This window comes from Candidatus Poribacteria bacterium (assembly GCA_009839745.1).
In the GTDB taxonomy this organism is placed as follows: Bacteria; Poribacteria; WGA-4E; order WGA-4E; family WGA-3G; genus WGA-3G.
Map to the genome: position 1 here is coordinate 1 of VXPE01000103.1, position 40,459 is coordinate 40,459.

Annotated in this window: 38 protein-coding genes, 1 tRNA gene and 1 other RNA gene; 25 read left to right on the forward strand and 15 right to left on the reverse strand. The window is 46.6% G+C overall.

Annotated features, from left to right (window positions below):
* Positions 1–192: 192 nt before the first annotated feature.
* From F4X88_15565 to F4X88_15615, 11 genes are all read left to right on the forward strand, one after another.
* Positions 193–1,299: a hypothetical protein gene (locus tag F4X88_15565; protein ID MYA57704.1), complete on the forward strand. Its 1,107-nt coding sequence runs from the start codon at positions 193–195 to the stop codon at positions 1,297–1,299.
* On the forward strand, positions 1,278–1,733 hold the full coding sequence (locus F4X88_15570) for a hypothetical protein (protein ID MYA57705.1): 456 nt from the start codon (positions 1,278–1,280) through the stop codon (positions 1,731–1,733). The genes F4X88_15565 and F4X88_15570 overlap by 22 nt, the downstream gene beginning before the upstream one ends.
* A gap of 43 nt (positions 1,734–1,776) precedes the next feature.
* Positions 1,777–2,691: a sugar phosphate isomerase/epimerase gene (locus F4X88_15575; GenBank protein MYA57706.1), complete on the forward strand. Its 915-nt coding sequence runs from the start codon at positions 1,777–1,779 to the stop codon at positions 2,689–2,691.
* A gap of 223 nt (positions 2,692–2,914) precedes the next feature.
* Positions 2,915–3,760, forward strand: a complete 846-nt coding sequence (gene nadC / locus F4X88_15580; protein ID MYA57707.1) for a carboxylating nicotinate-nucleotide diphosphorylase — start codon at positions 2,915–2,917, stop codon at positions 3,758–3,760.
* A gap of 170 nt (positions 3,761–3,930) precedes the next feature.
* Positions 3,931–4,965: a flippase-like domain-containing protein gene (locus F4X88_15585; GenBank protein ID MYA57708.1), complete on the forward strand. Its 1,035-nt coding sequence runs from the start codon at positions 3,931–3,933 to the stop codon at positions 4,963–4,965.
* A 73-nt stretch (positions 4,966–5,038) separates the two neighbouring features.
* Positions 5,039–5,956, forward strand: coding sequence for an NAD(P)-dependent oxidoreductase (locus F4X88_15590; GenBank protein MYA57709.1), 918 nt, complete (start codon positions 5,039–5,041; stop codon positions 5,954–5,956).
* A 350-nt stretch (positions 5,957–6,306) separates the two neighbouring features.
* Positions 6,307–6,846 (forward strand): sigma-70 family RNA polymerase sigma factor, encoded by a 540-nt coding sequence (locus tag F4X88_15595; GenBank protein MYA57710.1) that lies wholly within the window; start codon positions 6,307–6,309, stop codon positions 6,844–6,846.
* Between the two features lie 20 nt (positions 6,847–6,866).
* Positions 6,867–7,517 (forward strand): hypothetical protein, encoded by a 651-nt coding sequence (locus F4X88_15600; GenBank protein ID MYA57711.1) that lies wholly within the window; start codon positions 6,867–6,869, stop codon positions 7,515–7,517.
* A 13-nt stretch (positions 7,518–7,530) separates the two neighbouring features.
* Positions 7,531–8,259 carry a hypothetical protein gene (locus F4X88_15605; protein ID MYA57712.1) on the forward strand — a complete coding sequence of 243 codons (729 nt, stop codon included), beginning with the start codon at positions 7,531–7,533 and terminating at the stop codon, positions 8,257–8,259.
* 419 nt (positions 8,260–8,678) lie between these two features.
* Positions 8,679–9,449 carry a hypothetical protein gene (locus F4X88_15610; GenBank protein MYA57713.1) on the forward strand — a complete coding sequence of 257 codons (771 nt, stop codon included), beginning with the start codon at positions 8,679–8,681 and terminating at the stop codon, positions 9,447–9,449.
* Positions 9,450–9,558: 109 nt separating this feature from the next.
* A complete protein-coding gene (locus tag F4X88_15615) occupies positions 9,559–9,936 on the forward strand; it encodes a hypothetical protein (protein ID MYA57714.1) in 378 nt (125 codons plus the stop codon).
* Positions 9,937–10,042: 106 nt separating this feature from the next.
* On the opposite strand, the gene dnaN is transcribed toward F4X88_15615, so the two are convergent.
* A complete protein-coding gene (dnaN, locus tag F4X88_15620) occupies positions 10,043–11,155 on the reverse strand; it encodes a DNA polymerase III subunit beta (protein ID MYA57715.1) in 1,113 nt (370 codons plus the stop codon).
* A 474-nt stretch (positions 11,156–11,629) separates the two neighbouring features.
* Here dnaN and F4X88_15625 point away from each other — a divergent pair, with 474 nt between their 5' ends.
* The 6 genes from F4X88_15625 to F4X88_15650 all read left to right on the forward strand — a co-directional run bounded on the left by F4X88_15625 (position 11,630) and on the right by F4X88_15650 (position 18,941).
* The gene (locus F4X88_15625) at positions 11,630–13,561 is read left to right on the forward strand and encodes a hypothetical protein (protein MYA57716.1); all 1,932 of its coding nucleotides are present in this window, start codon (positions 11,630–11,632) and stop codon (positions 13,559–13,561) included.
* Positions 13,562–13,707: 146 nt separating this feature from the next.
* Positions 13,708–14,646: an ATP-binding cassette domain-containing protein gene (locus tag F4X88_15630; protein MYA57717.1), complete on the forward strand. Its 939-nt coding sequence runs from the start codon at positions 13,708–13,710 to the stop codon at positions 14,644–14,646.
* Between the two features lie 159 nt (positions 14,647–14,805).
* Positions 14,806–15,522 carry an ABC transporter permease subunit gene (locus F4X88_15635; protein MYA57718.1) on the forward strand — a complete coding sequence of 239 codons (717 nt, stop codon included), beginning with the start codon at positions 14,806–14,808 and terminating at the stop codon, positions 15,520–15,522.
* Positions 15,513–17,198, forward strand: coding sequence for a hypothetical protein (locus F4X88_15640; protein ID MYA57719.1), 1,686 nt, complete (start codon positions 15,513–15,515; stop codon positions 17,196–17,198). The genes F4X88_15635 and F4X88_15640 overlap by 10 nt, the downstream gene beginning before the upstream one ends.
* A 28-nt stretch (positions 17,199–17,226) precedes the next feature.
* The gene (locus tag F4X88_15645; protein ID MYA57720.1) at positions 17,227–18,207 is read left to right on the forward strand and encodes a DUF4340 domain-containing protein; all 981 of its coding nucleotides are present in this window, start codon (positions 17,227–17,229) and stop codon (positions 18,205–18,207) included.
* On the forward strand, positions 18,204–18,941 hold the full coding sequence (locus tag F4X88_15650; GenBank protein MYA57721.1) for a DUF541 domain-containing protein: 738 nt from the start codon (positions 18,204–18,206) through the stop codon (positions 18,939–18,941). The genes F4X88_15645 and F4X88_15650 overlap by 4 nt, the downstream gene beginning before the upstream one ends.
* A gap of 247 nt (positions 18,942–19,188) precedes the next feature.
* Here F4X88_15650 and F4X88_15655 read toward each other — a convergent pair whose 3' ends face one another.
* The 8 genes from F4X88_15655 to smpB all read right to left on the reverse strand — a co-directional run bounded on the left by F4X88_15655 (position 19,189) and on the right by smpB (position 25,258).
* Complete coding sequence (locus F4X88_15655; protein ID MYA57722.1) at positions 19,189–19,551, reverse strand: hypothetical protein; 363 nt, start codon at positions 19,549–19,551, stop codon at positions 19,189–19,191.
* A complete protein-coding gene (locus F4X88_15660) occupies positions 19,552–20,469 on the reverse strand; it encodes a site-specific DNA-methyltransferase (protein ID MYA57723.1) in 918 nt (305 codons plus the stop codon).
* 262 nt (positions 20,470–20,731) lie between these two features.
* A complete protein-coding gene (locus F4X88_15665) occupies positions 20,732–21,241 on the reverse strand; it encodes a bifunctional nuclease family protein (protein MYA57724.1) in 510 nt (169 codons plus the stop codon).
* A 93-nt stretch (positions 21,242–21,334) separates the two neighbouring features.
* A complete protein-coding gene (locus tag F4X88_15670; protein MYA57725.1) occupies positions 21,335–23,176 on the reverse strand; it encodes a hypothetical protein in 1,842 nt (613 codons plus the stop codon).
* 108 nt (positions 23,177–23,284) lie between these two features.
* Positions 23,285–23,956 carry a DUF1449 family protein gene (locus tag F4X88_15675; protein ID MYA57726.1) on the reverse strand — a complete coding sequence of 224 codons (672 nt, stop codon included), beginning with the start codon at positions 23,954–23,956 and terminating at the stop codon, positions 23,285–23,287.
* Positions 23,957–23,967: 11 nt separating this feature from the next.
* A complete protein-coding gene (locus F4X88_15680) occupies positions 23,968–24,351 on the reverse strand; it encodes a hypothetical protein (protein MYA57727.1) in 384 nt (127 codons plus the stop codon).
* Between the two features lie 49 nt (positions 24,352–24,400).
* Positions 24,401–24,755, reverse strand: a transfer-messenger RNA (tmRNA) gene (gene ssrA, locus F4X88_15685).
* Positions 24,756–24,796: 41 nt separating this feature from the next.
* On the reverse strand, positions 24,797–25,258 hold the full coding sequence (smpB, locus tag F4X88_15690) for an SsrA-binding protein SmpB (GenBank protein MYA57728.1): 462 nt from the start codon (positions 25,256–25,258) through the stop codon (positions 24,797–24,799).
* A gap of 212 nt (positions 25,259–25,470) precedes the next feature.
* Between smpB and hflX the strand changes: the two genes are divergently transcribed.
* The 3 genes from hflX to F4X88_15705 are packed head-to-tail and all read left to right on the forward strand — an operon-like array spanning position 25,471 to position 27,832.
* Positions 25,471–26,790, forward strand: coding sequence for a GTPase HflX (gene hflX / locus F4X88_15695; protein ID MYA57729.1), 1,320 nt, complete (start codon positions 25,471–25,473; stop codon positions 26,788–26,790).
* Positions 26,791–26,792: 2 nt separating this feature from the next.
* The gene (locus F4X88_15700) at positions 26,793–27,044 is read left to right on the forward strand and encodes a hypothetical protein (GenBank protein MYA57730.1); all 252 of its coding nucleotides are present in this window, start codon (positions 26,793–26,795) and stop codon (positions 27,042–27,044) included.
* Complete coding sequence (locus F4X88_15705; protein ID MYA57731.1) at positions 27,041–27,832, forward strand: sugar phosphate isomerase/epimerase; 792 nt, start codon at positions 27,041–27,043, stop codon at positions 27,830–27,832. The genes F4X88_15700 and F4X88_15705 overlap by 4 nt, the downstream gene beginning before the upstream one ends.
* 43 nt (positions 27,833–27,875) lie before the next feature.
* On the opposite strand, the gene F4X88_15710 is transcribed toward F4X88_15705, so the two are convergent.
* Positions 27,876–27,960, reverse strand: a tRNA-Leu gene (locus F4X88_15710).
* Positions 27,961–28,036: 76 nt separating this feature from the next.
* Here F4X88_15710 and F4X88_15715 point away from each other — a divergent pair.
* Positions 28,037–28,888 (forward strand): hypothetical protein, encoded by an 852-nt coding sequence (locus F4X88_15715; protein ID MYA57732.1) that lies wholly within the window; start codon positions 28,037–28,039, stop codon positions 28,886–28,888.
* On the opposite strand, the gene F4X88_15720 is transcribed toward F4X88_15715, so the two are convergent.
* The 4 genes from F4X88_15720 to F4X88_15735 form a co-directional block, all read right to left on the reverse strand.
* Positions 28,776–29,999, reverse strand: a complete 1,224-nt coding sequence (locus F4X88_15720; protein MYA57733.1) for a M24 family metallopeptidase — start codon at positions 29,997–29,999, stop codon at positions 28,776–28,778. The genes F4X88_15715 and F4X88_15720 overlap by 113 nt on opposite strands.
* A gap of 5 nt (positions 30,000–30,004) precedes the next feature.
* Positions 30,005–30,211: a hypothetical protein gene (locus F4X88_15725; protein ID MYA57734.1), complete on the reverse strand. Its 207-nt coding sequence runs from the start codon at positions 30,209–30,211 to the stop codon at positions 30,005–30,007.
* A gap of 372 nt (positions 30,212–30,583) precedes the next feature.
* Positions 30,584–34,648: an NACHT domain-containing protein gene (locus F4X88_15730; GenBank protein MYA57735.1), complete on the reverse strand. Its 4,065-nt coding sequence runs from the start codon at positions 34,646–34,648 to the stop codon at positions 30,584–30,586.
* Positions 34,638–35,840, reverse strand: coding sequence for a hypothetical protein (locus F4X88_15735; protein ID MYA57736.1), 1,203 nt, complete (start codon positions 35,838–35,840; stop codon positions 34,638–34,640). Before F4X88_15735 ends, F4X88_15730 begins: the two co-directional genes overlap by 11 nt.
* 297 nt (positions 35,841–36,137) lie before the next feature.
* On the opposite strand from F4X88_15735, the gene F4X88_15740 reads away from it, so the two are divergent.
* From F4X88_15740 to F4X88_15755, 4 genes are all read left to right on the forward strand, one after another.
* Positions 36,138–37,883 (forward strand): SAM-dependent DNA methyltransferase, encoded by a 1,746-nt coding sequence (locus F4X88_15740; protein ID MYA57737.1) that lies wholly within the window; start codon positions 36,138–36,140, stop codon positions 37,881–37,883.
* 66 nt (positions 37,884–37,949) lie between these two features.
* The gene (locus tag F4X88_15745) at positions 37,950–38,348 is read left to right on the forward strand and encodes a hypothetical protein (GenBank protein MYA57738.1); all 399 of its coding nucleotides are present in this window, start codon (positions 37,950–37,952) and stop codon (positions 38,346–38,348) included.
* A 675-nt stretch (positions 38,349–39,023) separates the two neighbouring features.
* On the forward strand, positions 39,024–39,548 hold the full coding sequence (locus tag F4X88_15750; GenBank protein ID MYA57739.1) for a DUF4268 domain-containing protein: 525 nt from the start codon (positions 39,024–39,026) through the stop codon (positions 39,546–39,548).
* A 110-nt stretch (positions 39,549–39,658) separates the two neighbouring features.
* Entirely contained in the window at positions 39,659–40,075 is a 417-nt protein-coding gene (locus tag F4X88_15755; GenBank protein ID MYA57740.1) for a hypothetical protein, read from the forward strand.
* A gap of 3 nt (positions 40,076–40,078) precedes the next feature.
* Here the strand turns inward: F4X88_15755 and F4X88_15760 are convergent.
* Positions 40,079–40,459: transposase (locus F4X88_15760; GenBank protein ID MYA57741.1), on the reverse strand; the 381-nt coding region annotated here is incomplete at its 5' end.

Sequence of the window (40,459 nt, forward strand, 5' to 3'; positions counted from 1 at the left end):
ACGCTGCAGAAACCGAGAGGGAGGCTTTGGGAAAATAAGGATGCTCGCCAACAGTTGCGAGCGGCGATTTGCCAACTCACCCGCCCCCAAAAAGTGACTTGACAAAACCTGTCTAAAAATGATAGACTGACTTTAAACAAGGGAACCTGAAATCTATGCCCTTAGTTCTTAAAGAAAAAGAAAGGAAGCAATATGGCATCACAAAATGAACTGCGGTCAATGTTAGACGCACCCGTTGGCTTAGCACCAAATACCTACCTACATTTTTATAACGGTGGAAAGCTCCGCGCCGAGTTTATGGGTGAACCCGATCCGAAAGATGATTACTACTCCGAAGAATGGATCTTTTCCACAAACCGGGCAATCACACCCGGCAGAGAGAATCCGCCCGACAAAGGACTCAGTCGCATCCAACTCCCCGGTGGCGAGACTGTTCTGTTGAAAGCACTGCTGGACGCATTTCCGGAGGAGACACTCGGTAGCGCGCACGTCGACAAATACGGCACTGAATTGGGTGTACTTCTCAAGATTTTTGATGTCGGTGAAGGGGCACATATCCCTATCCATTGGCATCCAAACCCCGACTTCTCACAGAAACATCTCAATTCTCCCTTCGGTAAGAACGAAGCGTGGATCCTCATCGGCACGCGTCCGGGCGCGAAGGCGTGGATAGGTTGGAAAGAAGCAATAGACAAGGCAGAATTCCGCCGCCTGATGGAGGCACAAGACGTGCCAACGCTACGGAGTCTGATGCACGTTGTTGAACCGAAGGTCGGCGAAGTCTATTTCTTACGGACACCGATTGTCCATTCGCTCGGCACAGGACTCTGCGTTCTCGAACCACAAGAACCGACCGACTGGAACATCCTCGCGGAATGGGAAGGTTTTCCGTTTGAAAGGGATGATGGGCACCTCGGACTCGGATGGGATCTCGCCGTAGATGCCGCTGAGTTTGATAAATTGGAACTCGACTATCTCAACAACTACATCCGCCGCACACCGGAACCCGTCCGAGCGGAAGGCGATAACCGAGAGGATCGGATCGTGCCGGAGGAAGCCTCGAAATTCTTTGGATGCTCGCGTCTAACAGTGAATTCGACGCTCAGTATGCCAGCAGACAAAGGGTTTTACGCACTCGTGACTTTGGGCGGCGAAGGCGTGCTACGTGGCGATTTTGAGGATGTCCCGCTCAAACGCGGCAAATCCGTCTTTATCCCGCGATGCTTGTCCAGTTACGTCATCGTTAGCACGGGTGATACACCCATGGAGATCATCTGTTGTTATCCGCCAAGTCTTTAAATTATGAAGCCGGTCCGTCTGCCGACGTTCTCACGAGGGTGCGGGCATTGAAAAATTTGGTCGATGCCGAGGTCTATAAGGACATCGAGCAGATGACGGCGTATGAGCGGAAGATACACGAAGAACTGCTCCAGAAGTTCCAACGCTTCTATCCCGATCTGGAGCGGTTAATTAATTTTATAGCGATTTCAGATGGATATGTCGCAGAAGAACGTTCGCCAGAGCGGTTTCTTGAGGTGATTATGCGTCTGGAGAGAGAAGTCTTTGGCACGTCAAAAATCCGGGGACCGCGGGTCGCATCCGTCCGTGTCGGTGAACCCAAAAATCTCCGAGATTGTTACGATACCTACAAGGCACAGAAAAGAGAAACGGTGGAGCAGATAACCCTTGAACTTGAAGCAACGGTTCGGACGTTGGTCACGGGTGTATCCTAATTCTGCTGCGCCGCAAGCTAAAATTAAAAGTAAGGAGAGAAACATGGCAAAAAAATTGTCCATTGGAAGTTGGGCGTATGCCTTTGGTCCCTATGAAGACAATCCGATTCCGTTTGATACCGTCGTCAAGACGCTCAGCGACCTTGAGTTCGATGGTATTGAAATCGGAGCATTTAAACCGCATATTGATATTAACGATTACCCGATGAAAAGTGATCGTGATGCTGTCAAAGGATTAATCTCCTATTACGGTTTGGAAGTCTCAGGATTAGCCGCCGACTTCTGGTCGCACCCCGGCCCCGCTACGGATGAGGGGCAGGAGGACGACAGATACTACAAGTTGTTCAAAGAGAGTCTCCAACTCGCCTTGGATCTCGGATCGCCCGCGATTCGTGTGGACACAGTAGATGATCCCGAAGCCGGAATTCCGGGCGTTGAGCCTGAGAAAGCCTGGGATCGGATCGTCTCCGTCTGGAGACGCTGTGCACAAGTCGCCGAAGATCACGGCGTGTTAATGCTCTGGGAATTTGAACCCGGATTTATGTTCAACAAACCCAGCGACATTGTCAATATGCCACAAGCAGTGGGGCATTCCAATTTCAAGGTGATGTTCGATACCTGTCACGCACAAATGTGTGCAGTTGTCGGTGCCCGGCAGCCCGGAGAGCAGGAGACCCTCGGCGATAATGGAGTCATTGACTTGGCGCGTCAACTCAAGGGTCAGATCGGTCACTTCCACCTCATCGATTCCGACAACACGCTCCATGACGACGAAACAAGCACACACGCGCCTTTCGGAGATGGTGTGCTCGATTTTGACGCGATTATTCCGGTCATCATGGATGAGACTGGCTACGACGGGGATTGGTTCTCTATCGATCTCTGTTTCTGGCCCAACGCCTGGGATGTCACGGAAGACGCAAAGAAATTCCTAACCCCGTATTTGGAAAGGTATTAGGGTTTCTAATTTATGGTCACCTGACCTGCACTCCATCATATTACGCGTAAGTTCTTGGTTAAATTGTAGTAGGGGCGAGGTCCCCTCGCCCTATAGGCGAGTTTAACAAGACCAAGCCCGTAAGCGGAGCGGAGGGGTTTTTGCTTGGGTGTTTCTTCTAGATCTACGGAGAGGATCGTTGGTCATTCAACGCACCTGACCGACCCGCAAGGTATAATTAAAAATGCTGAATCTGCGTTCATTAGATCCTCTCATCGAACTTGCCTTTGAAGAGGACATCGGTATCGGTGATATAACAACAGAAGCAACAGTGCCGTCCACACAGGAGGGGATAGGAACCCTATTCGCTAAGAGTGACGGCAGTGTCGCAGGACTCCCAGTCGCCGAACGCGTCTTCGCAAAATTAGATGAGACCCTGGCGTTTCGTGGGCTTGTCGCTGATGGGGACGCTGTGAAGGCGGGGACACCGATTGCCGAGGTGCAAGGGAGTGCCAAAACCATTCTCATCGGAGAGCGGACGGCACTCAACTTCCTGCAACGGCTCTCCGGGATAGCAACGCTCACCGCACAATTCGTGGAGGCGGTCGCTGGCTACAACACCAAAATCGTAGATACCCGGAAGACGGCAGCCGGATGGCGGGCGGTTCAGAAATACGCCGTGCGTGTCGGGGGTGGACAAAACCACCGTTTTGGGCTTTATGACGGCGTACTCATCAAGGATAACCACATCGTCGCCGCTGGCGGGATTGGTAACGCCGTTCAGCGTGCGCGACAGGTTGTTCCACACACCGCAAAGATTGAGGTCGAGGTTGAAACCCTCGACCAGGTCGATGAAGCCTTAGAAGCAGGAGCCGACATCTTGCTCCTTGATAACATGCCTCCGAGGCTTATGAAGGCAGTTGTGCAAGCGGTAGGAGACCGCGCAGTGACGGAAGCCTCCGGGGGTATTACACTGGACAAAGTAAAAACTGTGGCAGCAGCCGGTGTAGATCTCATCTCTGTCGGGGCATTGACGCATTCAGCGATGCCGATGGATATCAGTCTGACGCTGACGCTCATTGCTGGATAAGGGGTTTTTTAACTATGGGACTCTGGGGGCCATTCCATTTCATGGTCGTTTTCGGTCAAGTCAAAACCCTTTGATCTCCCAGAATGGGTTGGAATTAACCCAAAACCGTTGCGTAATGAAATGGAGCAACGCCCAGAGTTAATAGTTTAAATAAGGAGATTTCGCTGGTAATGCAGGAATTCTTGAGCCGCGAAAACGCGGCTCGCGGTGCGCTTTTCTTTCTGCTGTGCACGTTCGCTGGGTTATTCCTAAGTTTTTTGTGGGGTGGGACGCAAGATATAAAGCAAGTTTTTCGCGAGATGCAGGTTGAGATGCTGCTCGGTGCCTGTCTGTGTATGTTCGTGGATTGGGTGTTCGGTGCACTCCGCTTCCATATTTTTATTCGAAAAGTCAAACCAGACATCAGATTCCGAGACAGTCTTCGCGCAAACTTAGCAACGCTCTGTGTTTCCTGTATTACACCCTTCCAGACAGGTGGAGTGGGACATCTCTATATCTACACACGAGCAGGCGTGCCGTTGTCAGCATCGATCACATCGGGCATCATCTGTTTCCTTTCCACGATAATCACGCTCATGTGCTTTGCAGCGGGTATCGCATGGTTAGATCCCCCTTTTTTACCAAAAGGGATTACGTGGATAAGCCTATTCAGTTGTTTCATGTTCGGCTTGGCATTTATCGGATTTCTGCTACTACTTTTCAAGCCAGAGTTTGTTTTTCGTTTTTTTCATTGGCTCTGCGGTGTTGCACAGCGACGGTTCACGCGTCTCACGCCTATTCTTGAACGTGCTACTTCAAAAGTCGAAGAACTCGTTACTGAACATAAGTCGTTTACGGTAATGTTCTTGCGTCACCATAAATGGACATGCGCATTCAGTATTCTCTTAACCTGTGGTTTCTTCGGGGCACGGATCGTTGGGAGTTACATAGTCGTGGCGGCACTCAACGGGGAGACGACCCTCTGGGAACTCAGCGTTGTTGGGTTGCTCCTGAATTTCGTCGTGCTCTTTGCACCAAGTCCTGGGGCAAGTGGGGTGGCAGAGGTTGTAACCCTCGGGTTGATGGAAAATCTGATTCTCAAAGAATTGATACCGCTCTATGTGTTGTTGACGCGATTTTTCGCTATCTATTGTGCTGTGGTCGTCGGGGGTATTGTCATTGGTTCGCAATTAACAAAGGATTTTAGAAAGCGCACAAAGACATAAATCTCTTAACTGACAACTGACAGGATTTTTCTACGAAAAATCCGATCTGATAACTACTAAAAAAAGGAAAGTTATGGAAACTACCACATTGAAAATTGAACCCGCAACAACGAAACTCGGTTGGATTGGGACGGGTGTAATGGGCCGGTGGATGTGTCAACATCTGATGGACCTCGGATATGGCATGACCGTCTATAACCGGACGAAATCAAAGGCTGATCCGTTACTCGAAGCGGGGGCGGCATGGGCAGATTCCCCGAGCGACGTTGCAGCTGCCTCCGATATTATCTTCACAATTGTCGGTTTTCCCCCCGATGTCCGTGAAGTTTACCTCGGTGACAGTGGGATTTTAAAGGGGGCGAAACCCGGAAGTATCATCGTTGATATGACCACGACGGAACCCTCTCTCGCGCAGGAGATTGACGCCGCCGCGCAGGCACAGGACGTTTCATCCATCGATGCCCCTGTTTCAGGCGGAGATGTCGGTGCGCGAGAGGCGCGTCTCTCTATCATGGTCGGCGGCGATGAGGGTGCTGTGCAAGCCGTTATGCCCCTCTTCGAGGCGATGGGGGGAAATATCGTCCATCAAGGCGGCGCAGGGGCTGGACAACACACCAAAATGTGCAATCAGATCACGATTTCGGGGACAATGATCGGGGTCTGCGAAGGATTAATCTACGGCTACAGAGCTGGATTGGATCTGGAGACGATGCTGTCCTCGATTAGTGGCGGTGCAGCGGCGTGTTGGTCGCTGGACAATTTAGCCCCACGGGTTCTTCAGCGGAACTTCGACCCTGGCTTCTTTGTAGAGCATTTTATCAAGGATATGAGCATCGCTTTAGACGAGGCACGCAAGATGAATCTGAGTCTCCCAGGGCTTGCGTTGGTGCATCAACTTTACACAGCTGTTCAGGCACAGGGGCACGGTAGGTTAGGCACCCAAGCACTGATGCTGGCGTTGGAGCAGATGTCGGGTGTCGAAGTGAACTAAAATCTCGCTTGTTGACTGTTTCAGTCTGGGTGAACGCGCTTTAAAATCGTGAATTGCAATTGCCGTTCGATAGGCGCGGTTTGATGAAGTTTAAGTATTTAAATTCGGTAGACTTTCAGAGGTTTCCTCTTGCGGTAGGTGTGAGCGGTGCTCGCGATTCCCGGGCAGAGTTCACACAAACGATTACCGAATTATTTTTTAATCTTCATGTAACCGTGCCTTTTTTGTTTCAAACCGACGTTGTAAAATATTGCCCAAGTTCAATTTTTTGCATCAGAGCAATTGTTTTGCCCAGTTTAAACGTCTTATATAGATAATGGCGATACCATAGTGCTGTTCTGGAGGTCATTATGAAATTTCATAGCAAGAATCACAACGGCAATTTGGATACAATCGCGATGTTTATCAAGGAACATGAACGTTTACTTCGATGCATCATCAAGACATACATTAAAAATGTAGATGATGCCGAGGATGTCTTTCAAGAAGCAACCCTTAAGATCCTTGAACACTTTGAGAAGGGTAAATCTGTGAAACATCCGAAGGCATGGATGGCCAGGATCGTCAGAAACGAGTGCGTCAATTTCCAGCGTCAAATGGAAAGATACGCAAATAGAAACATAGCCCTGGTACCCTTTATTAACCGTGCGGCGTTTGGCGGCGGTATGAGTATCCCCGATGAGCAGCATCAAGCAGTCATTACCCAAGAGATTCTGGATCGGATTGCGGCACTGGGTTCGATCTATAGTGATGTAGTGCTGTTATGGATTGATGGATACACCGCTGTTGAGATTTCAGAGAGATTGGGGATTGCCGAAGGCACAGTGAGAACTCGGCTCTGTTATATCAGAAAGAAGGTCCGAGAGTACTTGCAGATAGGAAATGCCTAATTCTCTGTGGAGGTGTTTTGATGTTGAAACGAAATTGGCACTGGGCCCTTGGTGCCCTTATCCTTATTGGTGTTGGTGGCTTTATGTTCTTAAGACCCACAACTTCTCCCGAGCCTATAAAAATCTATAGGACGGTAACACCTGCCCCCAAGCGTGCTCCTACGACAGAAACGAAGACCGAGAAAACGGACATCGCCTTGCAATACGGGCATCTGCAGGACCATAGCCATGGCGATTCGCATGAGACCGGTCCGCACTCCCATGCAGCCGAAACAAACACGCACAGTGACGAGTATGACTGGCGAGATGACAGCGTGTTCGATGTTACGCCTCCAAAAAATGATCCGTGGGGCCAAACTCATCCCGTGAGTGAACCTACCAAGGCTGCGGACGATACCTACCCGCCCCGAGACTGGTATAAAACAGAAGATCCCGAGTTGCGTGCAGAATATCTTTATGCCCAATTCATCAAACAGTTTGGGGATACGCCTGAAGTTCAAGCCATTGGAGATTATGAGTTAAAAGTCGCCCGTGGTATTCCTCCAACACTCGAGGAATATACCCATTATCTTGAAGCACACTACCATCTCTTTCCGAATCAACACAACCGACAAACGCTCGACAATTTGCGAAAAGCAATCGCATCAGGAAACGCAATTATCTTTGAATAAGAGGAGCCCCTTAATGAAAAGCATCTTTTTTTCCCTCATAATCCTTTTTTCGCTCTCTTTCATTCTCAGTTGCGGAGAAACCGACAATCCGGCAATAGATAAAACCGAAACATACGAATCCTTTGAATCCGTTTTTCCACTGGCGGAAAATATACCTCTCTCTGACTATCCTGATGGGTGGATAAAATTGACAGATGAAGATGTAGCAGAACTTATGGAGGTCGAGATTCCACCAAACTGGTTCAAGATGGACATAGATCCGGAGGCCCGTACTAAATATACCCACGCTCAACTCCTCAAACAGTTCGGAGACATTCCGCAGGTTAGGTATATCATAGAGTTTGGACGGAATCCGGAGTTTGAGATATCGCGTGAACTCTTTGTTGCTTATTTTGAAGCACACTATCATCTCTTTCCGACCGAAAACAATCGGCGTGCGCTTGAAGAAGCTCGAAACATCGAAAATCAGCCCCGTCCAGAGTTTGTAGATGAGGATAAACTAATAGAGAAAGATCCCAAATTATTCATTGAAATTCAGCGAGAACGGTTCATTAAAAATCATGGAGATATTCCAGAAGTACACACCTATCTAGATATTCAGTTAAAATTCTTGTTAGATCAACATGTAACAGATGATGAGCGCTTGGCTTGGCTCAAAGCACAATTCCATCTCTTTCCAACCAAAAAGAATCGGGATTTACTGAAAAAATATCAAAAAGCAAAAGAGGATGGGGACGAATAATACTGCTTCTTTTATAGTAGATTTGGCAAATACGTTTACATCTTTGTAGCTTATGAGACCGTTAGTTTCCTGTGCCTCCGTGAGACGGGTCTTCCTTCACAAAACCACACAACCATACGAGTGTATAAGTAATTACGGAATCTACTATAATCTTCATGTAACCGTGCCTTTTTTGTTTCAAACCGACGTTGTAAAATATTGCCCAAGTTCAATTTTTTGCATCAGAGCAATTGTTTTGCCCAGTTTAAACGTCTTATATAGATAATGGCGATACCATAGTGCTGTTCTGGAGGTCATTATGAAATTTCATAGCAAGAATCACAACGGCAATTTGGATACAATCGCGATGTTTATCAGGGAACATGAACGTTTACTTCGATGCATCATCAAGACATACATTGAATAAGAGGAGTTTCTCAATGAAAAGCATCCTGTCTTTACTCACATGCCTCCTTTGCATCTCCTTTATCCTCGGATGCACAGCAGTGGATAATCCGGTAGCCCAGGAAACCGATGAATCCCTGTTTCTATTGGTGGAAAACGTTCCCCCCTCAGGCTATCCTGACGGGTGGGTAAAATTGACAGATGAAGATGTCTCAGAACTTATGAATCTGGAGATTCTCCCGAACTGGCACAATATGAACATCTCTCAAGAATGGAAAAACAAGTATACCCATGCCACACTCCTTAAACAATTTGGAGACATCCCGCAAGTCCGATTTATTATAGAGTTTGGACGGAATCCAGGGTTTGAGATATCGCGTGAACTCTTTGTTGCTTATTTTCAAGTACACTACCATCTCTTTCCGACTGAAAACAATCGACGTGCGCTTGAAGAAGCTCGCAACATCGAAAATCAGCCACGCCCCAAACCTCCAGAAACAGAAATAAAAAGAGTACCAATCACCATAGAACTCGCCGAGGAAATACGTGCAGAACTCATCAGGAAACACGGAAATATCCCACAAGTTCACACAGTTGCAAATTTTTACAAAAAAGTGGCACGAAATATATCTATAACATATGACGATTATCTTCCCTATCTTGAAGCGCGGTCCCAGCTTGATCCTCAGAATGAACGCATTCGCCAGAAACTTGAAAAATATAAAAAGGCAAAAGTTGAAGGAGTCCCATTCCATCTTGTAGATGAAACAGGACGAATAATGCTGTTTATTTTCTCATCCCCTTGAGAGGGATACGCTCTGATAATGGAGTTATATAGGTGAACATTCTCATCGAAAAACTTAACGGCTGGCAAACACCAGCGATTTTACACATAGATAACAAAAGGAGAACAAAATGTTGAAAGAATTTTTTGGGGTTTTAAGCTTCCTAATGTTTGTATGTGCCTTTGCTGTTCCTTTATTGGTGCTGACGGACCCCGCAGTTGGCGATGATAACTACACAATCACTCAACCTTACACAGCGTATTATACTTGTCCCGATGGCACGCTTCTCTATACGAGGACAGGCACATCTTCAAATACATCAACGGTAAACCATCCTGCAGATATCCTTGAGGAGTATCTCCATTGCTATGAAGAACAATGGTGGCCTTTTGATACGGTATGTGAGACAGCGTATCGCTATGTGCATGCCTCTCACGGCATGACGTATGTCTATAATGCAAGTCGTGTGTATTACTATTACGATGCCAGCCCGGAGGCGTGCCGTTAGACACATGTGTATCACGTTAAACATAGCGTTAAAGTTGATAGAGGTTGAACAAAGAAGGGATACGGTGTAACCGTATCCCTTCTTTCATGGTAAGAACTCCCAGTTTTTATGCTGAAGCGGGATCCAGGCGCATGGGCATGATGAGCGAGACATAGTTATCGTCGCCTACCGGCTTCACAAGAACCGGGTTCAACTCACCTGAAAATTCCAGAGACAAGGACTCCGTTTCGATGTGAGCCAACGCCTCTATCAATAACCGAGCGTCGAAACCGATCCTGACGCTTCCAGTGCTTGACTCCACCGGCAGTGTTTCGTAGGCTTCCCCTAACTCTGGGGTCTTCGCAGAGACTTGAACCTGTTCAGGGTCGATTTCTAAGCAGATCGAATAGTTCTTCGGATTCGACAGGAGAGCGACCCGCCGCGTTGCACTTAAGATGCCTTCTTTTGGAACGACGGCTCTGCCTTCAGTCGATTCGGGAATGATTTTCTCGTATTTCGGGTAATCCCCCTCCACGAGCCGCGTCGTTAAGGTCGCGTTTCCATCGGTAAAGAGGATTTGGTTTTCAAAAACTGAGATGCTGACCTCTCCAGCATCAGCGAAGGTTCGCGTAATCTCGCGGACAGCTTTCAACGGAACGATGAATCCGTTGGCTTCTCCCGGTGAGGTGAGAGGCTCGCAGCGCGCCAATGCCAGGCGTTTACCATCCGTGGCGACTATCTCAGTGCCATGCTCCAGAAAATTGAAATAGAGTCCATTCAGGAAGTAACGCACCTCTTCTGTAGAGGCGGCAAACTCCGTTTTCTGAAGGACATCCCGTAAGGTCTCTCCGCCGATCTTCAAGGCTTCCCCTTCAACTGAAGGGAGTTGTGGGAATTCTTCATCCGGCAGTCCGATGATTTTGTAAACACCCTCCCCACAGGTAATCTCAACACGGTCGTTTGCTGTCGTTGCCAAGTGTATCGGTTTGTCCGCAGGTAACTCCTTAACAATATCTCCTAACTTCTTAGCGGAGACGGTGATTGCTCCTTCCTCTGTGATGGTCCCTTCAACCGCCATTCTAATGCCGACTTCCAGATCCGTTGCCATGCACTCAATCGTGCCGCCGGTGGCATTGATGAGGACATTTGAGAGGATTGGTAGGGTCGTCCGTCCACTTGCGACACCTTGCAGGACCTGTAAGGCGTCTAAAAGATCATCCCTTTCAAAAGTTAATTCCATTCTAAACTCTCCTTCCTAAGTTATGACATAAAAAACATACGTAAAAGTCGATAGTTTTCTTTACTGATGCTCTGGATGGGGTCCCGTTTGAAATTTGGGGATAATCCCAGCCCTAATTTTTTGTTTGTATTGAATAGAATTGTGATGGTGTCAGTAGTGAAACACGGGCATATCATTGTGCGAAAGCCGACCTGTCTCACGAATATTACAAAGAACATTCTCGGAATTTGATTTGCAAGAAAAACCTTGACAAACTCCTATATTCAGTATAACATATTTAACGAATATAGCAAAGGAAAATTTTCAAACACGGGCTCGCACTTTGCATTTTTTGATAGAGCCGATGCACGCTACAATGCCCTGTCTACTCTACAACTCAAGTTCTCCTAACCAAGGTATATATTAAAGCGGTTTAGTTTCGAGGTGTCGCGGTCGAGCAAGAAATGAAATCGCTGCCGTTTTTCTCCTGAGAATATGCACACTACAGATTCGCACGCCTCGCAGACAATCGCAAAACGAGCAGTGCTGATTGGGGCTGTCTTGATTATCGCGAATAGCTACTGGATAGCCTATGTCGAAATGATTTGGCATACCGCACATCTGACAACCGTCGCGATGTCCGTCAATGTCATGTTCGGCATTATAGCGATAACGTTTCTAAACATGATTGTGCGGCGTATCTTTCCACGCGCCGCCCTGCAGCCCCGGGATCTACTTGTCATTTTTAGTATGCTCGCCGTAGGGAGTGCTTTTTCAGGACATGATTGTATTCCGCGTTTAATGGGACTCATCCCGTATGCGTTTCGCTTTGCTACCCCCGAAAACGATTGGGAGGCACTCCTCTTTCATTATCTTCCCGAATGGCTTGTCGTGAAAGACCCGAAAGCCGTCAACGATTTCTATGAGGGTGAGGTCAACTTTTTTACAGAGGGTTATGTCCAGTATTGGATCGTGCCGATTCTCGCTTGGTCGGTGGTTATTTTCCTGTTGATGTTAATCTTTTTGTGTTTGACCTCCCTGATTCGCAAGCAGTGGATAGAAAATGAGAAACTCGCGTATCCGATTATTCAAATTCCGCTTGAGATTACCACCAACCGGCGTATCTTCTCAAATCGCTTGCTCTGGCTCGGCTTCGGCATCGCCATGGGCATCAACCTACTCAATGGGCTGCAGTTCTTCTACCCTATTCTCCCAGAGATCCCTGTTCGAAAATACGATCTCAATGTTTACTTCACGCAAAAACCCTGGAGCGCAATGGGTAGCACACCCCTCAGGTTTCATCCCTATATAATTGGCTTCTCCTTTATTTTGCCTTTGGATTTGGCGTTTTCGTGCACCTTTTTCTATCTGCTGAAGAAAGTCCAGTTGCTCTTTGGAAGTGCTGTCGGGATTTCAGCGTTACCCGGCTATCCGTTTTTAGGAGAACAGGGTGCCGGGGCATTGCTGGCATTGCTTGCGATTGCCTGTTGGCATGCGCGGAAACATTTTGCAGATGTGTGGTCACAGGTCATCCGACCCGATCGCGCCGCCTCACGAACAGAGGCGATCTCGCATCGCGCCGCCGTCATTACGTTGGGTATATGTCTGCTTCTGTTAGCGGTTTTTTGTGTCCGTAGTGGGATGACGCTATGGGCGTTTGCGATTTTTATCGGGGTCTATTTAATGATTGTGATGGGGTTAACCCGAATGCGTGCAGAATTGGGACCACCGATCCATGCGATTGGGTATCTGACCCCGCAGTATATGATAATTTCACTGCTCGGCACGCGACGTTTGCGGGCGGGCAACCTAACAATGCTCTCGTTGATGAATTGGTTAAGTGGTGCAAGTTATGCCTCCTTTCGGACACATCCGATGCCGGATCAGTTGGAGGCGTTTAAACTCGGAGAGCGCACGGGTATCCGAAATCGAACGATGTTTGGCGTATTAGTCATTGCAAGTCTTGTGGGTATCCTGTCGAGTCTGATTCTCTATCCGTATGCGATTTACAGTGAGGGGGTGGCTGCAGGCTCGGAGCAGATTCATGCCGGTGGTGCGGATACATACAACTTCCTTTCTTCGTGGTTAGTGAATCCAAAACCGACGGATTGGCTGGCGACCTCGGTGCTCGGATTCGCCTTCGCTGTGAATGTGGGTATCATCTTTCTGCGTTCACGTTTTGTGTGGTGTCCGTTGCATCCCGCGGGATATGTTATCGGTGTCGCGCCGGGAACAACGGATGTCATCTGGTTTCCGCTATTTCTGGCGATGGTAGCAAAGTGGGTAATCTTGCGGCACGGCGGTATCAACGCCTATCGAAAGGCAGTGCCGTTCTTCATCGGATTGGTGTTAGGTGAAGCGTTGATGGGGTGTTTTTGGCCCCTGTTAAGTCTTGTGTTGAGATCAGCAGTGTATAGTTGGATTTGAGGGGCGTGTCGGAATCATAGCGAGTTTAATGCCAATTTTTCTTGACATTCGGAAATTTTTGTGCTACCATTTTAATAAATATATCCTATTTTTCAAACACATCGGTAACATCTTTTCTCGCCGATTGTTTCTACATTATCAAGCGTATGATCGAAGTTAGAGAACTCACAAAATCTTACGGTCCGACAGTTGCTGTCGACCACGTTTCATTTGACGCGCATGCCGGCGAGGTGTTAGGTTTCCTCGGTCCGAATGGGGCAGGAAAGACAACCACGATGCGTATTCTCACCTGTTATCTCTCTGCGGATGCAGGAAGTGCCACCGTTGCGGGATACGATGTCTTCGAGGAATCCGTCGAAGTCAGAAAACAGATAGGCTATCTCCCTGAAAGCGCGCCCCTTTATGCCGATATGGGAGTCATTGAATACCTCAATTTTATGACGCAGGTGCGGAACCTTCCAAAAAGCCAACGGAAAGATCGGATTCGGGCGGTTATCGACATCTGTGGACTCGAGGACGTTATCCAAAAAGACATCGGTGAACTCTCAAAAGGCTATCGGCAGCGCGTCGGTCTGGCACAAAGCCTCATCCACGATCCACCTATCCTGATTTTAGATGAACCTACCTCTGGGTTAGACCCAAGCCAAATCATTGAGATCCGTAACTTAATCAAAAACATCGGGCAAGAGAAATTGGTGCTTTTTAGCACACACATTTTGCCTGAAGTCTCTGCTACCTGCAGCCGGATTCTAATCATCAACAACGGGAAGATTGTCGCAAACGGGACACCCGAAGAACTCTCCAGTCAAGCGAAAGGCGAAGAAATTGTGCATATCGCCATCCGAGGTTCACAGGAATCCATTGAGGCACAACTCAACGAATTAGATTTTGTCTCACAGTGGAATCGTGTTGACACGGACAACGGTATCGTAGGGTATCAGATCCATGCCTCTCAGGGGAGCGATGCTGCCGAAGCACTTTTTCACGTGGTTGTGAAGAATGGATGGAGCCTTACAGAACTCCGTCAGGAATCCGTGGATTTAGAGGATGTCTTCCTGAATTTGACAGACAAGGAACAGGCATAATTAGTTGTCAGTTGTCAGTTGTCAACCGTCGGTTAAGAGGTTTTCGTTTAACAAGGGAAATCCGCAGAAATGCCCAAGCAAAAACACCCTCTTGTAACCGATGACCGATAACCGATAACCACTCTCCTGATAACTAAGGATTTCCATATTTTAAAAATCATGACGAACATTACAGCTATCCTTAAAAAGGAATTTAGAAGTTATTTCAATTCGCCCATCGCGTATATTTTCATCACATTTTTCCTCGGCATCTCTGCCTGGCTTTTCTTCAGAGGGTTTTTTCTCGTTAACCAAGCTGAAATGCGCGGTTTTTTCGGGTTAATGCCGTGGATTTTCCTGTTTTTCATCCCCGCTGTTACGATGAAACTCTGGGCTGAAGAAAAGAAACTCGGCACAGTCGAAATCCTGATGACGTTGCCACTTCGAGATTACGAAGTCGTCATCGGGAAATTCTTAGCGAGCTTTGCCCTTCTTACGGTAACAGTGTTACTCTCACTCGTTCTGCCGCTTTCGGTTATGTATTTGGGGAATCCAGATGGTGGGACGCTCATCGGGGGATACATCGGTCTCCTGCTGATGGGTGGGGCATATATATCCGTCGGGCTTTTCGCCTCAACGTTGACTGAAAATCAGATTATTGCGTTTATTTTTGGCATCACTGCCTGTTTTGTGTTGCTGATCATCGGTGAGGACATTGTGCTTTTCAATGCCCCGAATTGGTTGTTCCCGATTTTCAGTTATCTGGGTCTCGGTGCCCATTACAGTAGTATTCTTCGAGGCGTTCTCGATTCCCGAGACATTATCTATTATCTGTCGCTCATCGGTTTTTTTCTCTATTTAAGCACATTGTCGGTTGAAAGCCGCAAATGGCGTTAAGGAAGGAGGAGACTGTTTTGGTGAATAAAAGAATCAAATACGGTGGCAACACCCTCGCTTTTGTCGCAATCATCTTCGGCATCCTCGCGCTGATTAATTTCCTGTCGACGCGTCGCTTCATTCGCGCCGATCTTACCGAGGACAAGCGTTATACTATCTCGACAGCGACTAAGAATGTGATCGACACGTTAGACGATATTGTGACGATCACCGCCTACTTTTCCACGAATCCCGCGGAGGTCGCACAAATCCGTCGCGATGTCAGAGATGTCCTCGATGAATACAACGCGTTCTCCAAGAGACTCCAAATCGATTTCGTGAATCCTGCCGATTTTGACGATGGACAGAAACAGGAACTCCGTTTCAAGGGGATCCCGGAAGTCCAAATCAATGTTGTAAAAAAGGATAAAGCGGAAATTGCGAACGTCTATATGGGCATCTCTATCGGTTATAGCGGGAAAGAGGAGATCCTGCCAGTCGTGCGATCAACCGCTAATTTGGAGTACGAACTGACGTCCACTATTCTCAAAGTTACCACCAAAGAGGCGAAAACGGTAGGGTTTTTGAGCGGACACGGTGAATTTGACATTGATCATCAAAACCATCAACAGTTCCGCCAACTTTTGGATAAAAGTGCCCAAGGACAATATAATCTCACCGCCGTCAGTCTACAAGATGGAAAAGCGATTGATAGTAGCGTTTCGACACTGGTTATCGCGGGTGCCCAACAACCCTTGACGGAACGCGATAAATATGAAATAGATCAGTTCATTATGCGTGGCGGTCGGGTAATCTTTTTAGTCGATCCCATTCAATTACAGCCTGGCACCTTACAAGCTGCTCCATTGAGCACAGGTCTGAATGACCTCTTAGAACACTACGGTGTGAAACTTGGGAACAACCTCTTGCTTGATGCCAGATTCCACGACACTGCGCGGTTCCAACAGGGGTTCATGACAGTTATTCAACCGTATCCCTATTTTGTTAAAATTGTGAAACCGAATTTCTCAACGGAACACAGTATCACCAATCAGTTGGAGGTGTTGACATTACCATGGACGAGTTCTTTAGAGATGGTAACAAAGGAAGGGATCACCGCAACGCCGTTGGCAAAGACAAGTGAAGCAGGGCGGAGTATCCAAGGCTATTACAACCTAATGCCGAACGCTCCGATTCCGCCCAATGCGGAGTCTCAAGTTTATACGGTTGCTGTCGCCTTGGAAGGCAAATTCAAGAGTTTCTATGCCGGTAAAGAAATTCCGCCGGTCCCAACCCAAGATGCCGCGGAATCGGGGTTAGAAACCTCTCCTAAAACTGAGGACAGCGAAACGCCTGTCCCAGGGACAGACACAGCGGGACGAATCACCAAAACTGAGAGTGAACAGACCCAAATTATTGTAGTAGGCACGGCGCAATTTCTCACGCAATTACGTCCCGATGGCGTTAACTTTTTCTTAAACACCGTGGATTGGTTGACCCTTGGTGATGCGCTCATCGGTATCCGTTCACACACCATTACGGATCGACCCTTGCGTGAGGTTTCTGAAATTGAGAAAAACTTTATTAAGTACCTCTGTATTGTGGGGGTTCCCTTGATCGTTATTGTTTTTGGACTCCTTCGATATTTCCTAAAAAGACGAGCAAAACGGTTCGTAGAGACCTACGGGTCTGTATAACTTGCCTTCAGGAGTAATAAATTAAAAAATGAAGACAAAGCAACTCTTTATTTTAGGTGCTATTTTTGTCGTTTTGGCAAGCGTTGTCCTGCTTTTCGAGAACCCCTTTGGGCAGAGCGAATATGAGAAAAAAGTTGAGACAGCGATGCCCCTGTTTCCCAATTTCAATGAGGAACAGGTTGTGAAAATAGAAATCACCGCGACCGGCGAAACCACAACACTTTCAAAACAGAGTGGCAATTGGGTAGTCGCTTCCATGGATAACTATCCTGCGGATAGCGAAGGGGTAACGGAATTACTCGCCAAGGTAGCAGAATTTAAAAATACACAACGCGTCTCCAATAACCCAGAAAAGCAGTCAGAATTTGAGGTAGATAACACGGGTGTCGAAGCAAAATTGATGGATACGAGCGATAAGGTATTGGCGCATCTGTTTGTGGGGAAAACGACCCCGGGGTTCCTGAGCAGTTACGTCCGTCCTGCCGATGCCAACGAGGTCTACGTAGCACAAGGCTATCTCCAATCTGTCTTTGACAAAGGCACACGGACTTGGAAAGATCGGACTATCTTCAATTTTAACAAAGGGATTGTTACACAGTTGAACATCGTTTCACCGGAGGAGACCGTCGAACTGCGTCTCGATGTAGAGGGGGCATGGCAGATGCTCAAGCCTGTAGCCGCTGCTGCGAAAGCAACGGAAATTGACACACTTCTAACAACTTTCAGCGGGTTGGACACAGACGATTTCGCTGCAGCGACGGACGCCCTTGCAGCATACGGTTTGGACACACCACAATCCACTATTTCCGCTGTGCTTAACGATGGCACAATGGCAACCCTACACATTGGGAAAGAGGAAGAGGGTAAACTTTACGTCAAACGCGACGACACGGAGACTGTCTTCAGGCTCTTCAAGGCGAATGTGGATCAGTTAATAAAGAAATCCGAAACGCTCAAAGCTGAAGAAGCCGCTACAGAAGTTGAGACCGAACAGGGGGGTTTACCATGAAGAGATTAGAATTTCTATTTTTGGGAGTAATTACGCTGCTCGCCATAACGCTCACCGGGTGCGAGCCACAAATTTTAGGAACTTTACTACAATCGCAGGAGAGTAGGAAAATCCACGTGACGGGGAATGGTTCAGTTGTTGGTGAACCCGATATAGCAACACTAAATTTAGGCGTATCCGTTGAGAAAAAGACGGTTGCAGAAGCCCGCGAGGCAGCTGCTGTCGCAATGACAGCGGTCCTAGACGCACTGAAAGCCCGCGGCATCGCTGAAAACGATATTCAAACCGAAAGATTTAGCATCTATCCGCAGTATGACTATACGGAGAATGGACGGGTCCTTCGTGGATACAGTGTGAACAACACCGTCAGTGCGAAAGTCCGAGCGTTAGAGACTCTCAGTGGCGTCATTGATGCTGCTGCCGAAGCGGGGGGTGACATTGTTGTTGTAAACTCCGTACAATTTATGATTGAAGACACCACACCCTTGCAGACACAAGCGCGTGGCTTAGCAGTAGAAGATGCAGCGGCAAAAGCGCAAACCTTAGCAGACGCGAGCGGTGTTACGCTCGGAAAACCCATCACGATCACCGAGACCTCGCACGCTGCAAGCCCCCCAATCGCCTTTGCGAGGGAAGCGGCGTTCGCCGAGGAGAGTGCGCTGAGTTCAACCCCTATTGAAGCCGGTGAACTCACCGTCACTGTGAATGTCACGATAGTCTACGAGATTGAGTAGGGAGTTTAAATTGGTAGGTGGGTCTGAAACACAAGGAATTTTCCATTAAAATGGTGTTGGAGAACAAAAATTTCCATCTGTGAAAATAACTCTCCACATTCCATTTCCTGAAAGGCTATTTTCATTTTGTCATGCTGTTGGTTCTGCTCGGTGTCACCATGACATGGAACGGCAAAGTTCAATGTATTGTCCCCAATTTGGGGATACTGATTCGGGTTCAAAATATTTGCGCCTGCCTTAACCTCGGTCATAATGCGGAAACGCATCTTTTTGGTAGGGAGAGTATATTATTCCCTGCTTCTTCCATTTGTGTGCGGGTAGTGTTTTCTATACCTTCCGTTAACTTCTTGACATCCTTTTCACCAGTTGGAATCGTCGAATTAAAAGAGGCAACCGAATAGGTTTTGCTATCTTTGAGCTCAATCAATTCTCCGCCAGTAAACTGAGCATCGCTGTGATCGAGTTTGATGGCTAAATCCGGAAATTTTCCTTTGTTGACACAAGAGAGCATTTGTTGATCAAAGGGAAATTCCTCAAGTTGATTTTTTGAGAGAAATTCCTCTTTTTTCTTGCACAAGTCGGCGAAAAAGTGATAAATAGAGTAAGTCATTTATTGATTTGATTCAAGAAAAGCCATCTGTTTAGCAGTGAGTTCGTCAGAGGATGCGATTTTTCTACTTTGTCCCTGTTCTCCCCAAATTGCTTCTAAATCTGGGGTGCATGCGTAATCCTTGAAAAAGCGTGAGACATCGTCTGATTTTCTCTGTTCGGCAAGTCTGTTTTGAATAAGCGTAACGTTGTGGGAGTCGAGTTCAATACCTACTGATTTTCGTCCCAATTGTTCCGCCACGACCAGCGTTGTCCCTGAACCCGCGAACGGGTCTAGGACGACATCACCGGGATTTGTGGAAGAAAGGATAATCCGAAGAAGAAGTTGAATAGGGGTCTGCTGTTTGTGCAAGCGATTCCCTTCTGCATCTCGCAATGCTTCATCGCCCGCAAAATAACCAGAGGTCAACTCACGAATATCATCCCAGACATCCGTAACAAACATACCGTTTTCTCGGGCGTGCTTGTAATCTGCAGGCAGTGGTGGATCGATGCGTAGACGATGGAAGACACGCGGCGTTTTACCTTTTGTCGCGAATCCTATAATCTGATAGTGCTTACCGAAACGCTTCATCCCCGGCACTGCCGAAGTTTTCTTTTTCCAAATAATCAGATTTTGAAAGGTCCATCCGGTATCTCGTAAGCATTGCAACACGAATTCTGTATTTTTTTCACGTTGCATGAAATAAAGGGCACCACCCTCCGATGTCAATGCATACACCTTTGCACAGATATCGCCCATCCACCCCCAATATTCCTCTGGTGGTAAATTATCATCCCAGGCATTGTAAGTCTTATCCTGATTGAAGGGAGGGTCAAGAAAGGAGAGGTCTATTCTCGGCGCGAAATCTCTCCGATCCAAGGCTGTTGTGCAACTTTCATGAAGCACAATACAGTTTTTTCTGAATGAATTGCTCATAGTGATTCCACGTTTTCGCAGTTAGGATGCGTCTGAGGGGGAGCTCCACTTTGAATATTCCAGGGCGCGGTCAATTGCTACCAAAAACCTCTTAACTGAAAACCGAAAGGATTTTCGCATGAAGTTTAATAAAATATTTGGGTAATTCTATGTTCCCCAAACCCAGTAGGTGCGGTTTGTAACCGCACCGGGCATTGGTAAAAATTATCCGATTAAATTCTTAATCTGCATCAGAAAATCCGAACCGACGACTGACAACTATTTAGACCGTATACTGTTTTAGCGTGTCGTCATCTAAATTCTCCAAGACATCTTTCGTGTCGGGTTTTTGTCCCTGGTCAAGTTCCTGTTCAGAGAATCCTTGCTCAGCAAGCACCTCTTCAACAACATAGATGGGGGCTTCACAGCGGAGTGCAAGCGCGATTGCATCGCTCGGTCGACAATCCACGTCAATAGCGTTCCCATCGACCTCTAAGGTTATACATGCATAGAAAGTCCGTTCTTCAAAAGCATGTACACACACGGTTGTAACTTTAGCCCCAAGCGTTTCAATCATCGTCTTGAGTAAGTCGTGTGTCATCGGTCGCGGAAGTTGCATTTTCTCGATATGCATCTGGATAGCCGCTGCCTCCGATTCACCGATCCAAATCAGCAATATCCGATTTGAATCTCCCTCTTTCTCCTTCAGGACAACGATTGGTGCTCCAGTGCTCCGATCAATTGAGAGGAAGTTAACCTTAACCTCAACACGTGCTTGTTTCTCTTTTTCCATCTGTGCATCCTTTCATATTGGCTATCAGCCGTCAGCTTTCGGCTTTCAGAAAGAGACCTCTTTCCTGACTGCTGACTGCCGACGACTATTCTGCTATTCTTCTGAATCCGATTGGGCATTGACTGCCACGTTGGAAGCATAATCGCGAATGGTCTGTGCAATTCTCTCAGTATCTAAACCGCTGAAACCAACGATTTCTTTCAGCAGAGGCACTGCCGCACCAGCATTCACAATGGAACTGAGGATCCGGTTCATGCCATTGCTGCCATTACCATTACCGCCGCCCCCGAGGTCAAGCACACGGATGCTTTCAATACGCTCCGCCGGCTTCATCAGTTCAGTGGTTACTTCAGGTAGGGATTCCACGAGTGCTAATATAGCATCACTAACGAGAACTTTTGAATCTGCCTGATTCTTCGCAGCAATCGATGCCTCTTCGCCATTGGCTTTTGCCTGCGCTTCAACGAGGAATGCCTCTGCAAGAATTCTTTGCGCCTGCGCTTTGACTTCAGCCGCGTCAAGTTCCGCCTTAGCGGTCTCCACAACAGCATAAACTTCCGCGTCAGTTGCGCGTTCTTTGGCGATGCGTTCTTCGTCCGCCTCCTGTTCCGCACGGATAAGAGCGATTTTACTTTGCCGCTCCGCTTCTTCAACGGCTTCGGCAGTTAAGACACTCGCCTCGGCTTTTGCTTTTTGCGCGCTAACGTCCAGGAGTTCAATCAATGCCGCTTCACGCTGCTTCTCTTTCATTGAGATCTGGATTGCGTTTTCGGCTTCTGCCTCTTTTTCTTCGCGTTCTTTCTCAATAAGGACGATTCTGCTGGAAATACCGGTCTCTTCGACCGCACGCTGCTGCTCAATCTTGGCTTTTTCAACGGTGAGTTCCCGCTGAACCTGTGCTTCCTCGATCAACTGTTCCTGTTGGACACGAGCAATTTCGACTGCCTGCTTTTGTGCAATCTCTGTTTCTTGAACTTGGCGTTCCTGTTCAATCCGCGCAGTATCAAGCCGCTGCTTCTGCAGAATTTCCGTAGACTTTACCACTTCTTCCTGCTTGATTCGTGTTTCCTCGATAGCTTGTTGCTGTTCGAGTTTATGGGATTCAATCTCGCGTTCCTGTTCCGCTTTGTTCGTAGAGATTGCTTTCCGCTGCTCTTCTTGTGCGAACTCAAGCCGTTTCGCAACTTCTAAGGCTTGTGTCTCCGTTTCCTCTTCGCGTTGTTTGATTTCCAGTTCGGCTTTAAGTCGGTTCTCTTCACGCTTTACTTGGTTTTCATGTTCAATCCGGGCAGTCTCAGTTTGCCGATCTTCAACCTCTTGCTTGATGGTTTGGATCGCAACGACATCAAAACGGTTGTTCGCGTCAAGTGCGTCAAGTGGGGTCTGGTCAAGATTGGTGACAGCGACACTTTCTAACTTAAAACCGTTCTGCTCGAGGTCGTCCCGACAGGCTTCCTGAACCTGATCAGAAAACTGTTGGCGTTTTTCATGCAATTCCTGTAGATCCATAGTTGCCGCGACGCTTCGGAGGACACCCACAAGTTTGCCTTCAAGGAGTTTATTCACTTCGGAGGGCGTTAGCGTTTTATCACCAAGACTCGCGACCGCTTTGAGTACATCCTGTTCGTGTGGTTCAATTTTGACATAGAATTCTGCTTCCAAATCAACCCGTAAACTATCTTTTGTAATGAGCGCGGCTTGTCCCGTTCGTTCAACGGGAAGTTGGAGCGTATTCAGGGAAATCAGTTGGGTCGTGTTCGTCAATGGATTGATAAGGTTACCACCAAAGACGACCCGCTTTTTACGACCGCCAGAGATGACTAATGCCGAATCTGCTGGTGCTTTTTTGTAGAAGGAGCGATAGATTAACAGGAAAATGACCAGTAAGGCAATTACGCTACCGACAATAGTGATGAATAAGTTGGCGTCCAACATGCTTCAATTCTCCTCTGTATGGTGTGTCTTTTGCACCTAACGTAGGGACTTTAGGGTAAATGTCAGTTCAATTAATTAAGCGATGTTGCACAGACGCAAAACGCTATATTATCGCAGATCCATTTCGCTTTTTTTTACATCAAAGATTCGTTTGGTCCCGTCATAATTTATGAGAATGACAGTATCCCCTTTGACAGGCGTGATTCCGTCTGGTTCGACACGGCAACTGACAGTTAATTCCGGTCCGTCCGGAACTTGGACGCGAGCCGTCCCAAAAGTGGTTGTGATCTGCCCACTAATGACGCGCCCACTTAAACCGAGTAGTTGGACATCATTGATGGCTTTTTCGCTCTCTGGGAACAATTTTGAAAGCGCGATAGAGATATACCGAGTTCCCAAGAAACAACAGAAAAACGCAATGATACACGATATCCAAACTCGATGTGGATTCCCAGGGATGTTGAGAAACGCGTTCGCGATGAGCCCAAAAATTCCCCACGTCACAAATAGCGACATCAGAACAATCATCAGAGGGACCCTGCCAACGTTCAGAAACCCAAACACATCCCCAAACGAGGGACCCTGAGAGCCTGTGTCTATATCAGCATCTACATCTGCGTCCGCGTCGATGTCAGCATCCATATCAACATCTGCGTCCACATCCCCGAAATCCATCGCTCCAGTAACGAGTCGAAAGAGTGCCAGGAGGAACACAATCGCTAAAGGGGCTGTAAACCAGACGTTATACGAAACGATGAGATAATTCAGGAATTCTATCATGGCATCCCTTTTTATGCTGTGAGTTGCTCGGCGATGCACGCGTAGGCACATTGTGCTGAACGGACGTTGATATTGTCAATCCAATGAACATTGCGGACAATACTAATTTCAAGTTTTGCTTGGCGAAGGAGCCGATGCTTGAAATCCCGAATGAGTTTGACACCACGAATTTCCGTGAATAATAAATTACATCGAACGTTTGCGTAAGAGACAGTGAAACTCCCTATATAGCGTTCATCTAAGACCAGCACCCGGCGCGAGGTGATGAAGACATAGTCTGGACACAGTAAGTTGGAGCGACCGAGGACGCACAAGCGGATGTGTTCATCTTCACATATATGCGCTTGCACAATCTTTTGAATACGAGGGGGCATGTTCGCAAATTCGGTATCCATGTCATTTGGCAAACAATATGTAATTGGTAAACACGGAATGACGCGGTAGAAATGGAGGTGGCGGGAATCGAACCCGCGTCCGAAGGCAGTTTAATAGAGGCTACTACATGCTTATCACAGGATTTAAGATTCGCCGCTCAGACTCTCCTGTGCAGGATTCATAAGAGGCTATCTCAAAAAGTGTTTCGCGACACACCCCTTTGAGAATGGATGTGTGGCTAGCCCGTATTGCGACGCTTTTGCTTCCCTGACGGGCAGCAGGTCGGCAAAGCGTAGCTACATTAAGCAGCTAATGCTAATTCTTCATCAGCATTTATAAATGTTCCGCCTGTTTAACGAGGCCTGCGGAGACCTCGGCATGCAACCTATATCTCATTTACCTTCGTCGAAACCTTTACACCCCCAGAAGAGTCGTTAACAGTCAGCAAGGTCGCTGAGAGTCAACTCAATTGTATGCCCGAATCTCACTCGCCGTCGCTTCACGCTCAAGTTTATCGCGTTTATCGTAAAGTCGCTTACCCATAGCAACGGCTAACTCCAGTTTCACCTTACCGTTGCTAAAATACGCTCGCGTCGGAACGATCGTCATACCCTTGGAACGGATTGAACGTTCAAGTTTAGTGATCTCTCGCCGATGCAATAAGAGTTTCCGTTTCCGCTTCGGCTCGTGGTTTTCCATATTCCCATGTTCATAAGGACCGATATGGGCATCGATCAGGAACACCTCACCCTCTGTTATCTGTGCGTAACTGTCTGCCAAGTTGAGCCGTCCTGCGCGAATTGATTTCACTTCGGTCCCTTGGAGAACGACACCGGCTTCATACCGATCGCGCAGGTGATAATCATACCGCGCTTTTCGGTTCACAGTGATCATGGGAGTTGTGGAATTTTTGCCATTTTTCATCATGGTTTTTAAGTATAACACAGAATTGACTCCTGTGCAAGGAAAACTTCAAGAATCATTCAGTACCGAAAAATCTGAAGTTTTTTCGCAAAATAGGATTTTAGTGGAAAACAGCACACAAATCTGATAAACTATCCTATTAAGAACCCTGGTGTTGGGAAAACCGCGGCACACTGCCTCGGTATACCCGCAGAACTCAGGAAAGGAGTCTCTTGATGCCAGAACTTTACGATACCCGGGCACCGAATCCGCCCTCACGTGCGATATTGGTAGGGATAAAACTCCGAAATACCTTGATGCACGAGACCGAAGAATCGTTGCAAGAACTCCAGCAACTCACAGAGACTGCTGGTATTGAGGTGGTTGCTACGACAATTCAACCCCGTAATGTGCCAAATCCAACGTATTTCATTGGTGAAGGGAAGGTTGAAGACGAACTCAAGCCCCTCGTTGCAGAGTTAGACGCAGACGCAATTATCTTTGATGAGGAGCTATCACCCGCGCAGAATCGGAATCTTGAACGAGCACTTGAGGTCGCCACGATTGACCGGACAGGACTCATTCTTCAGGTTTTTGCGCAACGCGCACTCACCAAAGAAGCACGCTTACAAGTCGCATTGGCGCAACTCGAATACGCACTCCCACGCCTCACTCGGATGTGGACACACCTCTCACGACTTGCGACAGGTGGCGGCGGGGGTAGACACCTCCGGGGTCCCGGTGAAACGCAGCTTGAAATGGATAGACGCTGGGTTCGTAGGAACATCGCACATGTGAGAAAGGCACTGGATGCCGTTGAAAAACAGCGTCATGTGCAACGGCGAAATCGGTCCGAAAAAATCAAAGTATCTCTCGTGGGATATACCAATGCAGGGAAATCAACCCTATTTAACCGACTGACAGGCGAAACCGTTTTGGCTGAAGACAAGTTGTTCGCAACTTTAGATTCTACCACGCGGAAGTTGGATTTGCCGCAAAAGCAACAAATTCTGTTGAGCGACACCGTCGGATTTATCAAGAAATTACCACACCAGTTAGTTGCTGCATTCAAGGCGACGCTCGAAGAAGTCTTAGAGGCAGATCTTTTGCTACATGTTATTGACATCAGTCATCCAGAAGCAGAGGCACAGATAGCCGCTGTGAACGTAGTCCTTGAAGAATTGAAGGCTACCGACATGCCGATGTTCATGGTTTTCAATAAAATCGATAGGCTCAAAAGTGATGATGAGGGTTTGCACATCTTACAGTGCCAATATCCCGAGGCACTCCCTATCTCCGCGCAACGCGGCGATGGCGTTCCAGCGTTAATAGAGGCTTTGGCACAGCGTTTTGCCGAACGTGGCACGGACATCTCTCTCTCTATTCCTTATACGGAAGGAAAGGCACTCGATTTACTGCATAAGCACGGCATAGTGCTTGATACTGAATACGCAGCGGAAGCCGTTCATGTCAAGGCACGCTTGCCGAATCGCTATCTTAAATCGGTTTCTCAATTTTTGGTTTCTTCCCCAAACTTTAAGAATGAAAGGCATTGACGATGCGATGGCTCGACCAGACGGACATCGGGCACGACTTACAAATCTGTCCAGATTGCGACAGGGAATACGAAGTGCTTGACCAGTTTTTGGGGCATTCGTTGGTGGATCGCTCGGACGACAATTTGATTGATACCGTGTTCAACGACGCGTATTATGTAACTATTCGGTGTCCACAGTGTCTCGAAACTCGGCACCTCTGCATACAATCTCTAACAGCCACGCAATTTTACATCGAAAAGGAGAAGAAATGAAGATAGGCGTCACCCAAATTATCCTCGGCGGTATGTCCTTGGACGATACACTCTCCCTCTGTCAAGATGCCGGTTACGATGCCGTTGAACTCATTTTCGGTGAAGGACAAGACACCGACATCAATATGAGCGATACGGAGTTACGCGGCATCGCTGCCAAGTGTGAGGATGCAGGTATTGAAATCAGTAGTATCACGGCAGGCTACGCCGACCGCGGGAATTTGCTCAGTTTGGATGCCACGCAGCGCGAAAAAGGCGCAGTCTCTCTCGCCCGCGGGTTGGAAGTCGCTGGTGCCCTCGGGGTCGGTGGGATTTTACTGCATCCTGGACAATTGACTGTTGAGGGGACCTACCAGCAAGTCTGGGATAACCTCGTGAGTGTCCTGAAGGCACTCGCACCTTCCGCGGAAACACACCAGGTCGCAATCGGGCTTGAGAACGTCTGGAACAAATTCCTGCTGAGTCCGAAAGAGATGCGCGATATTATAGATGAAATAGACAGCGATTGGGTAGGGACGTATCTCGATACAGCGAATATGATGGCTTATGGTTACCCGGAACATTGGATCCGTGAACTCGCACATCGTATCAAGCGGGTGCACTTCAAGGATTTCTCTCGCGGCGCACACCAGTTTGTCAATCTCTTAGATGGCGATACGGATTGGCAAGCGGTGATGGAGGCGTTCCGTGCTATCGGGTACGATGGCTATGTTATCCACGAAGTCGGTGGCGATAGAGACGCACAGATTGACCTCGCGAAGCGGATGCGTGAGATCGTTGCGATGTAACCGGAACAGAAAAGGCGATGGCTCATGAGAAACCATCGCCGTATGCCGGAGGTCGGACTCGAACCGACATGGACCTAGGGCCCGCGGGATTTTGAGTCCCGTGCGTCTACCAATTTCACCACTCCGGCGATTCTATCAGTGGCAACATATATTATACTATATTCCCGGCGGAAAGTCAAATTTGCGCCAAATCGTCTGAGACTCATGGCGAACGAACAACGAAATCTCCCATCTCAAAGCAGATTCCAACGCTTCTTTTTCAGCGTGCAAGCCTTTCTCAATCAAGTGTTGGAAGGCGGGACATGGCAGGTTTTGTGGAATTGGGTGCTTTGGAAAGTTATACCCAAACGCCGACACATTCTCAAACTGATACGCGAACTCCCACCTCTTGATTCAAATGACTCCTCAGAACTCCGATCCATCCGTGATGAAGTCTTCGCGAAAAGTTGCTTAGACCTACAACACACCGAAGAAGCACAGATCCTTTTGGACATCCTGAAGCATGCACGCCAACCCCTCGGATGTGAACAAATCTTTTTCGCAGCGATCTATCCAGTTTTGGTGAAACGCGATATGGAAGCCATCCCGATTCTGACCGAAGAAGCACATCGGCTTGATGTAGAGATCGGATACCTCGGACACAATGAGGATTATTTTTTTTGGGTGCTTGAGATTGACGGCGCAAAACCTCTTAACCTTGACACACCCCTCGATCCAAGACTGGAACTGCGAGACGATAAACGCTACGTCGTCTATCCGATCGGTAGCACAGGACTTGTTGATACCGACTATGCCGAGTACGCCAGACAGTGGCTCCTCGACTCGCCGCGTTTATCAATGGCACTTCCGTTGCTCGCTGCGGCGTATGCCGACCAGTGGATCCTTAACGCACGCGTCTACCTTTCACACATTCTCGCAGATTTGAAAAAGCGGAATTATCAGGTTACAGCAATGGCAATACCCGATTTTGAACGGGCGCGGTTGTCACTTTTACGCCGTCTCTCCCTGGACCGGCTAAGAAAACGTCAATTTCTGTCCGAACGCCGAAATCGGTAAGGTAGATGCCCGGCTCAATCGAGAAACAGATCCCAGAAATCAAGGCGCGGGCATCGCGCGTCTCTAAGTTATCTAAATTCACACCGTTCCCGTGGATAACCGTGCCGATGTTGTGTCCCGTGCGGTGAATAAAGAATTCACCGTATCCTTTTTCGGTGATATACCCTCGGACGCAATCGTCCACTTCGTAACCGTGAATCCGTTCATCGGCATCCCATTTCTCACGGATGAACCGCACGGCTCTATCCCGTGCCTCCTTGACAATATCGAAGATTTCAACATATCTCGCCGGAACCGTTGTATCCGCATACGCCACCCATGTTGTATCTGCGAAGACTGCATCCGGATCTTTCTGTTTTGCCCATAAATCGATTAAGATAAAGTCGCCGATTTTAATCTCTTGGGTGTCTGTTGAAGTCGGGGCATAATGCGGATCGCTGCTCTTGGCGTTCGCAGCCACGATCGGTGGGTAATCCGTAACCAAACCCATCTCATCGAATTGTCCGAGAATCACTTGTTGAACGTCATATTCCGTAATTGTTTTTCCGTCACGCAGTTGTGAACCGATCCATTTAAAGGCATAGTCTTTCGCCTGTAGCACGAGGTGTGCGGACATCTGATGCCCGGTTGCCTGTGCCTCACTCAGACGCGCTTCCATCCGCTGTGCGAGTTCCGCGGATGTGTGCACCGCAACGCCCATCGAACGAATCCACTCCAAAGTGCCGGCATCTACCCGTGAAACATAAGGGATTTCAGCGTTTGGCGAATACTCCATTGCAACGGTTTTGATACCGAAATCTCCGTCTTGCCCCCCTGATAAGGGGGGTTGGGGGGTTGCAAGCAGTGCACGCATCTTTTCGTTAAGTTCTTCCCAACCCGCGTAAAGCGCGACGGTGCCTTGGACACTTGTGAAGTTAGATGTCTCAATCTTATGGACCAGCCACCGCGGTTCACCCTGTGCGGGGATGAGGCAGAACCAGCGACGTGTGATGTGTGCTTCTGCCAAGCCTGCCACGTTCTGTGCAATCGGGTTTATCCCGCGGAAATCGTAGAGGAGCCACGCATCTAATCCTAATGCTGCCAATTCAGCTTGAATCTCTGTTGTTTTCATATCCGTCAAAGTTTTCCTTCTCTTTTTAAGTCAGATCGAATTTCTTGATAGTCCCGAAAATCTGTAGCAGTTTCAACCGCTGAATCCATCTCTAAAATGTCCTCTAAATCCTCAAGGCACTTTATGAGAAAGTGGTATTCTTTCATTGTAAGGACGGCAGCAGTCTTTTCCCCCTTGTCATCAACGATATATTTCGGGTTGATAGTTAGCATGAAGGCTCTCCTACTGTAGATATGTCACGCCCGATCAAGATATAACTTCTAATCTTCTGCCTCGCGCTTTCTCCTCATATACTCGTCATAGTACTTTTTTCGTGTGCTGATGATAGACCAAGTAGCAACACCAACACCCACTATTGCAGCAATTGAACCTATAACGATAAGTACAGCGGTCATTTGAGTGATCCTCAATTAGAATTTCTCTCATAAGTGTTCGGGGTATGAATACCTAAGTGCTAACGGGGCGGAATGTGCATAGAACACCGAACCTACGGCTGCCTTAAAGCCCCAGCGGGGCGAAATGTCTATAGAAAATACAACATCCCTAAACTGTGAGCCCCAGCGGGGCGAAATGTCTGTAGAAACCTACCGAAAAACCTCATCAAGCCGCCAAACGAGTTTAAGCGCGTCCGTCCATCCTATTTTGGCAAAAAGATCTAATAGATTGAGTAGGTCTTCCAAAGCTTCACCGTCGCGCACTTCATGTCGGTAATCAGCAAGTACAAGTTCAACGAATTCGACAACCTCCATAACCGCAAGAGTATCAAGATTATAACCAAACCGTTCACTTGATTTTACAACCTCCGCTGCTAAATGCAAAACCTCTTTGGGATTGCAACCGAGGAAACTCCTTAAAAGTTGCATGAAATAGTGCGCTGTCGGAGCGAACATGATGCCGCTTTCTGGTTTTTGTGCAAAAGTAATGACCTGTTGCATCAAAGGTTTGACTTCATTGTAGTAATTACGGCGTAAGTCGTCGGAAATTTCCTCAACAGTTTCCTCAGACTGCTCTCTTTTATAGGCAACAGCAAAATAAAGACGTGTAATAACTTCATTAATCACGTTGTACGTATCATGTAACTTTTTCACATTTTCTTCAGTGTCATCTTCCTTGACTATACGATATAATCCTTTAATTCTATCAGAAACCAGATCAATCACTTGTCCTAACCATTCAATAGCCCGTTTTGCTCTTCTGCGTCCTTCATCCCTTTCGAGGTGCTTCGGAAGGACGTAATCTCTTACAACCTCAGACACGGCACGACTCAACGGATTAGCGAACCAGATCGGGTCTTTGAAGTATGTATCTTCAATTGTTTTCGATGCCCATGAATTTTGGCGATCAATGATCAACCACATCAACAAAACGATGAACGAATCTGATGGTTCTAATCCTTCTATAGGTGGCGGTGTATGCTCCAATAGTTTCGCCATGACGCGAGTTGTCTTGTCTTCATTCTCTTTCTCCCTTGCGACCACCTGAGTCAATGTATTATAGAGATACTTTTGCACGACGCGATTTTGTTCATCCACTGATCTATTATCCATAATGTGCCAGAATATTTCAGGTGCTTTGTTATAAACTCGGAACAACTCCATTGCCGTTACCATCCGAACGGATGGTACAGGATCACTTGCAAGTCTTTCGATTGCATCCAATATTTCCGGATCAGGTTGGTAAAACACAAACCGGAGTAGCCCGCGAGCTGCTTCATGTCGTGGAAATGGAGAATAACCTGGACCATCGAATTGATCATCGTATTCAGGATTTGGTTTGGGTTCTTCATGTTCTGCCCCTTCTAAAAGCACTTGTCGGCAAAAAGTAAAGAAATCACTCTCAAGATTGTTAGCAATCCGACCGAGAATTGCCACACAATCGGTTAGATTACGCCAGAGTAAATTGATTACCTCCTGATCGGCTTCTGTATCACTTTTTAGTTTAGTGTATACCTCCTGTAACTTCGGTAAAATTAACCTAACAGCTTCCTGAGTCGGTGCATCATTTAGCCAATCTGAACTGAATTTATTGAGAGGTTCGGACAAGCGTTGTAAATCTTGATTTTCAGGTATAGTTGTGTCAACACCTTGTGTTTGAAGCCACTTTTCCTCGGTAACGGGGCCCCACGAGGTGCTAAAACTAACCAATGGTCGATTTTCCTGAATATCGTTTTCACGCACCATCTTTTTTCGGATTTGTCTCGCTTCATCCGTAACCAGCAGATTCTCAGGAATTCGTTCAAGAAGCCGATTTCTTCGATAGACAAGCGCATTGTGTAAATCCTCATCTGTCGCTTCTATCGGAAGTGCCAAGATACTCTCTTCAATCCGACGAAGTTGGTCTGAGCTAAACTCAGACGCAGCAGCCTCTAAAAACTGACCGAGTTCATAACGGGTATCGTTACCTCTCAGGATTGGTTTCGCTATGCACAATTCAAACAAATGCGGCGCGAATATCTTCGGAAATTGTGACGCAGTCCCTAAAAGTCGTTTCCAGAAGAACGCTACTATCACTTCATCACGAAAAATGTTAAGCAGCGAATCAAGATGCGGAAGTGATTTTTCGGATTCCGTCAATTCTGAAATAAACTTAAATAGCGCATCTGCCATTTCAATAGGTTCATCAGAGGAATTTCGCGCATCCCATATATAACTGCCATCTTCGATAAAATAAACGGGTTTTCCACGAAAATTGAAGGGCTCTATTATATCCTCAAGTTTCACACCTTCTTTAAGGTATCGGGCAACATATTCTCCAACAATAAAAACATTTAAACTTCGGATTACCGATTGTGCTGCCGGGAATGGAGTCGCTTGAAGAAAACCAGGAAAATGTTTTATCAACCGATATCGGCACATGCTGTAATCCTGTCTGCGAGTACTTGTCATAGCTAAAACGCCGCTACTCAGACTTGTTTTTGCATCGCTGGATTCATTGTGATGGAATACGGTGTGATAAATTGAGTTGACAAATTCAGGATCATGCTTCCAAATTTTGTCAACATGTTCAGTCAACCATGACAAGAAGGTTATCGGGAAATGATCCTCCTGCGGTAGTTTAAGAATCTTTTCAAGAAGCATTCGAGATTTTTCAGGCTTCGTATGATATGTTTTGGCAACAAGCGGCACCGCCCAATAACCTCCAAGCCGGTCATACCAAGTACTTTTGCCTGCTGTTCTTTTTTCCCATACCCATTCAAGTAAATGTCGTCCAATTCGTCCACAAGCATCTACAATCTCTGAATTTTCGGATTCACCTACTCGTTCAAGAATAGCCGAGGTGAGGTTTGCCAAATCCCAGGCAAAGTCCTCATGCAAGTGCTGCGAAACCTGATCGAAAAAATTGATCCAGAGAGTATCACATTTAATTTTTTGTAGAGTTGGCAGTGCCTGCAGGAGCCGTGTTACTGCTTCGTTTGCGATTTCTCTCTTTTCAGCGTTCCTTAATTCCTCCAAAAGTGGTTTTAATTGGTCAATTTTGTGTGCTTCATTTGCAATAACACTTGTCGGAATCAAACGAGCAACAAGGCGCAAATGTACGGATTGATCACTTGGGAAAATGTGCCAGAAAACTTTCCAAAAACTTGTAGAGTCGTCATAGTACCAGAGGCGTGTAAAAAAATACGTTAGACTCGGGCGTAGAAAGAGTGGACGGGACGCATCCTCAAGAATAAAATTTTCAAGGTGTTGAGGTTTATCATCAATAAGCAGAACGCTAATTGCATAGTCAAAGAGAATATTGTGAGAAAAAGCAATCCGTTGTCTAGAGGAAGATATCTTTGACAGGATTTCATCACTCTGGAGTTTATCCCAAGCATTTTTTTGCACTAGTTTATCAAGGTCTACATCGTCATAAACGTCATCTACTCTAACACTCAATGAACGTTCGTGAACCATCTTGCCTGCGATTTGCCGCAGAAGGTGCTCACTGTTTTCGTTCTCAATTCGTCGTTGCCAAAATAGGTCGAGTAATTGGACTTCAGAACGGATCTGACTGAAATCAGGAACATTCTTTGATGTCTGCATAATCTTTTCCAGCAACCAAAGATTAAAGGGATTTGAGAGAATGTTTTTAAAGTCCTGAGAACCATCATTATAGATAGATTTCGGACATCCAATCTGGTCGAACGCTTGTAGAATCTCATCTTTGTTGAAAGATGGAATTGTGAAATGGCGGCATAAGATGTTTTCACTGTGATAGTGGTTGTCATCAGGATTGCCAAACAGATCTAAGAGTTCTTGTGATTTCTTCGCGTCATAGGTACGGACTGTGACAATGACATTCCAAGATTCCTTGAGCTCACGAACTGCACGTTGAATCAGGCGTAGAAAATTTTTGCGTGTCCCTTCATCTCGAGCGGCATCAAATGCATCAAACAATAAAATTGCTTTCTGATCCGAAATAGGGACGGATTTTAACCTCTCAATCAAATCGCCTTCATAAGACAGCTCACTTTGTAAAGTTTCATCAGTGCCATCCGCGAGTTGGTCAATAGGCAAGAAAAGCACAGGTATTTCGACAGATTCTAAACTGCGAAGGAGTTCTTTTAGTAAGTATGTTTTCCCGATGCCTGGGCTCCCGATAATAATTCCGTTTCCTCGCAAAGCAAAATCTTGCAAGGCATTAAGTAGTTGCTCTCGCTTAATCCTCATCACCCATCCTCCTTATCATACGTCGGCTCGCTCGTTTAATCCAATTCGATATATCACTCGATCCACTTGAAATGGATTTCGATTCTTCACCTTCGGAATGCTCACTGTCGCCTGATAGATCTTGAGTTTCCTCAATAGATCGATTCTCACTTTCACATTGTTTTGCAATATCAGCGAAAAGAGGTTCCAAAAGTTTATGTTTTTTTTCAGGAATTTCGTTTTCGAGCACCTCATAAAATACAGTATCAACGCCATACTTACTTTTGAGCCACTTGGCTTTGTCTTTTGAATCTTTGTTAGTGTCTTCAGTAGAAATGCCCATAACTGCGAAGTGAATAGATTTGTCCCATGCCCACAAATCAGCACTGACGATTTTTAACATCTCGTTAAAATAGGGGTCCTCCATGCTGAAACCCACAAAAACGACCCTACGAGTTGCTAAAACAGCCCATAGTAATTTCCTATGGAATGTCCATCTGTCCTCGTTTCTTTGATCTTCATTAGGTTGCTGATCTTCATTAGGTTGCTCAACGCGTAGCCCATAATTCTTAGCATAGTCGTTGGAACTCAAAATGATACTCTCTCGATCCCTATATACTCCATGTAGGTGGGCAATCCGTTGCGGTATGTGAGGATCATTACTTCGAGCCAATAAGAATTCATGGATGAGCCGAGGTGTATCTCGCCCGATGACCAACGGCATCACATCTATAGGACGAATCTGTTTACCATCTCGTTCTGCCTCAATCTTTTTGCCGAACAATGCTTCTTCGAGAACAGTATCGTAATTTGTGGTTAAAATGCCTCTGAAAGGAAGATCAACAAGTTTTCTGTGGAATTCATCATAGCCTTGGGCATTAGGTCGAAACAGTTCATCAAGCAAGGCATAGTATTTACCTATGTCCTCTGTTTTCTCAATGTGTGTTTTGATGTCTTCAGCGTATTCTAACGGTTTCTCTCCACGCTTTCCTTCGTTTGGCTCAAAACCAGAACCGCATTGGTTGGCTAGCTGTTCTAACTCCTTCAGAAGTCCTTCCCAAAGCACGTAGTTAACACGCGCACTACTTCCGGCTCCAACGATAAGGATAGCCTCTCCTGAAGCCACAAGGTTAATCAACTCACGCTTTCGCACTTCGTTTTCGTCTCGTTCCTCAGGTGTAAAAATTTCGGGTATAATTTCTGGATTGTTCATGTAAAGAGCGAGAATGATAGCACAAACACTTAGCGGGAAATCCTCTGTAAAAACGTAGGTTAGGAGACTGCCAAACTTATGAAATGCTATACAAAATTTCCTTCAATGTTAGTTCTAAAATGACATTGTGAGTGAGACGTGCAGAATCTGCAAACCGCGCGTCACTATAATCAACCTTAACAGAATAATAGCATATTTGACCGAAAGAATCAAGACAAAATGACTTGATTTTCTCTCTCAATCGTGCTATGATTTTAACCGATCCAGAAATGATATTATCTTGTTCACGGGGAACCTATGGCAAATTATCAAGAACTCGCGAATCTGGTGTGGAATGTAGCGGATGATGTGCTCCGCGGACTTTTCAAACCGCATGAATACGGCGACATCACCCTCCCGTTTCTGGTGCTACGCCGATTGGATTGCATCTTGGATGAGGATGGACGAAAAGAGAAAGCCATCAATACCCACAACCAGTTTAAAGACTTGGTACCGGAAGATCAACTCCCACCGATTATTCGGCAAGCGACAGGCAGCGGCTTCTATAACACCTCCCACTACGACCTCTCCCGACTATCAGACGACTCAGACAACATACGCCTCAACTTTGAAAACTACATCGGCGGGTTCAGTCAGGACGTGCGCGACATCATCGAAAACTTCAATCTTGACGGGTTTATTGAAAGATTGGACAGAAACGATCGACTGTTCATCTTCTGCGACAAGTTCACCGAAATCGACCTGCACCCGGATCAAGTGGACAACCATACGATGGGACAGGTCTTTGAGGAACTGCTCCGCCGATTCTCGGAGATGTCCAACGAAACGAGTGGTGAGCACTACACCCCGCGGGATGTCGTGAAGTTATTGGTCTCCTTGCTATTTGCGGAACACCGTGAAGATCTGGGCGGGCAGGGGGTCATCCGCAGTATCTTCGATCCGTGTTGCGGGACAGGTGGGATGTTAACGATTGGCAAGGAATACTTCCGCGAACAGATTAATCCCGATGCCGACATTCGGCTGTTGGGTCAGGAACTCAACGCCCAGACCTACGCCATCTGCAAGTCGGATATGCTCATCACCGGAGAGGACCCGGACAGCATCCGGCTCGGTTCGAGTCTCTCGGAGGACCAATTTCAAGGGCAACGTTTCGATTACATGATAACCAATCCCCCCTTCGGTGTGAGTTGGAAATCCGATGAAGGGGCTGTGAAGGCAGAGGCGCAAACTGCCACCGGCAGGTTTTCAGCGGGGACACCGCGTATTTCTGATGGAGCGTTGCTGTTCTTGCAACACATGCTCTCCAAGATGGAGGACCGAGGGAGTCGGGTCGAGATCGTCTTTAACGGGTCCCCGCTCTTCACGGGGGATGCCGGCAGCGGTGAGAGTGAAATCCGACGCTGGATTATTGAAAACGATTGGTTGGAGTGTATTGTCGCCCTGCCTGAAAAGTTGTTTTTCAACACCAGTATTTCCACGTATATCTGGATCCTAACGAACCGCAAATCGGAGGCGCGACAGGGCAAGATCCAGCTCATCAACGCCATTGATTTCCACGACGAGATGAAAAGGAATCTCGGAGACAAGAACGCCCTTATCTCCGATAGCCATATCCGCCACATAATCGAACGCTACACCGACTTTGAAGAGACCGAGCACACCAAAATCTATCCGAACGGTTTTTTCGGTTACACGAAGGTGACGGTTGAGAGACCGCTGATTGAAAATCAGAAGATTTTGGGTCAGGAGACGGAGGTTATCGTTCGCGACAAAAAGGGGAATCCGAAACCGGATACCCAGCTGCGAGACTACGAGCGCGTTCCGCTCACAGAGGACATTGATGCTTACTACCAACGAGAGGTCAAACCGCACCTACCGGATAGTTGGATGGACAGGAAGAAGGATAAGGTCGGCTACGAGATTAACTTCAATCGGTATTTCTACCAGTACACGCCACTGCGCTCGTTGAAGGAAATCACAGACGAATTGTTGGCACTGGAGCGCGAAAGTGAAGGTTTGTTGAATGAGGTGTTGGGATTATGAGGTTCAGATTTTGGAGTTGACACTTGAGTCCAAATATGTTTTACTATTTCCAAAAGGAGACCCCCAATGAAAACTCTCATTTTCTTTTTAATATTTTTTTCGCTGCTTGTGTTGCCAGCACTTGCCGAATTGACGGATGCAGACCTTGACAAAATCCGCTTGATTGTCAATGCGTCTGTCAATGCGTCCGAGAAGCGGATCAAACAAGACCTCAAAGCAGAAATTGACAGCACCGAGAAAAACATAAAAGAGTATATTGACCTCAAAATAGACAGCGTAGAAAAACGGTTGTCAACCTACAACTGGGTGATTTACGTTTTCATGCCGCTTATTGTCGCTGCTATTGGTGTACCTACCGCTATCATGGCATGGCGAAGTGTAAAAGATCGCTCCCTTGAAAGACAGGTGGAGGCACTTGCACAAGAAATCGAAACGCTGAAGCAACGGCATATCGTCAGTCCTTGATCTCTCTACCAGCAGAGAATATTGAATATGGAAATGAAGTATGAAAAACTAATGATGGGAGTTTAGGGCTCAGCATTCAGTGAGCAATTGAATCTTAGCCATTGTCTTACCTCCTTTCAGGGCTGCATTGTATAGGTGCAGTCCTGTATTTGAAGTGGTTAATTAACTTGGCAACACGTAGAAAATGTGGTATAATCCCTTAAGATTAACGTGAGTTTGATAATTAATTTCTGATTTTTTTGAATAAAGAGAACCCCTTTGGTATAATGAACGTGAGTTTGAAAATAAATCTGTAGGTCGGGTAGAGCGGTAAAGACGGACGAAAACCTTCGAAATTCGGACAAATCTGCGGTTTTCGAGGGCCTTCTTGGGGGCAGAAACCATAGCGAAACCCGACATGTCACTTTTATCAAACTGGCGTTAATTTTAACAAAGCGGTAAATTAAATCGTTATGGCGGGTGATAATTAGAGAACACCTATAATACAACAAAAAAGGAGTACAATAATGTCAAAAGTAAAAGACGATACACAAAACACTGATACAAAGTTGGAATGAAGTAAAAAGAAATTCCCTAAAGGTGCTTTTGTAAAATTTGAACCATGGATGAATGATATATTACGAAAAGAAGGTTTTTCTGGTAATAAGATAAAATCAAATCGATGGTTTGTTTTCGATGTTTATGAATAGGGACAAAACAATAACAACATACCCGCAGAGATCGTCAAAATCTCATAACCAAAACATAAGGAGAAAAAAAATGAATTTACCTTCCGGTCAAAAACAGAATCAAAGGTATTGGGCTGCATTTTTTCAAAAATTACCCTCTGATAAATTAGGTCTGAAAACACCAAGCGTCTATGATTCCCACTATAGAGACTTTCACATGGGAATAAAAGGATGCTATATCAGAGCAAGTCAACGCGTCACGCCTCAAACAATCCATGCTGCTTTTGTCATGAAAGGATCTGCACAAGACTACCTTCATTCACTGAAAGAACAACAGGTAGTGATTGAAAAGGAGCTGGGTGAAAAACTTTATTGGTATGAGGGGATAAAGGGTGAAACGCAAGGACAGATAAAATTAAAATACTGCGATGTTACCGATGAAACAGACTGGTCCGATCAACATCAATGGTTCGTTAGAAAGTTTGAAAAATTAGTTGAAGTTTTCCGACCACGTATTGAGAGACAAAATTAGAAAATGTACCGCCATCGGAAATTTAGACCCTCTCTGTTTAAAGCGGCGGAAGTTCACATCCTGGGGAACCACTGCAGGGTGCCACAGCAATACAGAAAAGGAGAAAACACATGTTTCTTTCAAGAAGTATCGTAGCTCTTCTAACGATAGTTGTGTTTTCATTATCCGCGGTCGCTGCAGATTTTGAGTTTGAATGGATCACAAACGAAACACATCAAGGTCAAGAAACAGCGACACCTGTCGAACCGATCAAGGTCAACATATTAGGCAAAGAAGTCGAAGTTTTCCACGACAGCTTTGCGTTGAAATTACACGATCTTTACAATGTGTATCTCGATAACTATTCTTGGACGAATGAGTATAGTTACGCTTTGCTAAATGCTTTCGAGCAGATCCCATTACCCTATTCGGACACGCTTGAAAGGTCAATGTGGTATATTATTGATGTAGAACTTGATAACGACCTGTACTGCCTACGGTTTTTTGGACCACTCCCTAAAGGAACTAAAGTTTGGACAATATTATGATATTCAAGCTGCCTTGTCGAAAGGCAGTGGGGGTTCTTGTTGTTGAAAGGTCTGCATATTCTGTGAGTTTGTATTTTCAGTGGAACTCGTAGAAAATCCCAACTCCCTGATTTGTGCCTGTAGGTAAGCGACGCGAAGGCCTTGTGTGAGTTTCTTTGGATGATACCAATGAATGCCAAGAAACTCACAGACGGTCTTGACGTTTATGGGTTTCTCGGTTGGGTGTGGCAGTGAGAAGATGAGTTTCGTCAAAGACGCTGCGATGAAACTCAGTTGCACAAAGCGATTGATACTTTTTCGAGATTTGACGTGATACCCGCTGAATCCGAAGTGCTGTTTTGCGTCTCGAAAAGCGGTTTCAATCAGCCAACGTTGCTGATAGTA

Excerpts from the sequence above, each read along its gene's own strand:
- F4X88_15715 (MYA57732.1), top strand. The coding sequence starts at position 28,037 with ATGGCGAACGAACAACGAAATCTCCCATCTCAAAGCAGATTCCAACGC.
- F4X88_15660 (MYA57723.1), bottom strand. The coding sequence starts at position 20,469 with ATGAGCAATTCATTCAGAAAAAACTGTATTGTGCTTCATGAAAGTTGC.
- F4X88_15615 (MYA57714.1), top strand. The coding sequence starts at position 9,559 with ATGTTGAAAGAATTTTTTGGGGTTTTAAGCTTCCTAATGTTTGTATGT.
- F4X88_15665 (MYA57724.1), bottom strand. The coding sequence starts at position 21,241 with ATGGAAAAAGAGAAACAAGCACGTGTTGAGGTTAAGGTTAACTTCCTC.
- F4X88_15565 (MYA57704.1), top strand. The coding sequence starts at position 193 with ATGGCATCACAAAATGAACTGCGGTCAATGTTAGACGCACCCGTTGGC.
- F4X88_15630 (MYA57717.1), top strand. The coding sequence starts at position 13,708 with ATGATCGAAGTTAGAGAACTCACAAAATCTTACGGTCCGACAGTTGCT.
- F4X88_15730 (MYA57735.1), bottom strand. The coding sequence starts at position 34,648 with ATGAGGATTAAGCGAGAGCAACTACTTAATGCCTTGCAAGATTTTGCT.
- nadC (MYA57707.1), top strand. The coding sequence starts at position 2,915 with ATGCTGAATCTGCGTTCATTAGATCCTCTCATCGAACTTGCCTTTGAA.
- F4X88_15625 (MYA57716.1), top strand. The coding sequence starts at position 11,630 with ATGCACACTACAGATTCGCACGCCTCGCAGACAATCGCAAAACGAGCA.
- F4X88_15585 (MYA57708.1), top strand. The coding sequence starts at position 3,931 with ATGCAGGAATTCTTGAGCCGCGAAAACGCGGCTCGCGGTGCGCTTTTC.
- F4X88_15705 (MYA57731.1), top strand. The coding sequence starts at position 27,041 with ATGAAGATAGGCGTCACCCAAATTATCCTCGGCGGTATGTCCTTGGAC.
- F4X88_15575 (MYA57706.1), top strand. The coding sequence starts at position 1,777 with ATGGCAAAAAAATTGTCCATTGGAAGTTGGGCGTATGCCTTTGGTCCC.
- F4X88_15590 (MYA57709.1), top strand. The coding sequence starts at position 5,039 with ATGGAAACTACCACATTGAAAATTGAACCCGCAACAACGAAACTCGGT.
- hflX (MYA57729.1), top strand. The coding sequence starts at position 25,471 with ATGCCAGAACTTTACGATACCCGGGCACCGAATCCGCCCTCACGTGCG.
- F4X88_15645 (MYA57720.1), top strand. The coding sequence starts at position 17,227 with ATGAAGACAAAGCAACTCTTTATTTTAGGTGCTATTTTTGTCGTTTTG.
- F4X88_15650 (MYA57721.1), top strand. The coding sequence starts at position 18,204 with ATGAAGAGATTAGAATTTCTATTTTTGGGAGTAATTACGCTGCTCGCC.
- F4X88_15750 (MYA57739.1), top strand. The coding sequence starts at position 39,024 with ATGTTTATGAATAGGGACAAAACAATAACAACATACCCGCAGAGATCG.
- dnaN (MYA57715.1), bottom strand. The coding sequence starts at position 11,155 with ATGGAATTAACTTTTGAAAGGGATGATCTTTTAGACGCCTTACAGGTC.
- F4X88_15675 (MYA57726.1), bottom strand. The coding sequence starts at position 23,956 with ATGATAGAATTCCTGAATTATCTCATCGTTTCGTATAACGTCTGGTTT.
- F4X88_15655 (MYA57722.1), bottom strand. The coding sequence starts at position 19,551 with ATGACTTACTCTATTTATCACTTTTTCGCCGACTTGTGCAAGAAAAAA.
- F4X88_15635 (MYA57718.1), top strand. The coding sequence starts at position 14,806 with ATGACGAACATTACAGCTATCCTTAAAAAGGAATTTAGAAGTTATTTC.
- F4X88_15755 (MYA57740.1), top strand. The coding sequence starts at position 39,659 with ATGTTTCTTTCAAGAAGTATCGTAGCTCTTCTAACGATAGTTGTGTTT.
- F4X88_15700 (MYA57730.1), top strand. The coding sequence starts at position 26,793 with ATGCGATGGCTCGACCAGACGGACATCGGGCACGACTTACAAATCTGT.
- F4X88_15735 (MYA57736.1), bottom strand. The coding sequence starts at position 35,840 with ATGAACAATCCAGAAATTATACCCGAAATTTTTACACCTGAGGAACGA.
- F4X88_15605 (MYA57712.1), top strand. The coding sequence starts at position 7,531 with ATGAAAAGCATCTTTTTTTCCCTCATAATCCTTTTTTCGCTCTCTTTC.
- smpB (MYA57728.1), bottom strand. The coding sequence starts at position 25,258 with ATGATGAAAAATGGCAAAAATTCCACAACTCCCATGATCACTGTGAAC.
- F4X88_15600 (MYA57711.1), top strand. The coding sequence starts at position 6,867 with ATGTTGAAACGAAATTGGCACTGGGCCCTTGGTGCCCTTATCCTTATT.
- F4X88_15595 (MYA57710.1), top strand. The coding sequence starts at position 6,307 with ATGAAATTTCATAGCAAGAATCACAACGGCAATTTGGATACAATCGCG.
- F4X88_15640 (MYA57719.1), top strand. The coding sequence starts at position 15,513 with ATGGCGTTAAGGAAGGAGGAGACTGTTTTGGTGAATAAAAGAATCAAA.
- F4X88_15670 (MYA57725.1), bottom strand. The coding sequence starts at position 23,176 with ATGTTGGACGCCAACTTATTCATCACTATTGTCGGTAGCGTAATTGCC.
- F4X88_15725 (MYA57734.1), bottom strand. The coding sequence starts at position 30,211 with ATGCTAACTATCAACCCGAAATATATCGTTGATGACAAGGGGGAAAAG.
- F4X88_15720 (MYA57733.1), bottom strand. The coding sequence starts at position 29,999 with ATGAAAACAACAGAGATTCAAGCTGAATTGGCAGCATTAGGATTAGAT.
- F4X88_15740 (MYA57737.1), top strand. The coding sequence starts at position 36,138 with ATGGCAAATTATCAAGAACTCGCGAATCTGGTGTGGAATGTAGCGGAT.
- F4X88_15745 (MYA57738.1), top strand. The coding sequence starts at position 37,950 with ATGAAAACTCTCATTTTCTTTTTAATATTTTTTTCGCTGCTTGTGTTG.
- F4X88_15680 (MYA57727.1), bottom strand. The coding sequence starts at position 24,351 with ATGGATACCGAATTTGCGAACATGCCCCCTCGTATTCAAAAGATTGTG.
- F4X88_15610 (MYA57713.1), top strand. The coding sequence starts at position 8,679 with ATGAAAAGCATCCTGTCTTTACTCACATGCCTCCTTTGCATCTCCTTT.